Origin of the sequence: Paenibacillus sp. FSL R7-0345 (assembly GCF_038595055.1) — a bacterium.
Classification (GTDB): domain Bacteria; phylum Bacillota; class Bacilli; order Paenibacillales; family Paenibacillaceae; genus Paenibacillus_AQ.
The window spans coordinates 6,728,529-6,786,199 of record NZ_CP152002.1; the positions used below are offsets into that span (position 1 = coordinate 6,728,529).

The 57,671-nt window shown below is 53.3% G+C and carries 46 protein-coding genes and 1 riboswitch (1 of these 47 only partly in view); of the genes, 10 read left to right on the forward strand and 36 right to left on the reverse strand.

Translation table 11 applies throughout. The features are described 5' to 3' along the window. Positions 1–110 precede the first annotated feature (110 nt). Both NST84_RS29130 and NST84_RS29135 read right to left on the reverse strand, forming a co-directional pair. A complete protein-coding gene (locus NST84_RS29130; protein WP_342563489.1) occupies positions 111–1,535 on the reverse strand; it encodes an ABC transporter substrate-binding protein in 1,425 nt (474 codons plus the stop codon). Between the two features lie 366 nt (positions 1,536–1,901). Further along, entirely contained in the window at positions 1,902–2,906 is a 1,005-nt protein-coding gene (locus tag NST84_RS29135; RefSeq protein ID WP_342563490.1) for a LacI family DNA-binding transcriptional regulator, read from the reverse strand. A gap of 395 nt (positions 2,907–3,301) precedes the next feature. On the opposite strand from NST84_RS29135, the gene NST84_RS29140 reads away from it, so the two are divergent. From NST84_RS29140 to pepT, 5 genes are all read left to right on the forward strand, one after another. Continuing rightward, a complete protein-coding gene (locus NST84_RS29140) occupies positions 3,302–4,315 on the forward strand; it encodes an LLM class flavin-dependent oxidoreductase (protein ID WP_342563491.1) in 1,014 nt (337 codons plus the stop codon). Between the two features lie 474 nt (positions 4,316–4,789). Further along, positions 4,790–5,899, forward strand: coding sequence for a hypothetical protein (locus tag NST84_RS29145; protein ID WP_342563492.1), 1,110 nt, complete (start codon positions 4,790–4,792; stop codon positions 5,897–5,899). Between the two features lie 20 nt (positions 5,900–5,919). Continuing rightward, entirely contained in the window at positions 5,920–6,564 is a 645-nt protein-coding gene (locus tag NST84_RS29150; RefSeq protein ID WP_342563493.1) for a sortase, read from the forward strand. Beyond that, positions 6,561–6,767 (forward strand): hypothetical protein, encoded by a 207-nt coding sequence (locus tag NST84_RS29155; protein ID WP_342563494.1) that lies wholly within the window; start codon positions 6,561–6,563, stop codon positions 6,765–6,767. The genes NST84_RS29150 and NST84_RS29155 overlap by 4 nt, the downstream gene beginning before the upstream one ends. 21 nt (positions 6,768–6,788) lie before the next feature. Further along, positions 6,789–8,021 (forward strand): peptidase T, encoded by a 1,233-nt coding sequence (pepT, locus tag NST84_RS29160; protein WP_342563495.1) that lies wholly within the window; start codon positions 6,789–6,791, stop codon positions 8,019–8,021. Positions 8,022–8,958: 937 nt separating this feature from the next. Here pepT and NST84_RS29165 read toward each other — a convergent pair. The 7 genes from NST84_RS29165 to NST84_RS29195 form a co-directional block, all read right to left on the reverse strand. Further along, positions 8,959–10,095, reverse strand: a complete 1,137-nt coding sequence (locus NST84_RS29165) for an NADH-dependent flavin oxidoreductase (protein ID WP_342563496.1) — start codon at positions 10,093–10,095, stop codon at positions 8,959–8,961. 76 nt (positions 10,096–10,171) lie between these two features. After that, positions 10,172–10,546, reverse strand: a complete 375-nt coding sequence (locus tag NST84_RS29170) for a helix-turn-helix domain-containing protein (RefSeq protein WP_342563497.1) — start codon at positions 10,544–10,546, stop codon at positions 10,172–10,174. Between the two features lie 128 nt (positions 10,547–10,674). Further along, entirely contained in the window at positions 10,675–12,066 is a 1,392-nt protein-coding gene (locus tag NST84_RS29175; RefSeq protein WP_342563498.1) for a sugar ABC transporter substrate-binding protein, read from the reverse strand. A 91-nt stretch (positions 12,067–12,157) separates the two neighbouring features. Continuing rightward, positions 12,158–13,819, reverse strand: coding sequence for a response regulator (locus NST84_RS29180; protein WP_342563499.1), 1,662 nt, complete (start codon positions 13,817–13,819; stop codon positions 12,158–12,160). Continuing rightward, positions 13,794–15,557 carry a sensor histidine kinase gene (locus tag NST84_RS29185; RefSeq protein WP_342563500.1) on the reverse strand — a complete coding sequence of 588 codons (1,764 nt, stop codon included), beginning with the start codon at positions 15,555–15,557 and terminating at the stop codon, positions 13,794–13,796. The genes NST84_RS29180 and NST84_RS29185 overlap by 26 nt, the downstream gene beginning before the upstream one ends. A 45-nt stretch (positions 15,558–15,602) precedes the next feature. Further along, the gene (locus tag NST84_RS29190; RefSeq protein WP_342566552.1) at positions 15,603–16,439 is read right to left on the reverse strand and encodes a carbohydrate ABC transporter permease; all 837 of its coding nucleotides are present in this window, start codon (positions 16,437–16,439) and stop codon (positions 15,603–15,605) included. 69 nt (positions 16,440–16,508) lie between these two features. After that, complete coding sequence (locus NST84_RS29195) at positions 16,509–17,405, reverse strand: sugar ABC transporter permease (RefSeq protein WP_342563501.1); 897 nt, start codon at positions 17,403–17,405, stop codon at positions 16,509–16,511. A gap of 326 nt (positions 17,406–17,731) precedes the next feature. On the opposite strand from NST84_RS29195, the gene NST84_RS29200 reads away from it, so the two are divergent. Continuing rightward, complete coding sequence (locus NST84_RS29200; RefSeq protein WP_342563502.1) at positions 17,732–20,371, forward strand: heparinase II/III family protein; 2,640 nt, start codon at positions 17,732–17,734, stop codon at positions 20,369–20,371. 51 nt (positions 20,372–20,422) lie between these two features. Next, the gene (locus NST84_RS29205; protein ID WP_342563503.1) at positions 20,423–20,743 is read left to right on the forward strand and encodes a cupin domain-containing protein; all 321 of its coding nucleotides are present in this window, start codon (positions 20,423–20,425) and stop codon (positions 20,741–20,743) included. A gap of 287 nt (positions 20,744–21,030) precedes the next feature. Here the strand turns inward: NST84_RS29205 and NST84_RS29210 are convergent, their stop codons facing one another. The 3 genes from NST84_RS29210 to hxlA form a co-directional block, all read right to left on the reverse strand. Then, the gene (locus NST84_RS29210; protein WP_342563504.1) at positions 21,031–22,593 is read right to left on the reverse strand and encodes a transposase; all 1,563 of its coding nucleotides are present in this window, start codon (positions 22,591–22,593) and stop codon (positions 21,031–21,033) included. Positions 22,594–23,200: 607 nt separating this feature from the next. Further along, positions 23,201–23,755, reverse strand: coding sequence for a 6-phospho-3-hexuloisomerase (gene hxlB, locus NST84_RS29215; RefSeq protein WP_342563505.1), 555 nt, complete (start codon positions 23,753–23,755; stop codon positions 23,201–23,203). A 6-nt stretch (positions 23,756–23,761) separates the two neighbouring features. Continuing rightward, positions 23,762–24,394 (reverse strand): 3-hexulose-6-phosphate synthase, encoded by a 633-nt coding sequence (gene hxlA / locus NST84_RS29220; protein ID WP_342563506.1) that lies wholly within the window; start codon positions 24,392–24,394, stop codon positions 23,762–23,764. A 274-nt stretch (positions 24,395–24,668) separates the two neighbouring features. Here hxlA and NST84_RS29225 point away from each other — a divergent pair, with 274 nt between their 5' ends. Continuing rightward, complete coding sequence (locus tag NST84_RS29225) at positions 24,669–26,054, forward strand: MATE family efflux transporter (protein WP_342563507.1); 1,386 nt, start codon at positions 24,669–24,671, stop codon at positions 26,052–26,054. A gap of 64 nt (positions 26,055–26,118) precedes the next feature. On the opposite strand, the gene NST84_RS29230 is transcribed toward NST84_RS29225, so the two are convergent. The 6 genes from NST84_RS29230 to NST84_RS29255 all read right to left on the reverse strand — a co-directional run bounded on the left by NST84_RS29230 (position 26,119) and on the right by NST84_RS29255 (position 29,637). After that, positions 26,119–26,367, reverse strand: coding sequence for a hypothetical protein (locus NST84_RS29230; RefSeq protein WP_342563508.1), 249 nt, complete (start codon positions 26,365–26,367; stop codon positions 26,119–26,121). A gap of 81 nt (positions 26,368–26,448) precedes the next feature. Next, the gene (locus tag NST84_RS29235; RefSeq protein ID WP_090715594.1) at positions 26,449–26,679 is read right to left on the reverse strand and encodes a cold-shock protein; all 231 of its coding nucleotides are present in this window, start codon (positions 26,677–26,679) and stop codon (positions 26,449–26,451) included. Between the two features lie 195 nt (positions 26,680–26,874). Further along, a complete protein-coding gene (locus tag NST84_RS29240) occupies positions 26,875–27,075 on the reverse strand; it encodes a cold-shock protein (protein ID WP_249901232.1) in 201 nt (66 codons plus the stop codon). A 298-nt stretch (positions 27,076–27,373) separates the two neighbouring features. After that, a complete protein-coding gene (locus NST84_RS29245; RefSeq protein ID WP_342563509.1) occupies positions 27,374–27,652 on the reverse strand; it encodes a hypothetical protein in 279 nt (92 codons plus the stop codon). A 68-nt stretch (positions 27,653–27,720) separates the two neighbouring features. After that, positions 27,721–28,827, reverse strand: a complete 1,107-nt coding sequence (locus NST84_RS29250; RefSeq protein ID WP_342563510.1) for an MBL fold metallo-hydrolase — start codon at positions 28,825–28,827, stop codon at positions 27,721–27,723. Positions 28,828–28,923: 96 nt separating this feature from the next. Then, entirely contained in the window at positions 28,924–29,637 is a 714-nt protein-coding gene (locus tag NST84_RS29255) for an HAD family hydrolase (protein ID WP_342563511.1), read from the reverse strand. A 135-nt stretch (positions 29,638–29,772) separates the two neighbouring features. Between NST84_RS29255 and NST84_RS29260 the strand changes: the two genes are divergently transcribed. After that, entirely contained in the window at positions 29,773–30,816 is a 1,044-nt protein-coding gene (locus NST84_RS29260) for a copper amine oxidase N-terminal domain-containing protein (protein ID WP_342563512.1), read from the forward strand. Positions 30,817–30,911: 95 nt separating this feature from the next. Here NST84_RS29260 and NST84_RS29265 read toward each other — a convergent pair whose 3' ends face one another. The 18 genes from NST84_RS29265 to NST84_RS29350 all read right to left on the reverse strand — a co-directional run bounded on the left by NST84_RS29265 (position 30,912) and on the right by NST84_RS29350 (position 53,244). Further along, positions 30,912–32,486 carry a diguanylate cyclase gene (locus NST84_RS29265; RefSeq protein WP_342563513.1) on the reverse strand — a complete coding sequence of 525 codons (1,575 nt, stop codon included), beginning with the start codon at positions 32,484–32,486 and terminating at the stop codon, positions 30,912–30,914. A 348-nt stretch (positions 32,487–32,834) separates the two neighbouring features. Then, complete coding sequence (locus tag NST84_RS29270; RefSeq protein WP_342563514.1) at positions 32,835–33,623, reverse strand: SDR family oxidoreductase; 789 nt, start codon at positions 33,621–33,623, stop codon at positions 32,835–32,837. Between the two features lie 90 nt (positions 33,624–33,713). Beyond that, the gene (locus NST84_RS29275) at positions 33,714–34,568 is read right to left on the reverse strand and encodes a diguanylate cyclase (protein WP_342563515.1); all 855 of its coding nucleotides are present in this window, start codon (positions 34,566–34,568) and stop codon (positions 33,714–33,716) included. Continuing rightward, a complete protein-coding gene (locus tag NST84_RS29280; protein ID WP_342563516.1) occupies positions 34,558–36,654 on the reverse strand; it encodes a cellulose biosynthesis cyclic di-GMP-binding regulatory protein BcsB in 2,097 nt (698 codons plus the stop codon). The genes NST84_RS29275 and NST84_RS29280 overlap by 11 nt, the downstream gene beginning before the upstream one ends. A gap of 42 nt (positions 36,655–36,696) precedes the next feature. Continuing rightward, on the reverse strand, positions 36,697–37,947 hold the full coding sequence (locus NST84_RS29285) for a glycosyltransferase (protein WP_342563517.1): 1,251 nt from the start codon (positions 37,945–37,947) through the stop codon (positions 36,697–36,699). A gap of 21 nt (positions 37,948–37,968) precedes the next feature. Next, positions 37,969–39,528, reverse strand: coding sequence for a hypothetical protein (locus tag NST84_RS29290; RefSeq protein WP_342563518.1), 1,560 nt, complete (start codon positions 39,526–39,528; stop codon positions 37,969–37,971). Beyond that, positions 39,525–41,060, reverse strand: a complete 1,536-nt coding sequence (locus NST84_RS29295) for a hypothetical protein (protein WP_342563519.1) — start codon at positions 41,058–41,060, stop codon at positions 39,525–39,527. The genes NST84_RS29290 and NST84_RS29295 overlap by 4 nt, the downstream gene beginning before the upstream one ends. Before the next feature lie 18 nt (positions 41,061–41,078). Then, positions 41,079–42,230 (reverse strand): hypothetical protein, encoded by a 1,152-nt coding sequence (locus NST84_RS29300; RefSeq protein ID WP_342563520.1) that lies wholly within the window; start codon positions 42,228–42,230, stop codon positions 41,079–41,081. Between the two features lie 214 nt (positions 42,231–42,444). Then, a complete protein-coding gene (locus tag NST84_RS29305; RefSeq protein ID WP_342563521.1) occupies positions 42,445–43,458 on the reverse strand; it encodes an ion channel in 1,014 nt (337 codons plus the stop codon). A gap of 78 nt (positions 43,459–43,536) precedes the next feature. Further along, positions 43,537–43,929, reverse strand: coding sequence for a DUF350 domain-containing protein (locus tag NST84_RS29310; protein WP_342563522.1), 393 nt, complete (start codon positions 43,927–43,929; stop codon positions 43,537–43,539). Continuing rightward, positions 43,926–44,531: a signal peptide protein gene (locus NST84_RS29315; RefSeq protein WP_342566553.1), complete on the reverse strand. Its 606-nt coding sequence runs from the start codon at positions 44,529–44,531 to the stop codon at positions 43,926–43,928. Before NST84_RS29315 ends, NST84_RS29310 begins: the two co-directional genes overlap by 4 nt. Before the next feature lie 49 nt (positions 44,532–44,580). Then, positions 44,581–45,798 (reverse strand): glutathionylspermidine synthase family protein, encoded by a 1,218-nt coding sequence (locus NST84_RS29320; protein ID WP_342563523.1) that lies wholly within the window; start codon positions 45,796–45,798, stop codon positions 44,581–44,583. After that, positions 45,795–46,529 (reverse strand): hypothetical protein, encoded by a 735-nt coding sequence (locus NST84_RS29325; RefSeq protein WP_342563524.1) that lies wholly within the window; start codon positions 46,527–46,529, stop codon positions 45,795–45,797. Before NST84_RS29325 ends, NST84_RS29320 begins: the two co-directional genes overlap by 4 nt. Before the next feature lie 29 nt (positions 46,530–46,558). Then, positions 46,559–46,765 carry a hypothetical protein gene (locus tag NST84_RS29330; RefSeq protein ID WP_342563525.1) on the reverse strand — a complete coding sequence of 69 codons (207 nt, stop codon included), beginning with the start codon at positions 46,763–46,765 and terminating at the stop codon, positions 46,559–46,561. A gap of 187 nt (positions 46,766–46,952) precedes the next feature. Continuing rightward, positions 46,953–48,080 carry a response regulator gene (locus tag NST84_RS29335; RefSeq protein WP_342563526.1) on the reverse strand — a complete coding sequence of 376 codons (1,128 nt, stop codon included), beginning with the start codon at positions 48,078–48,080 and terminating at the stop codon, positions 46,953–46,955. 23 nt (positions 48,081–48,103) lie between these two features. Continuing rightward, positions 48,104–51,193 (reverse strand): ATP-binding protein, encoded by a 3,090-nt coding sequence (locus NST84_RS29340; RefSeq protein ID WP_342563527.1) that lies wholly within the window; start codon positions 51,191–51,193, stop codon positions 48,104–48,106. Between the two features lie 147 nt (positions 51,194–51,340). After that, complete coding sequence (locus NST84_RS29345; protein WP_342563528.1) at positions 51,341–52,645, reverse strand: nucleobase:cation symporter-2 family protein; 1,305 nt, start codon at positions 52,643–52,645, stop codon at positions 51,341–51,343. After that, positions 52,639–53,244 carry a xanthine phosphoribosyltransferase gene (locus NST84_RS29350; protein WP_342563529.1) on the reverse strand — a complete coding sequence of 202 codons (606 nt, stop codon included), beginning with the start codon at positions 53,242–53,244 and terminating at the stop codon, positions 52,639–52,641. The genes NST84_RS29345 and NST84_RS29350 overlap by 7 nt, the downstream gene beginning before the upstream one ends. Positions 53,245–53,441: 197 nt before the next feature. Continuing rightward, positions 53,442–53,545, reverse strand: a riboswitch (purine riboswitch). A gap of 471 nt (positions 53,546–54,016) precedes the next feature. On the opposite strand from NST84_RS29350, the gene NST84_RS29355 reads away from it, so the two are divergent. Next, positions 54,017–57,671 carry the 5' portion of a response regulator gene (locus NST84_RS29355; RefSeq protein WP_342563530.1) on the forward strand. 77 nt of this gene lie beyond the right edge of the window, so 3,655 of the gene's 3,732 nt are visible here — the first part of the coding sequence; its start codon is at positions 54,017–54,019; its stop codon lies off the right edge, out of view.

The window sequence follows — 57,671 nt, forward strand, 5'->3', positions numbered from 1 at the left end:
ATTGATAGCGTAAAACATATAAATTCTTATATTTAGAAAAGGAGAGGCAGGCTGCAAGCCGCTGCTGCCTGCCCCTCTTCATCGTAATAACGCTGCTGCTGTACCTGTCTCTAGTTGTTCCAGCCTGACTGAATCTGCTCCAGTGCCTGATCCAGCGTCGCCGTTCCGCTTACATAGTCAGTCATACCTTTCCAGAACGTACCCGCACCCACCTTGCCCGGCATGAGGTCAGAGCCGTCAAAGCGCAGGGTCGAGGCTTCCTGCACCAGCTGGGCCATCCGGCGGTCAGACTCCGACTGGTACCAGTCAAGCGATGCATCATTCATAGGAGCAACCACGCCGCCCGACTGCACCCAGGTCTTGATTGATTCACCAGTGGTGAAGAACTCCATTACTGCACGCACTTCCGGACGGTCATTGAACATGGCGTAGATGTCACCTGCTACAAGTACAGGCTTGCCATACTGCTCATCGATCGGCGGCAGGTAGAACCAGTCATAATCCACGTCCACCTTGGCGGTTTCCGGGAAGAAGCTGGTGATAAAGTTGCCGATCAGGTTGAACCAGGCTTTTGGCGGATTCTCGAACATCGGCTTTGGCGCATCCCCGAACGCGGTAGTTACAATGGATTTGGCGCCGCCGTACACATAATCCTCGTTAAGCCAGATTTTTGACATAATCTCCACAGCGTTCTTCACTTCAGGAGAGGTAAACGGCAGCTCCCCGCTGACCCATTTGTCATAATTCTCAGGCGATGTTGTGCGCAGCATGATATTTTCGACCCAGTCTGTTGCCGGCCAGCCGGTAGCCGCACCGCTCTCAATCCCGATCGCCCAGGCCGGATCTCCGTCTTTGGCAATCTGCTCGGTGAGGGCCATCAGCTCATCCCACGTCTGCGGGACAGTGTAGCCTGCATCGTCAAACTGCTTTTTCGGATACCAGACCAGACTCTTTACATTGCTGCGGTTCCAGATCCCGGCCATAATTTTGCCGTCTTTACCGTCCATTGTGGACATATCCAGCCAGCTCTGATTGTAGTTTTTCTTCAGCTTCTCCTGATCCAGTACGCCTGTCAGGTCAACCACCTTGCCGGTCTTGGCAATGGAAGCAAGCAGTCCCGGCTGCGGGAAGTCAGCGATGTCGGGCGCATTGCCGCCGTCAACGCGGATATTAATGGTCGCTTCAAACTCCTTGGAACCTTCGTACTGGATATCTATCCCGGTTTTTTCTTCAAATTCCTTAATGCTGCTTTCGAACTTCACCTGATCCGCATCCACGAACGGTCCGAACATGGTGACCTTGGTTCCTTTGTATTCACCCTTAAGCGCTAATTCAAGCGGAGATCCGGCAGCCGCAGGCTCTGCACTTTTTGTCGGTTCCTGGTTGTTATCTGCTGTTGGTGCTGCCGTAGCAGCCGGAGGATCAGTTGGTGCCGCATTATTGCTGTTATTCCCGCCGCATCCGCTCAGCAGCATAGTGAAGGATAAGCACAGCACCATGGCTAGCGACAGTTTACGTCCTGGAGCTTTTTTCATTTGTTTATACATCCCCTTATAATTGAAATAGAGACTGCATTATGCCCTGACCTCTCCCGGAATTTACGGCCTCCGGCTGCTGATTCACCTCCTTGATAAGGTTTCAGAAATGATGTATGCGTTCCCAATTATATTCTCTTGATGTATTTTTGCTTTTCTGAAATAGATCGTTCACGGATAGTCTTTTAAACAGGAGGCGTCAATATCACAATTAGCCAAAATTTTGCGGAAACGGGGGAAACCTCTTACTTTAAGCGGTTATATTAACGGTTGGGACTTGAAAAGCTTTTCACATTAAAGCGGAAACAGCCGGGCCACCATACTTATAATTACCGCGGCGGTGTTTCATGAGCATGCGGCCAGCGTTCATTTTTCCCGGGAGGATTCTCTTACAATCAGCCTATGCTCCATTTTTTCTTTCATTACAGCAACATCACCTGTACTCAGCAGCTCATGCAGCTTCTCGGCAGCCCGGTAGCCCAGCTGATAAATCGGCTGCGCGATCGTCGTCAGCTTCGGAATGAACATCCCTGACATCCGCAGGTTGTCGAACCCGATAACGGATACCTGCCCCGGCACGAGGATATTCCGGTCCTTCAAATACGAAATCGTACCCATTGCAAATTCATCAGCTACACAGAACACAGCACTAAGCTCCGGGTAATCGGTGAACAGCTCATGTGCCGCCTGATAGGCGTGTTCAAAACGGTGGTTAGCGTATCTGATTTTTCCGGTATTCCGCTCCAGCCCGCATTCCGTCAGTGCCCTGATGAACCCGGCAGCACGCGGCGGCCCGGACACGGAATTATCGTGGTTGAAGCCGATCATCCCGATCTCCCTGTGCCCCAGCTCTATCAGGAACTTTACAGCATCATACGCAGCCAGCTCATCATCTACCTCAACGGATGGAACCTCGAACTCATCGGAATGGGACGACACCAGCACAAACGGAATCCTGCAATCCGTCAGCTTCTCGTAATATTCCGGGTACAGCACATCACTGGCGAACACAATCCCGTCCACCTGCTTCTCATGGAACGTATCAATGTAGGACAGCGTGCGCTCCATCTCGCGGTCGGTATTGCAGATCATCAGGCTGTATCCAAGCTTAATGCATGCATCCTGCATCCCGCGGATGACACCGGCAAAATACAGATTCTCAATATCCGGTATCAGCAGCCCCAGCGTATTCGATTTCTTGTAAATCAGGCCGCGGGCAAACGCGTTTGGCTGATACTTCAGCTCTTTAATAGCCTCAATAACCCTGTTTCGCTTGCTCGGCACAACGGTCTCAGGCGCGTTCATTACACGGGACACCGTACTGATCGACACCTCCGCCAGCCGGGCAACATCCTTAATTGTTGGCTTCATAGGCTAACTTCCTTTTTTTAGAAAAGCTTTTCAAGGCGATTATAGCAGGGCTCCCGGATATTGACAATAGTAAAATTGTAGCGCTTACATTATTTTTTTCTGCTGCATTTTTTGATATGCACAGCTCATTCCAGGAATGTCTGGATCAAAGCCGCCCGGTTCCGCTTCTATCCGGCAGATGATTGTATTCTTCAGGCAGGCTCTTTATGAAAAGGTTATCAAAAGCAATTTCCAGGCTATGCTTCTGTTGTATCTACTTCCCGGCTGCCACAAGCTTACTTAAAGTGTGTAAATATTATTATTTCATGTTATAATTTTCGGGTAGATTTATTTATAGCTGCAAATACTGCTGTAAGCTTATAAATTGCTTAATTCTCATCACTGGAGGGATTATTGTGAAGCAACTGCGGGATCTTTCATTCTCCGTGCTGGACCTCGCTCCGATTGTAGAGGGCGGAACAGCGGCGGATTCACTGCAAAATACACTGGATTTGGCACGCCATGCTGAAGAGTGGGGCTACCTCCGCTACTGGCTGGCGGAGCATCATAATATGACTGGCATCGCCAGCTCGGCTACTTCTGTCGTTATCGGACATGTGGCCGCAGGAACTACAAGCATCCGCGTCGGCTCAGGCGGAATCATGCTCAGCAACCATGCGCCGCTGATGATTGCCGAGCAATTCGGGACGCTGGAATCGCTGTTCCCGGGGCGTATCGACTTAGGTTTGGGCAGAGCGCCCGGCTCTGACCAGGCAGCGGCAAGAGCGCTGCGGCGCGGCCTCGGCAGCGACGGCAGCGAATTTCCTGAGCAGCTGAGCGAGCTTAGAGCCTACTTTGACCCGAATGGCGCCGGTTCGCGTCCGCTCGGGGTGCGTGCTACACCCGGCGAAGGGCTGAATGTGCCAATCTGGCTGCTCGGTTCCAGCGGCTTCAGCGCCCAGCTGGCAGGCCAGCTTGGTTTGCCGTTTGCTTTTGCCAGCCATTTTGCCCCGGATTATCTGCTGCCGGCGCTTCATCTGTACCGCAGCAGCTTCAAGCCGTCCGCAGTGCTCGATAAGCCGCATGTTATGGTCGGCCTCGGCGTTACCGCCGCTGATACAACTGCCGCCGCACGCTGGCTCGCTACTTCGCAGCAGCAGCAATTCCTGAACATCATCCGCGGCCGTACCGGCAAGCTTCAGCCTCCGGTTGACGACATGGAGCCGCTGTGGTCGCCGCAGGAAAGAGCCATGCTGCTTGATAAGCAGAAATATTCTATTGCCGGTGATAAAGCCTATCTCAAAGAGCGTCTTCTGCAGATTCTGGAAGAAACCGATGCTGATGAATTCATCGTTGCTTCCCAGATCTACGATCACACTGCACGTCTGCGTTCCTATGAACTGGTAGCAGAGCTTTTCAAAGAAAACTAAATCTGTAGTTTTCCCGGGTTAGTCAGCAAGGCAATTATGAGGAGCAGGAACCCTAACAGGTTCCCTCCCTTAATTGTTTTGCTTTTTTTGTGTCCTGCCGATCCCCTTGTTCTCAATAAAATACAATATAGCAAGTAATAATTAGAGAAATAATTTAAATGCAGCAGTTATACGGAGGTAAGCTGGCATTATTTTTAATTAAAGGCTATTTTTAAGCCCATATAGTCGTTTATAGCGTTTTTATTTATTTACTTTATTGATTATACTGTAGTTATTCGTTATAACGAACATACATACTTTTGCATTCACTTATCTGTTTTGAATTCGTTTTTATACGCTGACCTTTCCGGAAAAATAGTGGTACTCCAAAATACCACTCCATTCGACAGGCAGTGGAGAAATAACGGAACACAGGCGTTTTTTTGTCGAGCTGTGCGGAAGCAGCATGGCGTTCCAGAAGAAAGGGGGCGGCAGGTGAAAAAGAAGGTTCCTATCGCCATTATTGGCGCGTATATCTTGTTTGTAGTAACCGGCGTTATCTGGCATGCCGGAGGAGTAAGCGCAGAGGATACGATCAAGCTCACAGTCAATTCCCACATTACAAGCACAGCGGCAATGGGCAACATGCAGCCGGGGGATACGGGCTCGTCAGAGTATACAGTGATTAACGAAGGATCGGAGCCGTTTGAGTATTTTGTAGACTTTGCCTTTGTCTCGGGAGACGCTGACCTGTACGATATCCTGCAAATGAAGCTGCAAAAAGAGGGAGTAACGCTCTACTCGGGAGTAATGAGCAAGGCTGAAGGAAGGGTGGCCATCGGCTCACTTCCGGGAGGAGGAAGGGAAGCCATTCAGATGGATGTCATTTTCCCGGCCGAGGCAGGAAATGAGTTTCAGGGGAAGGCGGTCAGTGTGGCCTTTAATTTCACTGCTTCTGCTGCTCCGCAGCCGACAACGGGCCCTAGCCCGACGCCGGCCGTGTCACCGGAGCCAACATCATCAGCCAGCCCGGTACCTTCTGCCTCTGCTTCACCTGAACCGACTGGGGGGCCAAGCAGCACACCTGCAGCAACGGCAACACCAACAGCAACTCCGGCACCATCGGCTGCTCCGACCGTAACGCCATCGGAAACAGCTTCACCTACGGCAACACCTTCTCCAGCCGCAACTGATTCACCAACAGCAACTGCATCACCTACGGCAACTCCTGTTATCACCTCATACCCGGGTGGCATTCAGACTCCGGTGCCTTCAGCCGCAACACCATCGGCTACACCATCGGCTACACCTGGAAGCGGTGAGGTAACTGTAACAGATCCGCCTGTTCCACTGGGCGAGGGGGATGGCGATACCGGTGAAGCCTTACCGTCTCCAGGCCCGGGCAGTGTCGATGCCGGAAGTACCGCTGCACCTTCTCCAGCTCCGGAAGTTGTGATTGACGATGAAGAGCTTCCGCTCTCCGGACCGGACGGCGGCGATGAACTGCCTGACACCGCGGAGCCTTGGTATAACCTGATTCTGATCAGCATGGCAGTCGGCATTCTAAGTATCATCCTGCTGCGCAGGCTGAACTCGAAGAAATAACAAAAGCAGGGGGAGAGAGTATGAAGCAGCGTCCGGGGATTGCTATTGCCGCGGTACGTCTGGTCTTCATACTCTCTTTGTGTGTACTGCTGTATTCCGTATTTCAGATCCTGAAGGCTCCCGCGGAAGCGCGTCAGGCGCTCGATGAATGGGAAAAAAAGAGGGAGGAAGCCCTTCAGCCCGTTATCCAGGAGGATGAAACGCCCCTGCCGGCAGAAATGGTGGCTCTCCCCCCGGCAACAAAGAACACCAAGCCGGAGTATGCCAACGGGGAGGTTATCGGGGAGATTTACTTTCCGGCGCTGGAACGAAGAGTCGCAATTCTTGAGGGCACACAGCGGGCACAGCTGAAAAAGGGTGCCGGACATTATGCCGGGAGCGCTGCAATCGGCGCAGACGGCAACAGTGTACTCGCCGGCCACCGGGATACGGTGTTCCGCGGAATCGGAAACCTCAAGAAACATGACTTAATTGAGGTGGAGACGGTGGACGGAACGTTCATTTATGAGGTGACAGGCAGCACGATCGTAGACGGGGAGGCGCGGGGAGCGATTAAGCCAAGCAGTACCCCCGTGCTTACACTGATCACCTGCTATCCATTCGGCTACGCCGGTCCGGCACCAGAACGGTATCTTTTGTCCGCTTCGCTTATCGGAGCGAAGTGAACGGCTGCACCGGTCCGGAATTAAGCGGGCATGTGGAGCAGCAGGCAGAATCCCCGCAAAAGATGAGTCCCGGCCAGGAACATGTTACTATAGTACTGCGGCAGGCAGAAGCAGCGGCTGTACCGGATACATTCCGGACAGCCTGCTTTTGCGGCAATTATCAGGCTTATGTACGGGGCATCCTGTACTTAGATGTTATATAAAGAAGAGGAGATGACTTACCTGTGAAGGATGAACTGATCAAGCGGTTTGTTTCGTATGCGCAGATGGATACCCAGTCGAATGAGGAGAACGATACCTGCCCTTCTACTCCGGGACAAATGGAGCTGGCCCGCAAGCTGGTGGACGAGCTGCTGGAGCTGGGATTAACCGAGGTTACAGTGGACAATCATGCTTATGTGATGGCAACTCTGCCCGCTAACACCGACAAGGAAGTTCCGGTAATCGGATTTCTGGCCCATCTGGATACGGCAACTGATTTTACCGGCACCCATGTAAAGCCCCAACTTGTCGAAAATTATGACGGCGGCGACATCGTGCTGAACAAGGAACTGAATATTGTCCTGTCTGCGGACAGCTTCCCGGAGCTGCCTGAATACAAAGGGCATACCCTGATTACAACTGACGGTACTACACTGCTTGGCGCAGACAACAAGGCAGGAATCGCCGAAATTATGACGGCCATGGCTTACCTGATCGCCCATCCCGAAATCAAGCACGGTAAAATCCGGGTGGCCTTCACTCCCGACGAGGAGATTGGACGCGGACCGCATAAATTCGATGTCGCCGCTTTTGGCGCCAGCTATGCTTATACTGTAGACGGGGGAACGCTTGGTGAGCTGGAATATGAGAGCTTCAACGCCGCTGCCGCCAAAATCACCTTCAAAGGCGTCAACGTCCACCCCGGAACCGCTAAAGGCAAAATGGTACACTCCTCCAAAATCGCGATGGCCTTCCACCTCAGACTGCCTGCCGGCGAAGCGCCTGAATTTACTGACGGCTACGAGGGCTTCTACCACCTGATCTCCATGCAGGGTACGGCGGAGCAGAGCAAGCTGGCTTATATTATCCGTGATTTTGACCGCGCAAGCTTCGAGAACCGTAAAGCGAATATCTCCTCTATTGTCGAGGAATTCAAATCTACTTACGGCGATGAAAACGTGCTGCTGGAGATGAACGACCAGTACTACAATATGCGTGAAAAAATCGAGCCGGTCCGCCATATCGTCGACATCGCCCACGAAGCAATGGAAAACCTCGGCATCACACCGGTAATCCGCCCGATCCGCGGCGGCACCGACGGCTCGCAGCTGTCCTATATGGGACTGCCTACGCCGAATATTTTTACAGGCGGCGAGAACTTCCACGGCAAATTCGAGTACGCTTCGGTCGACGTTATGCTGAAGGCTGTAAATGTAATCGTAGAAATCGCCAAGCTGTTTGAGCAAAAAGCCTAATTACCACCCGGCATACGGCAGCTGGTTAAAGCGCCGGTTCATTTCATGGTGCAGCAATTATGCGGCAGTTGTGCAGCATTTTCAGATGTACAAACTCGGCTTGAGATATAAAAACAGCCCCCGGCAGAAGCGGATGCTTTTGGCCGGGGGCTGTTTTGTGTGCTAATTTATTTTTTCTGAGGAGCTCCCTCTCTGCGTCTGTTACCCGGGGCCTAAGACTGGCAGGAACCCGGAACCAATGGGCAGAGCTGATGCCGGACCACCTGTAACATGCCAAAATCAGCACTCCGGCAAGCTATCGGCACCATTAGTGGGATTTTTCCCTTTAATCCAACACTTTTGAGCCGCCAACGGCGCTATTAGTGGGATTTTTCCCTTTAATCCGCGACTTTTGAGCCGCCAGCAGCGCTATTAGTGGGATTTTTCCCTTTAGTTCGCCACTTTTGGGCCGTCAACGGCGCTATTAGTGGGATTTTCCCCTTTAATCCAACACTTTTGAGCCGCCAACGGCACTATTAGTGGGATTTTTCCCTTTAGTTCGCCACTTTTGGGCCGTCAACGGCACCATTAGTGGGATTTTTCCCTTTACTACATTACTTCGGAGCCGCCAGCAGCGCTATTAGTGGGATTTTTCCCTTTAGTTCGCCACTTTTGGGCCGTCAACGGCGCTATTAGTGGGATTCTTCCCTTTAGTTCGCCACTTTTGGGCCGTCAACGGCGCTATTAGTGGGATTTTTCCCTTTACTACACCACTTCGGAGCCAACAACGGCGCTATTAGTGGGATTTTCCCCTTTAATCCAACACTTTTGAGCCGTCAACGGCACTATTAGTGGGATTTTTCCCTTTAATCCACTACTCTGGGACCGCCGTCACCGGCGCCACTCGTTCCGCCGCCAAAGCCTCAACGCTAGGCCGGCGCACGGAACCGCCCGCTCCTTACCCCTTCAGCGGCAGCCAGCCCGGTGTGTTAACAAGCGCGCCCCAAAGCGGGTCCGGGATGACCAGCTCAGCCTGGGCTGTGGTATCCAGCTCGGTCGCGATGTCGCCGGCGCGGCCTTCGGCAAGCTTCTGCACATAGTCAGGATCGATCAGCAGCGGGCGGCCGAGTGCCACCAGCTCAATGCCTGTATCCAGGCTCTTAAGCGCATCTTCCGGCTTGTATAGCGAGCCGACGCCGATGACCGGCACAGCACCGCCCACGCGTCCGACAATCTGTTCGATTCTCGGACGTGCGTCTTCCGTACCGCGGCGCGGCAGCGACCACAGCTCCATCAGCGAAGCATGCAGGTAGTCCAGACCTTCCTCTTTGAGCGCATCAATCAGCGCGAACGTCTCAGCCATTGTAATTCCCGGTGTTTCCGGTTCTTCCGGCGAGAAACGGTAGCCGACGATGAACGGAGAGGAGGCGTACTCGTTCACAACGCGTTTTACTTCACGCAGAACAGCCAGCGGGAAGCTCAGTCGGTTCTCCAGGCTGCCGCCCCAGCGGTCTTCGCGCCGGTTGGAATGCGGCGAGAAAAACTGCTGCAGCAGATAGCCGTTTGCGCCGTGAATCTCCACGCCGTCAAAGCCGGCCTCAATGGCCCGGCGGGTAGTTGCGCCGAAGTCAGCGATGATTACTTGAATCTCTTCATCGGTCAGCGTGCGCGGCGCAGGTCCCTGGCCGCCGCCCGGCAGCTCTGCCGGAACATCGCTGGCGCTGACGGTCTGCCCGTCCGGCAGCAGCTCCGGCGGACACTGGCGTCCGCCGTGGAAAATCTGCAGCACGGCCTTGGCACCTTCACCCTTAATCGCAGATGCCAGCTCGCGCAGGCTCGGGATCAGCTCGTCGCGGTCTCCGCCGAACTCCCCGTGGAATCCTTTGCCGCCCCGGCTAACGTACACACAGGCCGTGATGACCATACCTGCACCTTTGGAGCGGCGGATATAGTAGTCCAGTTCCGGCTTGGAGACCGTACCGTCCTCATTGGAAGAAAAGTTAGTCATAGGCGCCATAACCACGCGGTTACGCAGAGTAATCCCATTAGTAAATGCATACGAGTCCAGCAGCGGACGATAATCAGTTTGCAGCATCTCGGACAATCCCTCCATTATTTGTATCTATATCATTTACACTAACACTACAGCTTGTCATTGCACGGGGTAACAGCTACTCTACAGCCTGGCTGTTATTTTTCCAGACCACATTGTTCCCGTAATCTTTACCCCAGTCATACATCATCCGAAGCACAGGCAGCAGACTTTGCCCGTAATCCGTCAAGGAGTATTCTACTCTCGGCGGGACCTCGGCATACACTTTTCTTAATACAAGCTGATCTTCCTCCAGCTCGCGGAGCTGGTTGGTCAGCATTTTTTGCGTAATATGGGGAATGAGCTTCTTCAGCTCGCTGAAGCGTTTGGTGCCTTCAAGGCCCAGATGCCACAGGATGATCAGCTTCCACTTGCCGCCGATAACGGCGAGCGTAAGCTCCTTCTCGCAGTTAATTTCCTGCAGATTGATACGGTCTTTAATTTCCGTTGCCAAGGTATGCGGCCCCCTTTCATTCTTCCCTATCATACTACAAAACACCCGGCCCCCGCACATCACTGCCACATTCGCCGCCGGTATGCAAAAAGACCGCAGGCCCGGGGCCCGCGGTCTTCTTTACAGATTTATTCAGTAACAAGGCTTCCCTGCAGGTCGGCTGCACTGAAGTCCGGCTGTGCTTCAACGGTCGTGTCGCCCGCAGCAACCGCTTTTTCCAGCGCTGCATTGTAACGGGTATTCAGATCCTGAATTTCTTTATCAAGGTCTCCGCCGGTGAAGATGTATCTGTTGAACACGTCCATCTTCTTGGTTCCTTCCAGACGTCCTTCAGTAGCACCGAATGGAGTGGCCGGATAGATTCCGTCGAATTTGGTCGGCAGGAAGTACTCGATGCCCGGAATATCCGGCGCCTTGGCTGCAGCAGCTACAGAAGGAATAACGGAAACACCGTATCCGCCTTCCTGATAGGCGGTCTGCACGTCATCACTGTACATCCATTCAATGAACTTCCAGGCTGCTTCCTTGTTGGCCGAATCCTTGCTCATCGCCAGATAGCTTCCGGAGATAACCTGGCTGACACCGTTCTGCTGGCCGTCGATGGTCGGCGGCAGCGCGGCTGCCCAGCGGATTTCGGTCGGGAACTGGGTTTTGTACACGCTTGGTTCTACAGAGTGGTTGAAGTACATGCCGATTTTGCCTTGAGCGAACTGTGCGCGCAGCGGGTCAATATCGAGCGACTCGGAGCCCGGCATCATGCTGCCGTCTTCAACGATCTGGCGCAGTGCCTCAAGGGTCTCCTTATACATACCGAAGTCGAATTGTCCGGTCTGGAAGTTGAAGCCCTCTTGTCCTTCGGTTTTGCTCAGGGTTGTAATCGGGTGGGCAATCCGCTCAAAGCCGCTGCCGCTCTTGAAGTTGCCGGCAAGTCCATAAGCGCCTTCAGCCTTGCCTGCCTCGGTAATCTTCTTGGCATCCTCAACCATTTCTGCCAGTGTAGTCGGCGGCTCGGTAATACCTGCTTTCTCGAACAGGTCAACGTTGTAGATCAGGCGCCAGAACTGGCCGATATTCGGCAGGGTGTAGATTTTGCCGTCAACTGTATTTTTTTCATTAATAAGAATGCTCTCGAACCGGCTCTTCATTTCCGGCGTAATGTACTCGTCAAAGGACTCAAGGTAGCCCTTCTTCACCCATGTCGGCACGTTACCTGTATCCACACGCAGAATATCCGGCGCCTGTTTACTTGAGAAAGCAATATCCACGGATTGGGCGTAGTTGTCAGCCATCACTTTAAATTCAATATCTACATCGGGATTGAGACCCTCATACTCACTAATCTTTTGTTCAATAAAATCGGAATCATGACGGTCAATCGACCAGTACACCAGCTTAGTCTGTTCAGCGGCTGTGTCGCCGCCTTCCGCCTCAGCATTTGTATTAGCAGATGATGAGCATCCGGCAAGCGCCCCCGCCAGCAGCAGCGAAGCACCGGTTAGCATCCATTGATTTCTTTTCATCTAAAAAACCTCCCTTTTATGTTTGTAATCGCATTCATTTCATATAAAAATTATAAAATGACTGCCCTGTTGTAAGTGAAGGGGAAAACAACTATTCAGGGGAGACGAAATCACTGTTTCCTCGCTGCACAGCCGAAGTGTATTTGGAGCGGAAGTCGGTGGGCGTCATGCCGGTATACTTTTTGAACAGCTCGGTAAAATAAGGCCGGTCCTCATAGCCCAGAGAGACAGCGATATCCTGCACCTGCATTCCTTCGAGCACCAGCTCTTTGGCCTTCTCCATTCTGCGGCTGATGATATACTGGGCCAGCGTCATGCCGATCTCCTTCTTGAACAGGTTGGAGAAATAACTGGGACTGAGGTGCACCTCTCTCGCACAGTCAGCAACAGCCAGGTTGCGGTGCAGATTGCCGTTAATATAAGCGATAGCCCGCTCTACCAGTACACGCGCATCACTGGTCTGGCGGATTTGCAGATAGGCACAGCCCTGGCGGCAAAACTCGCGGATCTGCCTGCGCAGCTCCTCAAAGGAGGCGGCCCCGTTCATCTCGGCCAGCTTCTTTTCCAGTATTTTGACTTCACTGTCCGAAGCTTTATCAGAAAAGACGCGGTGGATCGAATGCGCCAGCTCCAGACACATCGTCTTGACGATGGCCGGGTCAGGCAGGACAGGAGAGCTTACCCATTCGTTCCAGATGCCGTCCAGCTGTTCCTCTGCTTTGGCCAGATTGGCTGAACGCAGGCAATAAAGCAGCTCCTTCTCTTTATCGTAGGAATATCTGGGCAGCGCTGCGTCCGCCTCCGGCGATTCCACATAGCGGTAGACGCTGTTGCCCCCGGTCAGAAACGTATTTGTCAGCGCAGACATGGCCTGGGCGTACGATACCGACAGCTGTCCCGCTTCTTCAACATCTCCGCCCAGCCCGATCGACACTGTCTGATAGGTATGCCTGCAGACATTCTCGCGGCACTTCTCGGCCAGCTGCTCCGCGTCAAGCGTAGCCGGCGGATTCATGACAATTACGAACTGGTTAACATGCTCTCGGAATACAATACCCTGGGTGTAAGCGGCAATCGTCTCCTGCAGAATGTTCTGCACCGCAAACCGGATCAGCTCAACCTCAGATACAGGCATTGAAGCCGTCCGGTCGGCAAAAAAGTCAATCTCCGCTGCCATCACGCAAAAGCCGCTGCGCTTCATCTGAATCGCATAGAAATCCCACTGCTGGCTGAGATGCTGCTGCCTGCTGCCGTAACGGATCAGAAGGCGCATGTACTCCTGGCGCAGATAAGGCATACTTTCCCGCAGCTTCTGCTCCATTCCCCGCATCTGCTCAGCCTGGGAGCGCTCGCGTTCCAGTACCTCTTTGGCCTTCAGGACCGATTCCAGCACCTGCGGCCGGGTAAACGGCTTGACGATCAGGTCGAACGCCCCCAGCTTCACGGCCTCCTGGGCGTATGTGAAGTCTGAATAGCCTGTCAGAAAAATCAGCTTGATCTCCGGCTGCTCGGCCAGAATCGTCCGCATCATCGCCAGCCCGTCAGTGAAGGGCATGCGGATGTCGGTCAATACAATATCAGGCCGGTGCTTGCGGATCTCTACCAGCCCTTCCTCTCCGTTGGCCGCCGTTGCGGCCACCGTAATACCATGCTCCTCCCAGGGAATCCGCTGTGACAGGCCGCGGACAACTGCCGGGATATCATCGACTATGCATAATTTAACGGGATCAGCGTGCTTCAGGATAAACTCCACCTTCCATTGGAATCGAGAGAACCGCTTCGGTCTCAATCAGCGGGGTGCTGCGGAAAAATAATCCGCCCTCCCTGCCGTAATACAGCTGCAGACGGCTGCAGATATTGGTCAGGGCATAACCGCCGCTGCTGGCCGGTTCCTTCAGTCTGGCATTCAGCCTGTCGGCATCCATGCCTGACCCGTTGTCGGTAACCCTGATTACAAGCTCCTGTCCTTCCATAGCTACAGCGATGGCAATCCTTCCTCCGCCCCGCAGCTCCTTCAGCCCGTGCAGAATGGAATTTTCCACAAGCGGCTGAATAATAATCTTCAGCACAGGAAGTTCCAGCAGCTCGGGTGCGCATGTTATCGTATAATCAAACAGCCCCTCATAGCATTGCTGCTGCAGGTTCAGATACTGGCGGACATGCTCCAGCTCCCGGCCCAGCGTAGTAATCTCCTGCCCGTTGTTCAGTCCAAGCCGGAACAGGGCGGACAGCGAAATCACCATCTGCTTCACATCCTCATACTCATCCATTTCACATTTCCAGAAGATTGTATTAAGCGTGTTATATAAAAAGTGCGGCTCGATCTGCGCCTGCAGCGTCTTGATCTCCGCCTTGCGCTTCTCCTTCTCCGTATCCTTAACTTCCACAATCAGCTCGCCGATCCGGTCCAGCATCTGGTTGAATTTACGTCCGGCATCGCCGATTTCATCCTGGAACGGACTTTCGAAGCGGGCGCCCAGATCCTCTTGCTCTACCCGGGACATCGTCTTCTGCAGCTTCAGCAGCGGCCCGAGCAAGAGGGCCGACAGGGTTCTGGACAGCAGCAGGGCAATGACGACACAGGCCGCCATAATCATCAGCACCAGCCACTGGATGCTGCGCACCGGCTGCAGCAGCTCTTTTTTGGACAGATAGCTGACCAGCAGCCAGTCATCGGCATAACCTGATTCAGCATAGCTGACCAGCATCGTGCCGCCCCCTGCCGGATACTCAAAGTTACCGCTGTCCGCCTCCAGCAGCCTGTCCATAAAGCCTGCCGAGCGCGACCATTCCGGCCGTTCATTATCCCCGAAGACGCTGTCCCCGGATTTGTTGATCAGCATAAACTTGGCGCTGCCGAGACTCGCGCCCCCGCTGACGGTATCCTCCAGGATATCCTCCTTCACATTGACGGCAAGGAACACATCGGGCACATAATTCTCCGTCAGCGGCTGCAGCAGCAGGGAGATAACCTGATGCTCCCCGGCGAACAGCTCGTCGCGGTGGCTCTCCATCCAATTAGACTCCGGATTGTCCCTGATCCGCTGATACAGCAAAGACTCCATAAATGGAGTCGCCGTTCTGCGCAGATTCCCGGCGGAATAGAAATCTCCGCCGGGAGTACTGATCAGGATCGATTCAATGGAATTCTCCGTCAGCTCCGCCTGGGTAAAGGGGTTCTGCAGCACAGAGAAATTGGCAAAGTACCGGTCTATGTTATTCGCTTGTACATCTCTTATCATCTGCTTATAGGCATCGCTCAGCATGATTGTCGAGGAAGCCACTATAATCTGCTTCAGCTTCTGGTCAAGCACATTAACCGACTGGTTCAGCACATTGCGGTTCAGGTCGGTGGAGTTGCGCTCCATGGCCCGCGAAGCAATCGAATAGGCTCCGAAGCCCGTTATAGTGATGCAAAAGACTGTCAATGCGGTGAAAGACAGCCATATTCTTTTCCTCAGTGAGGTCCGGTACAGCCAGGTTTTCAGCATATTTCCCATCCTTTGCCGGCTGGCTGCCGGGAGCGTGAGGTTATTCTAACCCTTAACGGAGCCAGCGGTCATCTGCATGAATGATTTGTTGGCAAAAATATAAACGATAATCATCGGCAGCATGGACAAGCATGCGCCGGCAAGCATTAATTGCGGCTGGGCCGCATCCCCGACACCGTACTTCAGGCCGGCCAGACCTACAGTCAGCGTCTGCAGGGCAGGCTGGGTCATCGTAAAGACTAGCGGCAGGATGTATTCGTTCCAGGCACCGCGGAAGGTCCAAAGCGCGGTAACGCCCAGCGCCGGCGTCAAGAGCGGCAAGATAACCCGAAAGTATACGCTATAGAAGTTACAACCGTCAATGAACGCCGCTTCGTCGAGCTCCTTCGGAATGGCCCGGACAAAGCCGATCAGCATGAAGAAGGCTGTCGCATGGGCGCTGATCAGGATGATGATGACGCCCCAGAGCGATTTTTGCAGATTAAGCGCGACCATGAGATCAAACTGCGGGCGGAGCACAACAGCACCGATCGAGATGAACAGGGTGCAGGACTGGATGACAACATACGCCCGTTTTCCGTAGAAATCCACTCTCGCCACTGCATAAGCAGCCATTGTTCCGATTAACAGAGTGCCTATTGTAGTGAAGGTACTGATGAACATGCTGTTCCAGGTGAACCTTGCAAAATTAGCCGAGGTCCAGGCCTGGGTGAAGTTCTCAAATTTCCACTCCCGCGGCAGCAGCGAGGTTCCTGTCGTCAGCTCCAGATTCGATTTCAGTGATCCGAAGAAGGCGAGAATAATGGGAAAGAGTGCGAAGCCCGCCACCAGCAGCAGGAAGATCCACAGCAATACCCGGGACAGCAGCGCCTTTGATTTTATTGTAGTGGCAGGAGTTGAAGCTAGTTTAGTATCCGCTTGTAATGTGCTCACTGTTCATTCTCCTCTCTTTTAATAGATATCATTCAGTTTCTTGGAGACGTAGAAGTAAATCAGGGTGATCAGACCGACGATAACCGCCGTTGTAAAGCCGACCGCACTACCGTAACCGAACTGCTGGATGCTTGAGCCTCCGCTCGATACCGGGAAGAACAGCTTATACAGATAGAGGTACATGACTTCCGTTTTGCCGTAAGGTCCGCCCTCGGTAAGTACCATAATGCTCTCGTAGCCCTTCAGCGAGACCGTGATGGCCAGCATGATAATCATCTGCAGCACAGGTCCCAGCATAGGAACGGTGATGCTCCACATTTTGCGCAGCGGGCCTGCTCCGTCGATGGAAGCCGCTTCATAAAGATCCTCCGGAATGTTCTGCAGTCCTGCAATAAAGAGCAGCATATAGTTACCGACCGCACCCCAGATGGCAATGATAATTGCTGTCAGCAGGGCATACTTGGCACCCAGCCAGTCAATCGGTGAGGATATAATACCGGCGCCCAGCAGCAGCTGGTTCACCATACCGTTGTACGAGTTGAAAATAACATAGAATACGATCGCCATAACTGAAGCACTGATTACGGTAGGCATGAAATAAATCGCCCGCAGCAGCTGCCGGCCCTTCAGTGCCCGGTTAAGAACCACTGCCAGTATAAACGACAGCGGAATCGTGATGATCAGCTTGCCGCCTGCGTAGATAAAGGTGTTAACCACCGAATGCCAGAAATCTTTATCGCGGAACAGACGTTCAAAGTTGTCCAGACCGATAAAGAGCGGCGTACCGAAGCCCTGATAATCATAGAACATGTACTTCAAAGCCCAGAATACGGGATACACCCCAAAAATCAGTGTCAGTATCAGACTGGGCGCAACAAAGGTCCAGGCGTTTATTTGACGTTTCGTTCCATTCATTGATTGTTCCTCCTGTCTATTCGGCTTGCGCTTATATCCTAATGATACGTCCCTCTGCAGAGAGACAGTTAGGGAGAAAGCGACTGCACCAAGGGGGAGAAATTCACTTTTTATAAAACGGGCGAAAAAAAAGATAAGGCTGATTAATGCGGGCAGGACAACCTTTAGCATCTTAAAAATAAGTCGCTTTGTCCCCTCCCCTGCACTTGTTTATCCATCCCCGGTTTACTGGCCGCAAAGGTATACTTATGGAAGAGAACAGAGACAGACTGGATACAGGAATGGAAAATAACAACGTGATTCACGAGGGAGGCTTCTGAATAAAGATGAGTTCATCCTATAAAAGCGCGGCTGAAATCCGCCCCTTCGCCTGCTATGATCATAATCAGCTGGGTGAGATCCGCAGCAGAATAGAGCGCATCCCGGCAGTTACCCGGGAATACGCCAGACAGCGGGAGCTGTCGGAGCAGTTTACTGCGCGGGAGGCTGAGGCGCGGGAATATGTGAGGCAGCAATTGGCGGGGCATGATGTGCGTGAGGCGGTAGCGCCGCTCCAGTGGCTGGGCGTCTTCCGGGTGGAGCCGTTCGTCTTTAAGGTCCCTGCCGGGGCAGCGCAGCTGAAGCTGTCTGTGCAGGTGCAGGGCCGGGGTGTTGCCCGGATCGGCGGCGTGCGGCTGACGCATTCGCAGCTCGGCCTGCCCGTGCAGCTGGGTAACGGCAGCTTCCGCCAGGGGCTGGACGGCTGGACGCAGGTGCCGGGGACCGGCAGCACGATCCGGCTGGAGCAGCTGCCCGGCGGCGGGAGCGGCCTGCAGCCCTCGGGCGTAACGCCGGCTGACGGCGCGGCGGAGGAAGGGGTCCGGTGCGTATACATCCGGAATGAGGCGGAGGACAGCCTGACGGTGCTGCGCTATGAGGAGCTGCTGCCGGTCCGCGCCGGCGACCATTATGGTATCCAGACGGAACTCAGTCTGGAAACACCGCTGGTTAACGGAGGGGTATGTACCGGAGTAGTGTTCCTGGATGCCGCCGGGCAGCCCCTTGGCGAAGAGCGGCTCTCCCCGCTCTTTAAACGGCACACGCTGACCAACTGGGCCTACCTGCTGGAGGCGGCCGGTGCAGATGCCAACCTGTATATGGTTACAGGTGAGGAGCAGTATGCCGGACTGGCCAAGCGCAAGCTGCAGTACATGCTGGCTGATATGCGGCAGGGTATGGATATTTTTCGCCGGGACGGCTGGCATGATGACGATACCTACGGTGCCGTGCATATCGGCCGGGGGATTGCGGCGATCTCGGTTATTTATGACCAGATTGCTGCCAGCACTGCGGTCTCGGGTGAAGATTCGGAGACGCTGCTTGCAGACCTCCGTTATATTGCGGCGATGATGATGGACACTGCCTATTACCGGTTCGACCTCCCTACCTTCCCGGATGAGAAGGGCGGCATGCGCAGCAACTGGAATGCCGACCGGGCAACCGGTCTTGGCGTATATGCCCTGCTCTTCCCGCAGGAGCCGGAGAGCGCGGCCTACCTGGAGCATGCCCGCTCGGTAATCGACTGGCAGCTCGCGGAGGTCGTTGATGATGACGGTGCCTGGCCGGAAAATGTGCGCTACCACGGCGCCGTACTGCACCGGTATTTCCTGTTCTTCGCCCTGCTGAAACGCCTTACCGGAACGGACTATTTCGGACAGGCCAAAGTCAAGGCGATGTACCGCTTCCTGCTCGGGATTGTGACAGCTGAGGACGTGATCCAGGGCGGACCGGACGGGCCACCTGTCCTGCTGACTCCGGCTGTCGGCGACGCCAACGTTCAGGAGAAATGGTTCCGCCTGCTCGGCTATGCCGCTCCGTTCTACGCGGAAGAGGACCCTCAGCTGGCGGCGGAAATGGTCTGGACCTGGAAGCACGGCGGTGCCCCGGTTCAGGATACCGGCGCGTTCCCGCTGCCGGTGGTCGCCCTGCTCTATCCGCAGCCGGAGCTGCCGGAACAGATGCCGGAGCTCCGCTCCGTGCATTATCCCGGCATCGGCTATGTCATCTTCCGCAGCGGAGAGCAAAACCTGCAGCATTATGCCATCTACGAGGCCTCGCCGCTGACCTATCACGCCCATCATGATGAGGGCCACTTCTCCATCTGGGCGAACGGGGTGCCGCTGACGCTTGATGCCGGCACCGGCGGCTATTACAACGGGGACCGGCACTGGTATGTGTCCGGTGCTGCGCACAACATCGTCCAGTTCGCGGACGGCTCCGGCGGCTACGCGGACGGCCCGCTGAAAAGCGTCTGCCGGGAGGTCAGCTTCGCGGAGGAGCTGGATTATGCAAGAAGCCTCATCCCCGATGTACACGCTGACGAGTATGAGCGGCATTTCCTGTACATCAAGGCAGGCTTTGATGCTTACCTGGTCTGGGACCGCATCCGCGGGACAGCCGATAGCGTCTGGAATCTGCATACGCTGAGCAGCGGGGCAGAGCTCGCGGAGCAGGCCATTGACGCCGCCGGCCTTGGCGGCATGCGGCTCCATGCGCAGATCGCTGAGCCGCTGCGCCCGGCCGTCACTGCCGGTGAAGGCGCTGCCGGCGGAGCTTATCCGCTGGCTGCGCAGCAGCACTTCCGCGTGCACGGCCGCGCCGGCGAAGACTACGTCGTACTGCTGCATCCGCACGCCGAGGGGACACCGGAGCTCCGGCTGGAGCCGCTGGAGCTTGAACCCACGGACGCCGCGGACGGTGTGCGGCTGTATAAGCTCAGCCGCGCAGACGGCGGCTGGTGTGTTGCCGCCCTCAACGGGACCGGCGAAACCCGCCGGGTCCGTGTTCCGGGCGGCGCGGCGCTTCGCGTGCTTGGCGCAGGCGGAGCTGCGGCAGAGGCAGAGCCGGCCGGCGGATCGGCGGCTGACGCTGCTTCCGACAGCCTGATCCTTGAACCGGGATCAATCCGGATCGCTGTTCCGCAATAAGACTATCTCGGAATCATCAAAAATTTATCTACCTAATAAGGAGGAAGAAATATGAGTAACCTTGGAGTATGGGAACCGGCGGAGCCGGGCGTAAAACGCTGCATTCTGAACGCGGCAGAGAGTCTGATGATGATGGAGGTTCATTTTGAAAAAGGTGCCGAGGGCTACGAGCACAGCCACCCGCATGAGCAGATGAGCTATTGCCTGCGCGGAAGCTTCATCTTCCGCATCGACGGCAGGGAGTATGGCGTATCGGCCGGCCAGAGTATTGCTATCCCACCAGGCGCCAAGCATGGTGTTACCGCGCTCGAAGCAGACTCGGCACTGCTCGACGCCTTCACCCCAATCCGCGAGGATCTGCTCAAACGCTAGAGATGTCCGCAGAGCCCAACACTTGAATCTCTTCAGGGGCGAGCTCTGTTTCTTCTATCCTCTACTAAATGGGATAGCGAACTTCTAATTGGCAATAGCAATTTTTCACTCAGGCTGCTCAGCAAGCTCCTGTCGAGCGTTCCCGGTAACATAGCTGCACTATGTACAACTAAACTTAGCTTATTTACTCGCGATAGCCATATAACTGCATTCCGGAGTCAATTTCATAATTCAGTTTGCTGGATAGCAAGACTGGGCCAAAATCTGAGTTTGTTTTTTAAAAAGAGTTAGGCCACTTGCTGGGAGTTACTCAACTGCTTGTTCAACTTGTCTAGCGCAAACTTACTCAAATTGTAGGCCAATGTGCTGAGCTGGAAATCGACACTTGCCCGGACGCCGCGGTGACGTGTGCGTTTCATCCCAAAATACTCTTTGAGGTAGGCAAAAACACGTTCTACAGCCGTTCGTTTGTTATACAGTTGCGTAAAGCTCTCGCTCCCTCTTGCTGGGTAAGCGTGCTTACGCAAATCGGTTTGGATTCGGATCTTAAACACCTTTTGGCAGCCGGATTCGGAAAACGGACAGTCTTTGCACTGGTTCGGCCTGGTATAACGCAGTGTTTCGTATTTGGCATCGAAACTGTCGTAACGGTAGGCGTGTCCCTGCGAGCACACCGGGGTGTAATCCTGGTTCATCCCCTCGGGCGGTTTTTTGTGGTGAATCATTTTAATAATAGGAAAAGCGCCTAAGGAATGAATCAACTGGTAAATGGCCGAACTGTCATACCCTTTGTCGCCCAAGACATGCTTCACCTTCAGCCCAGGAAACTTCAGGTGTAGCCCCTTTAGGAGCAGGACGGCCATCCGCTGGTCATTCAGATTCGCCGAACTAAAGACACCGCTTAGCACATACTGAGAATCCGCATCCACCAGTACGTTCGCCTTAAATCCGAAATAACTGGTGAGTCTGCCCTTCGTATTTTTCTTGTCAAAACGTGCAGCATGCCGGGGGATCGTGCTTAGGAGCTCGTCATAGGTGTAAGGCAGCATCGCTTCAATCGTTTTCTCAAAGGGTGCTAGGGTCTTTTCATAAGCTTCCCGTTCCAGACGCCGGCGCTCTTTTTCTTCCGCAGAAGTCCGCCCACGTCGGTAGACTGGTTTTTTAAGCGGTTCGTTCGCTGGCTGAGGCTCTGGCTCGGCATTCTCGAACTCCAGTTGCTGAATTTCTGGCGCTTCGCTTGGCTTTTTGGTACGGCGGGCCGCTCGGCGTTTCGACGCAGATTCACTGAATTGGCAATCCCAAGCCTCAACAATGGAGGAATCAACGGCAAGGTGCGTGCCCGTAACAAAGCCTTCTTCCATGGCAGACAGCACCAAGCTATCCTGCAGTTGCTCAAGCATTCCCGTTTGCTCAAGCGCAGAAATCAGACGGGAGTATGAAGCTTTGCTCGGAATAGGGTTCGAGCCGGTAAACCGGCACTGCGCCCGAAATTCCTCGCTGTGCTTAAGGCGTCTAACCAGAGAAGAAACAAACTCAATGCCCTCCATTTTTGAGATGAGCAGCGAGTAGATCATGGCAGGGAGGTTTAGCTCCTGTGGCCGTCCACGATGGTTCTTTTTCCGGAGTACGTGAAGGACCGGAGCCAGGTTTAAGTGTTCAAAGATTTGACTATATTTATCTTCCGGGCGCATTTGGAGCAATTCCTCGAAGGAAAACAGCTCTTCTTGTCGAATAGAGTAGATAGGGATTACCTCCTTTTTTTGTTCTCGGGTGTCGGTTTGGTCGCCTATAACTTCGAGAACTTGGGGAGGTACTCCTTTTTCTATGCTTAAAAAAACCAGGCGTAGCAAGGGTTTTGAATTATGAAATTGTCTCTTCCGTACAACTAAATCTGCCGAATTTGGCCAAAATCAGGATTAGACGTCATTTTAGCTGCACAAAGTGCAGTTAAAGTGGAGAAGAGAAGAAAAACGCGCTTTTTAGTTGTACAAACTGCAGTTAAGTCGAAAAGGTGCGGCAGCAGCCGCACCTTTTTGCTTGTTTAAGTGTCTTGTTATACGCAGGCGCTCCCTAGTCACGTACTCTAATAGCGCGTATACGACGGAATCTGGTCAGAACTACTCAAAACGCTGCAGTACAGCATCAGCCAGCCAACCAAATTTCACTCTAATCACAGGTAATCACGCTCTAACCCACATACTCAGAATGACCGCATACAGCGCGACCTAGTCAGATATACTCAAAACGCTACAGTACAGCACCAAAAAAACAAATTTCACCTAACATTCATGGCCATTCTCAGGCCAGGTGTGTGCTATTAGCCCCCACCTCCAGTAACACCAAATGGTTATCCCCTTATCCCGTTATTCTGCTATCCCGGCGTCCGCCAGCAGCCGCGCCCCGTCAAATCAACCAACGCCTGTCCGGGTTCTGCCGGACAGGCGTTGGTTAGTATTGCTATTCAAGGTTCGCGTGCTTGCCGAACATCTGGGTTGTTGTCTGACCGGTCCATTCCATCAGGCGCAGGATGGCGGCATCATAGAACAGCAGCAGAGTCTGTTCGAACAGGGAAGCCATCGGCTGGATGGTCGCCCGTTCCCCGCTGGCCTCCTTGGTCGCACCCGGCAGCCGGACGGTGTAATCCGCCAGTTTACCCAGCGTAGACTCCGGCGCGATTGTGACTAGCGCGACGGCAGCGCCGATCGCCTTGGCCTTTTCGGCCATGGCGATCAGGCTTTTCGTCTCGCCGGAGCCGGAGCCGAGCACCAGCACATCGCCGGCCTCGATTCCCGGCGTCACCGTCTCGCCGACAACATACGCCGACCGGCCGACATGCATCAGCCGCATGGCGAAGGCCCGGCCCATCAGGCCGGAGCGGCCGGCGCCGGCCACAAAAATCTTGCCCGAGCGCTGCAGCAGCTCCGCAAACCGCTCCGCCTCCCCGGCATCCAGCTGATCCGCCGAAGTGTGCAACTCCTTCACAATCTCCTGTGTGTAGCCCACAGTATCCATAGCGTCTTAGGCCTGGCTAACGAGGCGCTTCATTTCAGCTGCCGCCGCTTTCTGATCGCTCTCGCCGGTGATGCCGCCGCCCACGATCACAAGATCAGGACCGGCTGCGATGACTTCCGGCAAAGTGCTCAGCTTGATGCCGCCGGCGATGGCTGTTTTAGCCTGTTTTACCACTGCTTTGATCGCCTTCAGGTCAGCAAAGGAATTTTTGCCTTCAGCCTGGTGATCGTAACCGGAGTGAACGCAGACATAGTCAACACCAAGCGCGTCTACTTCAGCAGCACGGCCGGCGATGTCCTTCACGTTGATCAGGTCAACCAGGATCTCGCGTCCTGTTTTCTTAGCTTCTTCTACAGCGCCTTTGATAGTGGAATCATCAGATACGCCAAGTACAGTCACAATGTCCGCGCCTGCTTCCGCTGCTTTCATAACTTCATAACCGCCAGCGTCCATAATTTTCAGGTCGGCCAGTACAGTCAGCGCCGGAAAAGCGTCCTTGATCGCTTTCACCGCATGCAGCCCCTCATTAATAACAATCGGAGTTCCGATCTCCACAACGTCAATGAATTCAGCAACCTCCGAGACGATTTCCTTGGCTCCTTCGATTCCAACAAGATCAAGCGCTAATTGCAATTTCATATATAGTAGCTCCTTTTTCGATATATTTTTGTAAGTTCTGGACTTAGTGTAAGTTCATGCAGTCAAAAAAGGAAGTAGGCACTTTCCCGTGATGTAGTTACCCGGAGGATACTATTGGGCGCTGCGTGGCTTCACACCGTGGTAACATTGAAAGAAATTCAGTGAATTTTTTCATTATTTCGTGAAATATACTGCATTTTCATAAAACCTGTGCTAACATACATTTGGCTCGAAAATTAACACTCCGCCAGCCATTATCCAAAGAGGTGCATAGATGAAAACGAAAGACCAACAATTTAACCTGTTCAAGCTGACCTGGCCGATTTTTCTGGAGCTGTTCCTGTTCATGCTTATGGGCAGTGTAGATACCTTTATGATTAGCTCCGTATCGGACGATGCGGTATCCGGGGTCGGTGCAGCGAATCAGATTATCGCCATGGCTATCCTGATCCTCAGTGTGATCGGCAATGGGGCCGCTATCGTCGTATCCCAGTATCTCGGCTCCAAAAAACCGCTGGAAGCGGCAAATGTAACCGGCAATGCCGTCACGCTCAATCTGCTCGTAGGTATTATTCTCAGTACAGTGCTGCTTCTATTCGGGGGCAATCTGCTGACTGCACTCAATGTGCAGGGTGATATCCTCGTGCACGCCAAGGTGTACATGAATATCGTCGGAGGCGGGATTTTCCTGCAGGCCCTGCTGAATGCACTGGCTACTACCATCCGCACCTACGGCTTCACCAAGCAGACCATGATGGTCTCGCTGCTGATGAATGTAATTCACGTAGCCGGTAACTATCTCCTGATTTTTGGACATTTCGGCTTGCCCGCACTCGGCGTTCAAGGTGCTGCCGTCTCTACGGTAGCCAGCCGGCTGATCTGTCTCGTCCTGTTCTTCCTGCTGCTCTACCGGATTATGGATGTGAAGGTTCAATTCAGCTATTACATCCGCCTGTCCAAAAAATATGTAATGCAAATCCTCAAAATCGGCATCCCGGCCGCTTTTGAATCGATTACGTACCAGTCCTGCCAGCTCGTGTTCACCCTGTACATCACCTACCTCGGCGCTGAGGCTATGGCTACCCGCCAGTATGCGCTGAATATTTCGAACTACATCTATTTGTTCAGCGTAGCCGTATCCATGGGCACCTCGATTATCGTCGGCCATCTGGTAGGAGCCAAGCGGCCCAAGGAAGCCTACAGCCGGGTATTTACCAGTGTAAAATGGGCGCTGCTGGTCACTGTCGTTATTGATGTTATTGTTATTGCGTTCCGCGTGCCTCTGTTCGGCATGTTCACCGATAATGAGAATATCATTATCCTGGGTGCACAGGTGATCCTGCTCAGCTTTTTCCTGGAGACCGGACGTACCTGCAATCTTGTTATCATTAACTCCCTGCGGGCCTCCGGTGATGCCAAGTTTCCGGTTTACATGGGCCTGATTTCCATGGTCTGCATGAGTCTGCCGCTCGGCTATGTGCTGGTATTCCAGCTGAATATGGGACTTGCCGGTGTGTGGATTGCTACTGCTTTTGACGAGTGGGCACGGGCGGTCATTATGTACTTCCGCTGGAAGAGCAGAGCCTGGGAGAAGCACGGCCTGATCCAGCATGACAATGAATTACAGCCGGTAGCTCCTGCTGCCGCACCTGCACACTAAAATAATAAAGGCGGTCCGCCAAGGTACTGGTACCTGACGAGCCGCCTTTTTTGCGTATATCATTCTAAATAAACGTTAGCGCCGTAATCCAGCTCTGCCCGATTGCCACATATAACACCGTTACGAGGACAACGCCTACCAGGTAGGTGATTATCTTCTTACGTGTAAATTCCTGGTACAGATCCAGAATAATAATAATCCCGCCCAGTGCCAAAGAGATGCCAAGCAGCAGCGGATTGTGAAAACTGATAATAAAAAAGTTCATTATAATCATGATTCCCAACAGTACTCTAACCGTGACTTTAAGGAACACCAGCTTCTCCCCTCCTTATTTTACATTAGAGAGTTTGCCTAGAGCCTGCCCCTCTGAAGGAGCAAGCCAGTCCGTATGCAGCTATTTAATTGAAATGCCCTTTTTGATTGCTTTCATGTCATGATTCGTATTCACAAGCATAGGCAGGATCTTCATACTGCGGGACATCGGCGAATTACATTGCCAGCAGGTCGGTACATATTGAAAAGCAAAATTGTCACGCATCCAGCCGGTGCAGCCCTCTTTCGTACATGACCAGATTGCTGTAGACTCCTGCGGCAAATCTTCCTGTGCTTTTTTGCGAAAATACATAAATAAACCCTCCTCAAGTTAAATCTCATATTTGTTTAATCTATACAGAAACTTAAGGCAGATGGCTTATAAAAAATAACCCCGTAAAGTGTCCTTATCATAGAGCTGAATCAGGTACTTTGCGGGGAACTGAGACTTCCAAAAAAAAGCTGCCCTCAACAGATGTTAAGGGCAGCTTCTTTGCTTGTCAGCGTATTACAGTTTTACAACGTTTTCTGCTTGTGGTCCACGTGCGCCTTGAGTTACGTTGAACTCAACGCGTTGGCCTTCATCCAAAGTCTTGAAGCCGTCGCCAGTGATTGCGGAGAAGTGAACGAATACGTCGCTTCCGCCTTCAACCTCGATAAAACCGAATCCTTTGTCTGCGTTGAACCATTTAACTGTACCTGTTTGCATTTGTATTACCTCCAATAGATTATTTAACACATGTCCTTTTATTCTTACGTATTGTACGAACAAATAAAAATTCACACATTGGAAAAGTTTCATAAGCACAAATGATAACCTTTTCCAATATGTGAATTAAGGGTTAAATTTATGATTAACAACATCATATCACATCATGCTTCCAAAAGCAAAATAAATTTTATATTAATTTCCATGGCCTATTTGCGCAGTCTAAAACGGCCTGACGAAGCTGCTGTAACCCGGGTATTCACAGCTCTACAGCAGCTCCGTATTTCAGCCGCATGGCTTAGTCGATATAGCCGGCAAGCCCCTTGTCCATCAGATAATCCATTTCCGCATCCAAAATGGTTTCGACCGTAAGCTCGTCCAGCTTCACATCGCGCTGGGCGGTTACATAATCGACCAGGTCATCATTATCAATATCGACCTCGCCCTTGCTGTTAGCTTTGGCTTTGTTAATAAACGTCTGTTCATGCTTCAGCACCAGCTGGATCAGCTTGGGGTCCACCTTGGTTTTGGCGGCCAGTACCTCAAGCAGCTCTTGTTCGTTTACTTTATCGCTCATTATTATAGTCACTCCTTAGCGTTATCGCACAGCTATTGTAGCACACCGCCGTCTCCGCTGCTCCCGGTTTATCTCCACCAAGGCAGGGAAGGGTACAGCTCAGCCCCCACTTGAACGGGTTCACCGATTCTTGGCGTGGCCAGCTGCAGCCCGTGCTGCCGGGCGGCACGCAGCACCCGCTCTACCGGATCGGTCCAGTCATGCATCGCAAGTGTGAAGGCGCCCCAATGAATCGGGATCATCAGCTTGCCCTGCAGATCAAGCTGCGCCTGAACCGTCTGCTCGGGCATCATATGGATATCCGCCCAGCGCCGGTCATACTGTCCGCATTCCATGAGGGTCAGATCAAACGGGCCGTACCGCTGCCCGATCTCCGCGAAATGCGGACCGTAGCCGCTGTCCCCGCTGAAGAACACTTTATTCTGCCCGCCCTGGATAACCCAGGAGCACCACAGGGTAGAATTGCGGTCCAGCAGGCTGCGTCCGGAGAAATGCCGGGCCGGGGCGCTGGTTAGCGTCAGCCCGGCAAAGGAGGTTTCCTCCCACCAGTCCAGCTCGCGGATACGCTCTGCACTGATTCCCCACCGCTTCAAATGGGCGCCTACGCCAAGCGGCACGATGAACAGGGAGGTTCTCTGCGCCAGCTGCCGGATTGTCCCGTAATCAAGATGGTCATAATGATCATGGGACAGTACAACGGCATCCAGCGGCGGCAGGCCGGCCAGTTCAACCGGCAGCTGGCTGCTATAGCGTTTACCGCCGATGAACGGAAACGGCGACGGGGCGCGCCCCAGCATCGGGTCAAGAAACAGGGTGGCTCCCCCAATTTCGAGCAGCACAGCTGAATGGCCGAACCAGGTGGCCCGGGTTCCCTTGCCCTGGCTTAAGGAGCCGGCTAAGAGCGGCTGGGGCTGAAGCGGCTCCTTCGGTCTGGAATTGGGATTTCCCTTGATGAAATCCCTGAGAATGGAGAGGCCGCCCTCCGGCTTGCCCTCCTCTGCGGCAATCTCAAAGGGATAGACGAACTTCCCCTGCCGGTATTGAGGCGAGCGGCTTCTCAGCTCACGTTCGGCCCTCGATCCCCGGCTGCCAAAAGCCGGATACACGCTCATAACGATATAAGCAGCGGCAATCAGCGCCAGAATTAACGCTGCAATAATAATAATTACGGTCATACAGCTGTCCTTCTCTCCTGCTGAAATAAGATCATGGACATATTATACGGCGCTGTATGGAGCCGGGCAAATGTACGCCTGCTGCACTCCGGCGTATTATCCGTTCCAGCCGGGAATCTGCCGCAGATCACCATTTCTGATCTCAAAAGTACTATTGGCCGGAATGCCGCGCGGCGAGGAAGCCGTCTGGATATAGCAGGAGTCAATGCCTGCTGCGTTCGCTCCGGCCATATCCGTACGCGGATCATTGCCGATCATAACCGCCGAGCTCAGATCAGCGCCGTAGTTCTCCGTCAGATAACGGTAGAACAGCGGATCAGGCTTGCTGACCCCGGCCTCTGAGGAGATAGCGATCCCGTCAAACAGGTGCAGGATGCCCAGCATCGTCAGCTCTGCTTCAATGAAGGTCTTCTGGCCGTTCGAGAGCAGGAACACTTTTTTACCGCGGCTTCTCAGTTGCCCGAGAATCTCTGCTACACCGTCATACAGGGAGATATGAATCATGGATAAGGTGCGCATCCAGCGTACGGTCTCATGAAGCCAGGCTTGTCCGGGCTCACCGCCCAGTTCCCGGGCCACTTCGCGGAATACCTCCTCCATGACGAAATCGGGGAACTCGCAATGCCGGGCTGCGGCAGCAAGCTGGCGGTCCCGCTCCGCCAGAAACCGTCTGTTCAGCTCTGCTCCGTTAATATTCAGCCCCTGATAGCTAAAATGCAGCGACAGACGCTCCCATACCTCGGCCTGCTCTTCATCTGTCTCAATATCGATCAGGGTTCCATACAAATCAAAAATATACGTTTCGTACATATCAGTTTTCCCCTTTCTGCTTATCCTTTTTCAAGTTTAAACGATCATGCTGAATAAATTTGCAACAAAATCCGGCCTGCCGCCGTTTAGTACATGACAAACACCTGACAAACTCAACCAAAGGAGCTTACAACGATGAAAACCCCACTGAAAACAAGTGCAGTCCTGTTAACCCTATCCTTAGCCCTGTCTACCGGAGCCGTTTCTGCCGCTCCTGCCGCTTCTTCCCTGAATACAGGTAAAACGCCGCAAGCAGCCACTATTTCCGCCGCCAAGACATTCGTAATCGAACTGAACGGCTCCGCTATCGCTGATCAAGGGCTCCAGCCCTCCGGCGTCAAAGAGCCGCTTGTGCCGCTGCGCGCGGTTGCCGAAGCCCTGGGCTTCACCCTTACCTGGAACCAGTCTACTAAATCTGCCGATCTGACCAAAGGCAATATCTTTACAACCGTTAAGAGCGGTGAAGACCGTTATACCGTAAATAAAATGTTCACTACACTGGGAGCAGCACCGCAGACGCTGGGGAACAAGCTGTTTGTGCCAGCTTCCTTTGTAGGCGAAGTGCTGCAGCAAACTATTTCCGTGGAGGGACAAAAGATCGTGATTACCTCGGCCGTGGAGCACCAGAAGGAGAATGGTGTTATTACCGCTATTTTTGCTGACGGAAAATATCCGGCCATCCAAATCAAAGGCACAGGAACCTCCGGACTCGTACTCAATATCGGTGAAGATACCGTCTTCCAGAAGGCGGACGGCACTAAGCTGACTCTCTCCGACCTGCAGATCGGCATGACTATCGAAGCCGAGCATGCAATGTTCGCAACGATGAGCCTGCCGCCGCAGACACCGGCCTATCAGATTACTGTTCTTGATTCCGCACAGCAGCCGGAAGGTCTGCTTGGTACAGAAGGTACTATAGAGGATATAACCACCTCCCAGGACGGGACGCAAATGATCCGGATTAACGGTACCGGCCTGACTGAAACGTCACAGAGTGAAATCATACTCCGCCTGCCCGCTGACACTGCTATCGTCAATGAGAGCGGCGAGCCTGCCCAGGCCGGGGCTATCGTTAAAGGTGCAAAGGTCATCGGCTTCTATGGTCCTATGCTGACCAGAAGCCTCCCGGCTATCGGGACAGCCTGGAAGATTGTTGTTGTAACTCCTCAGCAGCAGTAATACAAGCAACATCAAAAGAACCGTTAACCGCGTCATCGTGACGGGTTCAGCGGTTCTTTTACCGCCTGGGCACATGCGGGAGCAATCTCACCAAGCTACACCTTGCCGGCCTCCATTAAAGCGGGCTGCCCGCCCAGCGTAACTTTGTTTTTGCCTCCTGTCTTGGATAGGTAAAGCGCCTCATCCGCCTCACGGTACAGCGTTTCAAAGGTGACGCCGCTGTCCTTCGTAAAAGCAATGCCGGCGCTGACAGTCAGCCTGATCCGTTCTCCGCCGTCGAGTCTGACATCATGCCGGGACATCTCCAGGCAGAACTGCTCCGCCTCCTTGAGCGCGGCCTCTTCATTGCCGGCAAAGAAGCTGACCGCGAACTCCTCGCCTCCGATTCGTCCGGCGATCCCCTTGTTCTCGTACAGGCGGAGTATTTTGTCAGAAAAATCGATCAGCGCCTGGTCTCCGGCCATATGACCATATGTATCATTAATCAGCTTAAAATCATCAATATCGAACAGCAGCAGCGCTATCCCTGCTTCATTCTGCATTGCATAATTCTCGGTCAGGCGCATAAAATGCCTGCGGTTGTACAGTCCGGTCAAATCGTCCACCGTGGCCTGATAGAGGAGCTCGCGCTCATATCTTTTCTTCTCGCTGAGGTCGCTGAAGACGATAAGCATCCCCGCAGATAATCCTTTTCCGGACTCCGTTGTAATCAGGGATACACCATAGCAGTTTCCGTCAGTACCAGGAACATCAAGCTCGAACTGGCCCTCCAGACGCTGGTAATAAAACACCGCAACCTCGCCGTACCGCTCCAGCAGCAGGAAAATATTTTTGCCCAGCCATGATTTCTCGGGTCTCCCGGCCAGTGCGGTTAGCATAAGCTCTCCGGCTTCGTTAATGTCAATAATATTGTTGAAGCGGTCGGTCAGTACAATGCCGTCCTTCATATTCTCGATAATCTGCTTCTTCACCCGCGGGTACAGCGAAAGCTCCGGGTCCCGGAACATGGAGAAATAGCCTATGATCACTGGAGGAAGATAGGTAAAGGCGATAAATCCGGTAATCGTAATTTTGAGCAGCGGCAGCAGAAAGATCGACCCGATTGGAACCAGCAGGCTTAGCAGCATAAGGACATTCCATTTAAAATAATACTTTGATGCGCTCTGCAGGGAAACTGCCAACAGGAAAACCGCGTATACCCCAAACAGCTGGTCATACGCTATCAGCGCCATATTCATTACAGTCGGATGCACGACAATCCCGCTCACGCCCGCCACTGTATTCACACCAACCTCAGTACGCATGAGATGATGCCAGGAATCGGTAAAAATCATCAGTACATAAAAAGCCACCGGAATGCAAAATAAAGCCAGACGCCTGTTCAGCCCGTCCGCAGAACGCGATATGTATTCTTTAATTACAGCATAGGTAAAAATGGTGCTTAAAAACAGCGGTGCCTGCTGAATATTCCTCCACCATAGCTTGGCCTGAAAGGAGTGAGAGAGAATTTCTCCAACCGTTGCTCCAAAAATCACGCTCACCAGCAGCAATAAGATCCATAAATAGCGCCTTCCCGGTGTGTTACGGTACCGGTAAGAGCTGACGCCCATGTAGAGACTTAGAACACTGCCCATAATTAAATAATAGGGATAACCCTGCATCCATGGCATGTCATATTTCTCCTAATTTTGTAATAGCTTTGCCTTATTATATCCTACTCCTGTTCACAATTGAACCTTCTGACGAAAATACACGAAGACCCCGCGGGCAGCCCGCAGGGTCATATTAAGGGTGAGAAGCGAATATTCAGTTATGCCAGTTTCCAGTTGCTAGGGGACAAGTCCTGAAAACAACCGACGAAATCTCGATTTTGTTTTCTGTTTCCCTTTCAGATAGTACATGGGTAATCAACTACCTTTCGGAATACACACATTACATGCCGTTCCATCCGTTAATTGATGCCTTCCACTTCCCACCTGCTTATTATTACCCGCATAGGGCGCCGGTCAAACATAAGGCTACAACGATCTTACTGATCCTCCATCAATCAGCAGCGCCTGCCCGGTAATATAGGTGTTGGCAAAAGAACCGAGGAACACCGCCGCCTTCCCGAATTCCTCCGGTGTCCCGGCCCGGCCAAGCGGAATATTCTTCAGCGAAGCCCGCTGAATATCTTCAAGCGCCAGCCCCTTGGCCTCGGCCCGCTTGCTGTCCAGCTGAATCAGCCGGTCTGTGCTGATCCGACCGGGAGCGAGCGTATTGATCAGAATGCCGTCAGGCGCCAGCTCGGCGGCAAGACTTTTGTTCAGCGCCTGAACACCGGCCCGGAACACATTGGACAGAATCAGCCCGTCAATCGGCTGCTTAATGGATGCGGAGCTGATCGTAACAATTCTTCCGCCCCCGGCAGCACGCAGGAAGGGCAGCGCCTCGCGGATCAGCCGCACACTGCTCATCAGCGTCAGCTCGAACCCGCCGGCCCAGTCGCTGTCAGCCATATCGGCAAAGCCTCCGCCCGGAGGCCCGCCGGCATTGGTGACCAGCACGTCGATGCCGCCGGCCCAGCTTGCCGCCGCCGCAATGGCTTCCCGTACCGCTACCGGATCTGTTACATCCATTTCCACCAGCGCAACCTCCGCGCCGGTCTCTGCCTCAATCTTCTGCGCGGCTGCTTCAAGCTGCGCCTGGCTGCGGCTGGCTATGGTCACCTTCGCACCTTCCCGCGCGAATTCCAGTGCAGTCGCCAGTCCCAGCCCCTTGCTGGCAGCCGCTACAAATACCGATTTGCCTTTAAGACCCAGATCCATCCCTTTTCCGCCTCCTGGTTCAAGTTACCCGGCCTTCGGCAGCGGGATACCTCAATTGTAAAACGGAGTTTCATGAATATCTAGCCTGGCTTATACATCGTATTCCAGCTGCTTTTTGGCCTGGACAATGAAATCCAGCGGATTCTCGATCGTCGCCGCCTCATACTGCACAGCCCCGATTTTGAGTCCGAGATTAACCTTGTATTTGCCGGAGAATTCATTTTCGTTCAATTGCTGAAGCTTTAGTTTGATCCGTTCGATTACAATTTTGGCTCCATCCTGATCAGTAAAGAGCAGCAGCCCCCAGGTGGCATCATTCTTATCCAGCAGATAAAGCGCATCGTTGGTGCGGATGCTGGACTGGCTAAGCTGGGAGACATCATAGATTGCCTCGGACAGCTGCTCCTCAGGAATGAGCCGGCGGATCTCGCTCCAGTACTTTACCTTAACGACCAGCAGTGTAAGCGGAATCCCGTAACGGGTGGAGATTCCCGTAAACAGGCTGGCATCCTTCTGAAAAGCAATACTGTTACGCAGATCGGTATTTTCATCCACTGTAGCCAGATTTGCCGTTGTTTTCTTCAGACGCTCATTCTCCGCCTGCAGCTCCCGCGAGCTTGAGGTGAAGATCCACAGCATCACCGTGATGAGCGGGACCATAATCAGCCAAAAGTAAGTGCTGGCCCCGATCGTCTCGCCCCGTGATACCGTCTGATACACAATAAAGAGACCATAGATGAAGATAAAGGCCAGATTCAGCGTCAGCCCCGCCGTTACCGTGGTGAAGTACGTTATCAGCGCCAGCAGAAAGGCGATATTCAGAATGATAATATTCTGCATATAGCCGCCGCCCGAGCCGGCGATAAACACGACACAGATGAACATCAGTACCAGAAAGCCAAGGAAGCCAAGGTCTGAAGCCAGACTGCTGCGGTTACGTCTCACGCTTATCACCACGTTTCTTCATATGTTTGCGGAGCAGCAGCAGAAGGGCTACCAGTACCAGGGCTACCACAAGAACTACGGCAACGACGAAGCTGAGCACATCGCTGCGCTGTATAATCTGCTCCAGGGCTGAATCCTGCTGACCCCCAGTATCCGTTTTGAACCGGTAGGCGCTGACGTTCCCGTCCTTATCGGTAACTACACCATCACCGAACACCTTCCACTTGTCCTTTTCACTCGCTATCAGCCGGGAAGCCAGATAATAATTCCCGGGATTCACCGCTGTAACCGCCATAAAACCGCGGCCGCTTTCGTAAGGTGATTCTATCAGCTGCAGCGTTCCAATCTCTGCCCCGTACTGTTCTTCAATGCTCATTTTTTCATTAGAGACCAGCGTAGTCCCGTCCTTGCTGTACCTGAAGAACAGCTTGTCGTTGTTGTCCCGGATCACCTTGTTGTTCTTATAGGTGCCGACGGCCAGAATATTGTTGTTCTTCAGATTATCGGCACTGACATGATCAGTGTAATAATGAATATCACCGGTATTGCCGTCGGTGTACTGTCCCAGCAGATTGAAGACATTAGCCAGGCTCTGATAGGTGTAGTCATCCATCTCCTGAGGCAGTACCACCGCTACGTGATTATAAATGCCGTCCCGCAGAAACGGATACGGATAGTTATTAAACAGCAGGTCTGTACGGTCTTTGGTATTCAGATGCAGCAGTGAATCTTTATCGATATATGCCCACGGCATTTGATCGGTATTCGGCGTACAGACGGCGTTTTCCATTTCCAGGTCAAAGCCTACGGTCACCGAGAAATTCCCGGAGATATTAAGGTTCTTGGGCACCGTCAGGGTGAGCGTATCACCATTCGCCAGCTCCTTCGTCAGCTTCTTGCTGCCGATCGGGGTGCCGTTGATACTCACAGTGACCAGCGAGCGGGAAAAATCGAGATTGCCTGCATAGCGGAAATCAAGGCTGATTCTTCCGGCATCGGCAATCGACCGGTTGGACGGCAGTGCGACGAAATAGGTCTGCTCCCGGTGGTTCGGGCCGGACAGCTTGTCACCCGATTCAGTGAGCGTCACATCCGAGCTGATGCTGCCGGCCGGCTCATCAACCTGTGTAGCATCCTCGATTACCTTCAGATCGCTTGTAAGCTGACTTATCAGCTCATTGCTTGCCAACATTCTTCCGGCTTTAATCAGCAGGCTCTCATCCTGTGAGGTCACCACCAGTGTCGGCCGGCTGTCCTTATTCACCAGCTGGATCAGGGCATGCGTACCCAGGTCCTCAGCTGTGCTTAGCTGCTGCTTCAGACTGGCGGGCACACGGTCATACATAGTTACCAGCACGACAGCGTCCCTGTCTTTTACGGCATCGTCCCGGTAAGGGAGCATGCCGATTGTCTTATCGTTCAGGGCATTCTCTTTGGCGAAGCCCGACAAGGCATAGGTGGCTGCTTCCAGCTCCGCTCCGGTAGCCCCCTCCGGCACAGTGATAAGGCTCTTGCCGCTCTTCACGGTATCAATGCCGGAGAACCGTTCGCTGAAATCGCTGATGCCGCCGGTAAGCGCCTTGGTGCTATAGGTTACGGCTATGCTTGAGGTATTAAAGAAATGCAGCCAGTTGTCCGGCGAATTGTCCACGTAGCATACCTGATTATTGTCTGCCGCTGTCTTCAGATCGCCCTGAAGGGTCAGCGTGTTGCTGTCTTTTTTCAAAAAGCCCTTAGGCGCAGTAATACTGATGATCTGCTCTCCGTTATTCGCAAGCGACGGCCGGAACGAGTGGAACGGAATGCCGTTCAGCGACAGCGTTATACTGGACACCTGGTCCTTTGTGATTTGCGAAATCTGAAAATGCAGGTTGATCCGCACAGCCTCCACATTCCAGTAATCCATTACTGTAAACAACTGCTGTGACGATGCTCCGCCGGACAGCGCAGTGTCGCTGCCGGTGAAGGAGGTTTCATATGTCAGTTTGCCCGCTCCGGGAAGCACTGCGGCTGCAGAGGCTGCCGGAAGCAGGCACAGGAAAAGAGAGAGGCAGAGCGCCCATAACAACATCTGTTTTTTTATCATCATCTGTATCTCCTGTGCTCCTTATTTCTCTTCCATCTGCGCCTAGTAGCGCTCGGTTTTATACCATTTGGCTTCCCGTTTGAACATGACATCCTTGAGGTAGTTATACATTCCGTAAGCGGCAACGGCCATCCACAGCTGGCAGTAAGAGACATACATCAGCAGGATAATGCCGAGATTGGATAAGCTCATCTCACCCTTTTCGGTCGTCAGGGTGACAAAGATTCCAACCACGAACAGCACAATGGCCAATAGCCACAGAAAGCTGCTGAGCCCGGCAATCGTGGTATGCACATATCCCATCGCATGCAGCACCAGCAGCAGGTCTGATGTGATCAGCGAGATCAGCAGCAGGAAATAAATCGACACATAGTACAGGATATCAAAGCGGATTTTGGCAGCTGAGCGGTCGAACAGCAAGGGCAGATTTTTAACAATCACATAGACATTGCCTTTGGCCCAGCGGGTCCGCTGCTTGAACCAGACCTTTACCGTCTGCGGCTCCTGCTCCCACGTAACTGACTTCGGCTGGAACTTGATCCGGTAGCCCATCATATAGATGCGGAAGCTGATCTCGGTGTCCTCGGCAATCGCCTTGACATCCCAGCCGCCGATCGCTTCAACGATGGACCTGCGCATAATAAAGTTGGTTCCCGGAATCGTACACAGCTTGAACAGCTTCCAGCGTCCGGCTTGGGCCATCCATTGAAAAGACAGCGTCTCTATATTAATAAACCTGGTGAGCAGACTGGCATCACGGTTGCGGGTTCTGAACTTGCCGATGACAGCGCCCAGACGCTGGTCGGATACAATCTCGGCGACCAGATATTTCAGCGCCGTCCGCTCCGGCGTATTGTCGGCATCGTAAATGGCAATCAGCTCCCCTCTGCTGCGGGTAAAGCCGATATTCAGCGCATTCGATTTCCCTTTGCCCCCGGTAACCGAATCGGTATTGATAATCAGCAGATTGCGTCCCGGGTATCTGTTCTGTATATTTCCCAGCAGCACGGCACTGTTATCCGAGGAATTATCGTTTATGACAATGATCTCATAGCGGTCATGCGGGTAATCCAGCGCGAGCAGGGACTCCACAGTCTTGCTGATCACTACGCCCTCATTGTGTGCAGGGACCATGATGGTCACAAACGGGTATTCACCCTGAATTTCCGGAACCTCTTCCCGCTCCGTTTGAATGTAATACAGATAACCGGCAATAATCAGGGCAACATTGACCAGCAGCAGCGACCAGATGCAGATCACCGCAATTACCATCAGCACGTCCGAGACCGTCATGTCATCCTCCTGACCCAAGCTTTATTTCAAATATTTTCGGCGGTAGAGCCTGTAACCGACCGTAAGCAAGCCCCCGAAGAACAGCAGGGCGACAAATATGACTACGATAAAAAACTGGTTTTGCACACTGAACAGTCCTTTAAAGCTCTGGTACTGTTCCTCTTTGTATTGAAAATCACCGCTGACCGCCTCCGGAACATAATCCACATTGAGCGCTTCCCCATCTACTCTGAGCACTCCGTCCGCCGAGGTAATGGTGCTGCTATCCGTAGCCGTCTTGTGTGCAGCCTGTTTATAATCGGCAAAAGTAATCCAGTAGCCCTCCACCGTCTGCAGCAGGGTCGCCAGTCCGGCTTCATCTTCCGGAAGATCCATGGTTACAGCCGTATTCAGCGGCAGCTTAGGCATTGCCTTGCCTTCATGCGTAAGACCCGCCAGAAACTCGGGCGTCATGCTGTAGAGTGAGGACGGAAAGGCTGCGGATACATTGGTTTTCTCCATATGAATCACATTTTCGTCCGGAAACAGCACTACCGAGTCAAAAAACTTCATCCCTGCCGAGGAATACTCCTTATCATAGGTCCAGTAAAGGTCTGCACCCATGCCAAGCGGGGCAATGCCGTTCTCTGCCAGCAGGTTAATAAATCCGCTCATTTTATCGCCCAGTGTATGGTCATTGCTGTTAATGGAAGGCATCACAACCGGGGCATTGATGAGAATGCTGCCGTTCTTCGACTGCACTACCTTCAGCGCTTCAAGATAACGCTGCATGGCCGGGAAGTCTGTGTTGCTGAATACCGGCCGCACACTGGCGATGAACGGAATGCCGGCATCATACAGCCTGCCGGCCAGCTCCTCGAGCAGTGTGAGATCCGAGAACGGATAGATCTCTTTTATAACCAGATAAGGCTTACCTGGATCATCTGCCCTCAGCCAGTCCTTCAGCACATAAGCCATTGCCAGTGTACTGGCATTGCCGGCTTCCAGATAAGGAGCATAGGTAAAGCTGCCGGAGCTCACAGCATATGGCACCTTACGGCCGGTGCCAGGAAGCACCAGACTGCCGTAGGACTTCTCTGCAGTGCTCGCCGCAACATAAGGAACCTGCTGCAGCTTAAGACCCTGCACCCGGAAATCGCCGGTTGAAAGCCCGGCGCTCCCCTCCTCCACCAGTCCGGCTGACAGCTGCAATGCCTGCTGCAGTCTGTCCGGCGGATTATAGCCGATATGCAGGTATTGCCCCTGATACCGGGCAGCATCTGCTTCAAAGGCTTGGCTGACAGCCAGCTCAGGAGCGTTAATAACCGTTATGACATTGGTGAACTCCGCCATGGCCCCCTGCTCATAATGATCAAGCGAACCCACGGTCACTTGGACATGATAGGCGGCAAGCTGGTGCTCCAGCTCCGTCACATTGCCCTCCCGCGGAGTTCCTGCTGCCAGACTGTCATACAGCAGCAGCACTCCGGGCAGCCCGGCGGCTGACTGCAGCGCCGCCCCGTTGGCCGAGACGGCCGGCTGAAGCAGCAGGGCTAGTATTAGCAGCAGCGGCAACAGCGGTCCCGGTCTGCGTTTGCTCATGCACTGACGCCCTTCTGCACCTTCGGCATACGGGTAGCCATGCCGGCTGCCGGCTCGCGGCTGCCGGATACTCTGCGCCCGATCACACCGGATATGGCCAGAACCGAGACCAGGTCAAAGGCCAGAGTGAACAGGAACTCATGCTTCGAGATATCCGCATCGCCTGCTCCGATGATGGAGACCATAATGCCGGACAAGCCGACCGCCATACTGGCTGCAAGCAGCGCCATCCGCTGCATCCCCCGTGCATCCCGCGCCTTGAGTGCTGTAATGAAGGAAGGCGTGTACAGCCCGATTACCAGCACCATCCAGAGCAGGATGAACCCGAAGGTTTTGGGAGCCAGAGTTCCCTTCAGCAGACTGTAAAGGGCAAAAAAGTGGCTCTGGTCCCGGAACTCCTTTCCTGCAGACTCCTCGTAGTTACCCATGGCGGCAGGCTTGATCGAAAAAGCGCTTTGGGCAGCCACATCAAGAATCGAACTGAACTGGTCGGGATTGGTAAGATAATATTTCAGGATGGAGACAAATCCGTATTTACTGTAGAAATCCTGCTCCAGAATAGGCGAATTGACATCAACCGTTCCGTATTGCTCATAGTAAATATTGTTTTTCAAAATCGCATACTGTTCACTGATCCCGAAGGACTTCAGCGAGGTCTCCGGATTGGCTGAATCCTTCAGCACTCCCCTGGTCATCGCATGGTACTGGTTGATGTTAACGAACTCTTTCGAGATATTCAGATAGGTGCCGATTCCGGCAGCCAGCAGAAGCACCAGCGAGACCACCGTCAGTCCGCGGAAAATACGGTCTCTTCTTACCCAAAAGAGCATCACGCCAAGCACCGCCAGGATAATCCCTACAGGAGCATTCTGCTGCTTGGAGGTTGTCAGGAGCAGCCCGCTGATTACGAACAGCGCCAGCAAAAAATAATCGTTGTAACGTTTGCGGTACAGCAGCAGCCATGCGGCAAACACGTACATCATCATGATCAGCACAATACTTTCACTGTAAAAAGAATTGAAATAGGCAGTATATCCTGTATCGCCAAATACAAAAATGGCCAGGAGCGCGCACAGCATTCCCTGCTTGCGGGTCATACGGCACGTAATGGCTTCCACCAGCAGGTAAACAGCACCTACGTAGAGCAGGGTATAGATGGCGGCCTGGAACCGGATATCGAACACCGTGCTGCTGAACAGCAGCTTGTTCAAGCCGATGGCCAGCTTGATGAACAGGGACTGGGACGAGTCGAGCGTTGCCCCGTTTTCGTTATAGTACTGATAGATTCCAAATTGCTTCACAAAATAGCCGAAATACTGGCTGTCGTAATCCGGCTGGCTGAAATAAAGACCGTTGCTGTATATATTGCGGAAAAAGTCGCCGTTATCGGCCATCCCGATATAAGGAGCCGTGAACAGGGCGATCACCGTGATCAGCAGCACCCCGAAGGCGGCAACGAATGCGGGGGTGGACCGGAAGCCGGCAAGCATAACGCTCTGCCGCAATGTTGTTTTTACAGTGCTGTAGATCATGTAATTTCACCTTCATTATCATTCGTTATTGGGAGAGTAAGAATAAGCGAGAAGCGCCATGAGATTATCATAAGAGTATGCCTGTCCGGTTTTCATGTCTCCAAACCCGCCGTACAGCGGACTGGCCGGATCCGTAATTCTGAATTCATTCATCCGTGCTATGCTGTCCGTATAGAGTGCATCATCACCGGCTGCCGCACCGATCATGGCTGCCAGCGCATAGATGGCCGTGGAGCGTATATCATTCGCCGGCTGCCCGTCACGCGTATATTGCCCATACAGCGTCCCCGCTGCAACCTGCTCCTTGATAAAGCGGAGACTCTCCGGGTTCTGCCGGCCGGCTTCGGCCAGGTTCAGAATGCTGAGCAGGGACTCTACTGTATGGATACGCTCTGACTTATAGGCTCCTGATGCATAATCAAATCTCGTTTCATAGAAAGGAAAAGCATCAGACAGATATCCGCCCTCAATAATCTCGCTCATGTTATGCAACAAAATCCCCTTTGATTCGCTACTAATCGACAAATTTCGCAAGACATTTAGATTAATATAACACAAAGTTATAAACCCGTTGTTGTTGTGGTAATAATTGTCGTATATGTCAAACATATAGCCGTCTTTAACATTGTTGTTATAAAAATTCCGGGAGTAATATTCGGCTTCAGCTTTATATTCAGGATTTTCAAAAGCTTCGCCCGCCTCATATAAGGCGCCGATCATCCGCAGGTCATCCACAGCGGCATTAACTGTATACTGCTTCTCCAGTTTTGGGCTGTACCGGTAGCTGAAGCCGCCCTCCATGGCGAAAACCTGCTTGACGAGCGTCCACTCTTTGGCAAACCGTGCAGTATCACCGCTGCGGACAGCGCTCTGCATCATTAGTGAAGCTGATTCACTTAAGATTTCATGGCCGGTGGCCACTTCTGCCGACTGGTCCGTTTCCAGCAGATTTGTATATACGCCGTAAGGGCCGGTGAGCTTCTTGCTGATAAAACGATATAGTTCCTGCATCTCGGCAGCATTACCAGCTGGCGGCCCGGCTGGAGACGGTGACGGTGCATAAGAAGCCGCCGGACTTGCCGAAGGTACAGGCTCTGCCTGGTTACTGCATGCGGCCAGAATGGCCAGAAACAGCAGACAGGCCAGAATTGTGCTGCGTCCTCTATCCAAATTATCACTCCTTTAAAAAAGTGAATTTTTTGTCGATAACTATATTACGGTAATATAAGTCACAAAGTTAAAGTCTTTTCACATCATTTTGTGCCAAATTAATAAAATGATCCCTTTTTCCTAATGCTTTCCGGGATTATTTTTATCCCGGACACAAAAAGAGCTGCCAGCGGATTATTCCTAACCCGGGCAGCTCTTTTTGTGCCGTAAAATATTAACCTTTAATCCTGCGGTACGTTTCTTCATCGGCCACGACATACAGTCTGGCATCCGCCGGAATCGGCTGGTCCAGCTTGCGGTTGATCCCGAGATCACCGCGGTCGGACAGCAGGGTGGCCCCCTGCAGCAGCAGCGCCTGGAAGGCCTCGCCGTAGGTCCGCCAGCCTGCATCCAGCGGCACCTCGTAAATGTCATCGCCATGCTGGCGGCTGAGCAGCTGGCTGAGCACCTCGGAATTGCCTTCCTGCAGCGCTGATCTGACAGCCAGCCTGGAAACCGCATCATGCGAGAGGACGAATTCATTTACCTGGACATGCCGGAAATTTTTGATATTCTTTTCCTGCATAATCTCTACTGTAGTATGTACCTGCGGGGCAATCCGCTCAATGCTGGAGATGATCAGCAGCGATTTGCCGTCAACCAGTGAAGCCTCATCGATTCGGATGTCGCCGAACACAATCGCCGCTCTGGCCCTGCCGATCGAAGCCTTCATCAGAATCTCGTCGCTCGAGGCATCCCCGCTGATAAAATGCACCTGCTCCATCTGCTCCAGCGGATGCCGGCCGGACTCATCAATGATTACAATCCGGCACTTCGGCGCATAGCACAAAATTTCGTCAACGGCTGCCTGTGTTTTCCGGCTCCAGTTGATCAGCACCACATGATCCGCCCCATGAAAGCTCAAGGTTCCTTCTCCTCTCCTTCTCTGCATCTCTCCCATAGCCTCGACAACCTTGCCTATCACCAGACTCAAAAGACCGATGCCGAAGACATATAAGAAAATTGTAAATACCTTCCCCGCAGCCGTAGCAGCAAAAAAGTCACCATAGCCTACAGTGGCCATAGTCGTCATAACCCAGTAGAAAGCGTTGAACCAGCTGTTAAACGTCTCCGGCTCCAGGGCAAACGCAATCGTGGCACTCAGCACAACAAAGCATAGAATCATGATGGCGATCGTCTTCTTTTTCAGGGCAATCAGCTTACCGGATAATTTGAGGAGAAAATGCACCTGTGCGCCCCTCTTCCCTAGTTAATGTGGCTGCTGCCGGCAGACAAACGGCAGGCAGCCGCAGATTACGCAAAGCTGTTAAATAATGAGGCTGCTTACAGCAAACGACGTTCCGATGAACACCAGACAGAGCATGGTTCCTACAGCGGCATTGCCCTTCTGCAGCTGTTCGGATATCCTGAAGCCCGGAGTAAACAGCTCGAATATCCAGTAGGCGGCAATCAGACAGACATATCCGACCGCAAACCACAGCATCATATGCCAGATCGAAGTATTCGTATAGGCTGCTACACCCAGAATGATCGCAGTGGCCAGGAATTTCCCGCCCATTGCCAGTGCTACCGCTACGTTACCCTTCTTGATTTCTTCCATATCCTTAAATGGTGTCATCAGCGCAAAGACGACCATGCCAAGCACTTGCAGCAGAATAATCGTTAAGACACTTACAACCAGATTAATAACTATCGTCAATTCGCCCACCCCCGAAATTTCGCATAAGCCGAATCATAATCGGCAAAATCATGCACTTCCTCCAGCACTACCGATGCTGTTTTTGCTTTTTCTAATGCCGTGTAGCGCTCGTCGTCTATCGGCTGCTTGACCCGGTTGCCGGAGGGCAGCTCAAGGATCGCGAAGTTTCTCGTCTTCTCCTGGTACTTGGTTTTGTACACCCCTACAAGGTCAACATCGGTTGTAATCGATACCTTCAGATTCTTCAAGTCCTCTGTCGCGGTGTTCTGGTCCGGATAGGATTTAAGCGTGGTCCATTCAGACAAACGAACCTCGTTCTTCTGATCGGCAGTGGTAGTCATCTCTGCATCCATGAACTGCAGTGTCCAGATCTTATCGCCCGTAGCATAATTCTCATCATTAGGCAGCAGCTCATTATCCGGCAAAACCGTCATATCGCTGCCGACCAGATCCCCCACGGTACTCTCCACTACACGGTAATCCCAGGGCACACGCGATACACTGTCAGTAACCTCTGCTGAAGTACCGGTATGAAATACACTGTCCTCGCTGCTGGAGCAGGCGCCAAGCAGCAGCACAGCAGACAGCAGCATACCAAGCATCGCAGCCAGCCGGACTTTTGCCTTTCCTGCAGCCTGTCTCTGATTCCCTTTATTCCTGTTCAAGCTCACTCACTCCTAACGCAATAAAATGACTGGCATTGCCTGTAATCGGTCCGCCGGCCCGCCCCAGCAGCCCGCAGGGCTTCCCGTTAATCACGAACATGCCGGTCAGCAGATGCAGTTCGCCCTCCGCGGTGCGGATCCGGGCAAGCTCAGCCCTCTTCTGGTATACGGTCGGGAATAACACGCTGCTGTCAAAGCCTTCTTCGTCGGCAAGCTCCAGCTCGCCGCTGTCATCGAACAGGCGCACAGATCCGCCTTCGCGGCCAAATACCGATTTGGATACGAAGTTTCCCGAAAATACCGGCTTGTTGTAGGTCGGCAGAATATAGCGGGAGATGGACTCGCGCTCTTCTTCTGTATACAGCAGTCCCAGCTCATACATGCCCCACACGGCAGCAAGCAGGCCCTTTGACTGCAGCAGAATGCTGTGCGGTCCGTTAAACAGCTGCAGCCGTCCTGTCTCTACAGCATAGGCGAGTGCATCGCCGCCTTCATCCACTGCCATCCATTCCTTCGGGTACAAGGCAAACATCCGCTCAATACGCCGGTTCTCCCCGTCATACACATGGCCGTTATCAATCCACAAATCCAGACAGTCTACACACTTAATGTCCAGGCCGCTATGGCGTACAAGCGCCTCGATCGTCCCAGAATCCTCCTGGTGGGAGCCGTAGGCAACACAGGCAGCAGTGTCCGGGCGCTCAATCCCCCAGGCTGCAGCCAGCAGCTCCTTCATTTCACCGTTCGGACTGCCGACTCCGGCCTGTTCACAGATCCAGGGTGTCGCGATTGAGGCTTCCACATATCCCGTTGGCGTATCCGCGTTCAGCTCCAGCAGCTTAATTGTCCCGTCATCCGCTACGGCAAAATCAAACCGGGCATACCGGCTGATCAGCCCGGGCTCCGGCAGCGGTGTCTCATCCAGCATCTGCCACAGCACCGGCGGGATGCCGAGCAGCTCATATAAATCCTGTCTGCGGTGAACATAGCGCGCCGCCTTATCGAGAATCCCCCAGAGCTTCTCTGAAGCCCCGGCCAGTTCCCTGTAAGTTTCTGCAGTCATAACCGCAATGGCGTCCAGCCAGTATTCCTCTTCCTCAAGATCAGCCCAGGTAAAGCCCAGCTCATGCAGCTGCTCTACCCGCGGCGCACGCTCCAGTGCCGACTGGTCCAGCAATTGAAAGACACTGTTCTCCGGGCTCATCCGCCGAAACCGCTGCTTCTGCTTGAGCTTTTGGAGGATGAACTTTTGGAAGAGCCGGATTTGACCGATGAGCTGGACTTGCTGCTTGAGCTTGAGCCTGAGGAGGAGCCCAGTCCGCTTGATTTCCCGCCCACTCCGCCTGCAGAGGAGGAGCCTCTGCGGGTAATCGAGCCGGTCGATGACGTGGAGGTCTTCGGTTTAACTACAGAGCCGGTGACCTGCTTGTTCTGAAAGCTTCCGCTGTTATAGGTCGGCGGCCTGTAGGTCGTCCGGGTACCTCCATAATAAGTCGGCCGGTCATTGTACCAGCCCCTGGAGGAGTAATTGGACCCGCTGTTAAACAGCATGTGATACAGCAGTACATCATCCCAGCCGAAGCCGTTGCTGTAACCGCCGTAATTATTAATTACTGTTGTTCCGCCGGAAGAGACCGCCCCGGTTCCCTCCTGCACGGTCTCCTCGGTGTTCTCGTCCGGATAAGGAATATTCCAGTCTACATTTGCATCAAAATAAGCCTTCACCTCTTCGGTTGACCAGGATATCAGCTGCGGCTCCCCGCTGGTCCCGCCTCCGGTGGCGTGAACGCTCCCGGGAACGAACATCGCATTCGCCAGCAGGGCGATCCCCAGAGAGGTTGACAGGACACGCAGCGGTTTGCCTTCCGCGTTCAGCAGCTTGGGACTGCTGCTGTCCCTGACAGGCTCCTTTGCCTCTTTTTCATCATGCTCCACGATCTTTACCTCCTTTCTCTATAGTTGCCTTAACCCTCGGTGCGCATCGGAACCAGCAAAAGCTCCAGCTTCCCCTGATCCACATTCAGTCTGCCTTCAACCGCCTCGTATTCCCGGCTGCCGACCACAAGGTAATTGACATGCTCCAGGGCGGTAATCATGTTCATGCTCCATACCCTTTCCTCGATGACGCGCAGATCACCTTCGGGCAGCTTTTCAAATAAAATAACGCTCATTCCATTGTCCACTAAATGACACTTCCTTCCTGTTATCTATTACGCTTTTGATACGCTAATTTCCTCTTTTCGTTTCAGCCACGGAGGAACTGCCTGCAGATCAGGCAGGTAGAAAAAATAGCCGAACAGCAGCGCATATGGCAATGCGGGCAACTCAGCTATACGAAGCTCGGATCATAAGTTTTTGCTAAAAGACATTCTCTACCCAGCTGTCCATTATACTGCCCGGACCGATGCCCAGATCATTCTGCAGCAGGGCTTTATAATTATCGTAATGCTTGCGGAATCCGGGAAAATCACCAAGCTGGGCATAACTCCGCAGAACCAGCCGGCAGATATCCTCCGAATAGGGATCTACCTCCTGGAGCACAGACAGCCGGGCAAGCGCCTGCCGCGGACGATCGGTATCCAGCTCATATTCAGCCGAACGCAAGGACATCTCTATATAATTAACCTGCAGCTCCTTGCGTTTCGCCTCCGCCCAGTCGTAGTGATGCTCAGCCAGATAATCGCCGCGGTATAAAGCCAGAACCTCCTCGCGGTGCTGCCAGTCCTGTTCATCCTGCACAGCTCCGCCCTGCCAGCCCTGAACGAACCGCTCCACATCGAGCGGGGCATCTCCGGTGACCAGACGGTAGCGTTCCTGCGAGAATTCCACTGTGATCTCCATTCCCCAAGTCTTGAGCAGCTTGCGGATGTGATACACCGTCGTATGCAGATTGGTCACCGCCTTTTCCGGCTTGAAATCGGGCCAGACGAGATCAACGATGATATCCTTTAATACCCATTGCCCGCGGTAGTGCAGCATTAGCGCCAGCACCTCCTGCGCTTTGCTTGTTCTCCAGAGCGTTTTTCTGCCGGCATCATTCCTGTCCATGAACTCCAGCCGCTTGAAGCAGAGAATCCATGGGTTATCTACCGTTGCCCCGGCAGCAGGCTGCGGAACAAGCGGTTCTTCACGGCTCACCACCAGCCGTTCCAGTGTTTTGTTCAGCCGCTGCGCCGTGACCGGCTTCAGCAGGTAATCAGCGGCATTCAGCTCAAAAGCATCAATGGCATACTCACTATATGCTGTGATGTAGACGATCCGGATATTGCGGTCCGCCTGCATAATATGCTCAGCCGCCTCCAGACCGTTCATTTCCGGCATGCCGATGTCCAAAAAGACAATGTCAGCCTTTTCCTGCTCCAGATGCTGCAGACCCAGCCTTGCCGAGGTATATTTACCGGCTATCTGCAGCCGCCCGTCTTTGGTTAGCAGGCGCTCAAGATGCTGCAGCGCGGGTTTTTCATCATCTATTAATATTGCCTTCATAAGCAGGTTCACCTCTTGTCAGGTCATTCCAGGACCGGACCGGTCCGTGGAATAGTGTAGGAAATCCGGGTTCCGGCGCCGGGCTCGCTTTCGATTATCAGACCGGTGCCATAAATTTTGAGCAGCCGCCGCTGTATATTTCTCAGCCCGATTCCGCCTTCAGTGCGTTCCTCGGACAGAACCTCACTTATCCGCTCCCGGGACATGCCGATACCGTTATCCGATACCGACACCACCAGCCGGCCGGGCAGCAGAGAGACCGACAGCGTGAGCGTTCCGCCGGCTTCCTTTTGCATCAGCCCGTGGTTCACCGCGTTCTCCACAATCGGCTGAATGCTGAGCGGCGGAACCAGCTCACGGATCTGCTCCGGCAGATCAAACTCGATATTCAGCCGGTCATCAAATCTCGCCTTTTCCAGAGCCAGATAAGACCGGACCAGCTCAAGCTCCTTCTCAATCGGCACGGTCTGTCCGCGGTTCTGGAAGTCAAAGCTGCTGCGCAGATACATGCTGAGATCCAGCAGCAGATCCGTCGCCTTATCCGGGTCATCCGGACAGACCGAGATAATCGCATTAAGCGCGTTATACAAGAAATGCGGTTTGATCTGGGCCTGCAGAAAGGCGATTTCCGTCTCCACCGACTTGCGGATCAGCTTACGCATATCGAGCAGCGTCTGCACACGGGCCCTGAATTCTCTCAGCTGCACCGGCTGGATCAGATAGTCATTGGCCCCTGCATCAAAAATAGCCTGAAGGTCCTCCGCCCGGTTCCCTGCTGTCAGGACAAGAACCGGCAGCTCGGACAGGACGAACCGCTCGCGGATAGTCTGACACAGGACCAGTCCGGGCATTTCCGGTATAGCCCAATCCATAATAACAAGGTCGATATCAGGCTGCTCCTGCACAAACAGCAGCGCTTCCGGGCCGCTGGCAGCCGTGATCACCAGATGCCGCTCCAGCCGCAGGGCATTCGAGAGCACCTGCAGGTTAACCGGATCATTATCGACGATCAGGATTTTGCAGCAATCCGCATCCAGCAGCAGCTCCAGTTCATCTGTCTGCTGCTCGGAGGCTGCCGCCGTTTCCCAGCCGGTAGCCTCCAGGTACTCCTCACCAAGCAGTACTGCCCGTTCCTTCATCACCGGCAGGTTAAAGCGGAAGACCGTTCCCTGCCCGAGGTTAGACTCGCCTTCAATCTTTCCGCCGTTAAGCTCTACAAGCTTTTGGGTAATGCTGAGCCCCAGCCCGTTCTCACGGTACAGCTTCTGGGCTGAGGCCCCGTGGGGATCATAGGCATCAAAGATCGTCCGCAGCCGCTCCGGCGGCAGGCCCGATCCGTTATCAGCCACTTGAATAACCACATAATCCTCTTTAACCTCAGCTGATACAGTAATCACACCCTGCTGAGTATAATTTACAGCATTAGCCAGCAAATTGAACAGGATCTGCGCCAGCCGCTGTTCGTCCGTATGAAGCAGCGGCAGATTGTCCGGCAGTTCCAGGCGGAAGCTGAGCTTGGGGTTACCCGTAACATGACGGGTAACCTCCATTACAGACGAGGCGACACTCCGGAGATCAACTGCCTGGCGCTGCAGGAACAGTCCCCCGTGGTTCAGCTTGGCAAAGTCGGACATGTCATTGATCAGGGCGGACAGCCTTTTTCCGGTTGAAACCACCATGGACAGCTGCCCGTTCTGCTGGGCGTTCAATTTGCCTGCCGCCCCTTCGGACAGGGTCTGGGCGATATTGACGATTCCCTGCAAGGGGCTGCGCAGCTCGCGGGAGGTGGCAGCCATGAAATCATCCTTCAGCCCGTCCAGTGTCAGCAGCCTGCGGGACAGCTGCTCCACTTCAAGAAAAGAAGCAGCATATTGCCGGGTCATCTGAATAGCCTGAATTAAACCAAACAGAATGATTTCATAGGATAGCACATAATAATGAAAAGCCAGACTGCTGAAGCTGACAAGATAGAAGACGATAACTACACTAAGGCTTTCTATGCTGACCATCATCAGAAACATATTTTCGCGGCTCTGCAGTGTACCGGCGATCATGGAGTAAAGCACAAAGCTTAGAGCGACTACGCCCCAGGTGATCAATAGCCCTTCCAGGTAGCTGAAATACTGCGCCGGAATGAATATGGCAACCAGCAGCAGCACTGCAGTAATCGCTCTGGATGCCCTCATAACCGCCTGCGGCATCGGATAATTGATTGAATTGGCCACATAGCGAATCAGGTAATAATATACAAGTGTAGATGAGGCAAGCTGGAGCTTCAAAATAATCTCATAGGGCAGTCCGGGAAGGGCGGTCGCAATGAGCTTTTCGCCATGGGTCAGGATATATACCAGGGCAGCGAAGCTGAACAGACCCAGATACAGGGTTACTCCCCGGCTGGCTTTTACCTTGGAGAACATCAGCAGGAACAGGGCCAGGGCAAAAAATCCGAATATCGTTGCCCCGTCAACAAACAGGGCAAATTCCCGGTGTTTCATAATCGATTCCTGATTCCCGAGGATAATCGGCTGGATGATGCCGCCGGATGAATAGTTATAATTCGCTACCTGCACAATAATTTCCAGCCTGCTGCCGTCTACCGCGGCAAATCCCATATAAGGAATATTGTTGGATTTGCTCTCGGAAGAGGAGGGGGCTGGAAGGCCGCTGTTGCCAATCTCCTGTCCGTTCAGGAATATCCTGCTGGCCATCCGGATATTCAGGGCCCGCAGCCCGTATACGACCGACTCCCCGTCAGGTACTATGGCCTTCAGCCGGTAAGTAGCGTAGCCTTTGGCCTTACCGGTGCCCGTTTCGGACAGGTAAGTATTCCATTTATCCGGCACCTTGATCATGGTGGACACTGCCGGAGCAGTACGGCCTGCTGCAGGAGAATGGAAGTCACCCGGCGTAAGCAGCCGGTCCCTGTAAAACTCCCATTCCCCGTTCAGCTTCAGTTCCCCGCCCTTCCGGAAATCCCAGTTCCTCAGGTCGATCACGCCCTGCCTGGATACAGGCATATCCGGTGTAACCATTAAGCTCTGAAGGATGGAGAACAGCGGCGCCAGGCAGACCAGCAGCAGGCTGGCCAGCACACTAAGCCAGTACTTCCTCATATTGCCGGCTCCCTTCTATAAAAAAACTATACATTTTAATATTTCTAAAAATTATACATTGGAATCCTTTGGGTACAAAGAAAAAAACCGATTCCTATATTTCGGAATCGGCAGCCATTCTTATTATACTTTTAAATGTGGTAATTTTTATTTTATGTCCGGTGCTGCAGCCGGTGCTCCTGCTGCAGCATGATCCTGGGACTTGGACAGGAAAAGGTTCAGGACAATCGCTGTCAGGGACCCGGAAACAATTCCGTTCTGCAGCAGCATTCTCGCAAACTCCGGCAGCTGGTCGAACATGGAAGGCAGGACTGCCGAGCCGAGGCCGACAGCAATACTGCAGGCGGCGATCAGCAGGTTACCGTCCTTGCGCAGGTCCACCTCGGACAGTATCGACATGCCGGAAGCGGCGACAGAACCAAACATGACAATCATAGCGCCGCCGAGTACCGCATTAGGCACAACGGTTGTCAGCGCAGCCAGCTTGGGAAGAAGACCCAGCACGACCATAATCCCGCCTGCTGCAAAAATGACATTGCGTGTCTTGACCCGGGTCAGCGACAACAGCCCGACATTCTGAGAGAACGCCGTATAAGGGAAGGCGTTAAATAAGCCGCCCAGCATGATCGCAAGCCCTTCCGAGCGCAGCCCGTTCACAATCTGCCGGTCCTCTACCTTCTGGTCGGTAGCCTTACCCACGGCAAAATATACGCCGGTCGATTCTACCATTGATACGATATTAACGATGATCATTGTAAAGATTGCTGTCACACTGAACTGCGGCCAGCCAAAGTAGAACGGCTGGGCGATACTTACATAAGAAGCGGTGCCGACAGCAGAGAAATCAACGATTCCCATAAAATAGCCGATGGCTGTTCCGACAACCAGACCTACCAGTACGGACACGGAGCGCAGGAAGCCGGTCGCCAGCCGGTTGACCACAAGGATAACCAGCAGTGTAATGAGGGCCAGCAGCAGATTGCGCGGCTGTCCGAAATCGGGGCTGCCCTGTCCGCCGGCCACATTGTTCATGGCAACAGGGATAAGCGAGAGGCCGATGATGGTGACTACAGAGCCGGTGACTACTGTAGGGAAGAACTTAAGCAGCCTGCCGTACACAGGGGCGGCCAGTACAACAAACAGGCCGGATATAATGATTGCACCATAAGCGGTGGCGAGATTAGACCCTGAAGCGATGGCAATAATCGGGCTGACGGCAGTAAACGTACAGCCCAGCACGACGGGCAGCCCGCTTCCGAAGTACTTGCTGCCCATTACCTGGAGCAGAGTGGCCAGTCCGCAGGTGAACAGATCCGCTGCGATCAGATAGGCCATCTGTGCCGCGCTTAAGTTCAGCGCGCCTCCGACAACCAGCGGTACGATGACTGCTCCGGCGTACATCGCCAGTACATGCTGCAGTCCCAGGGCGAATACCTTTTGCTTGCTTAACATCCTGCACTCTCCTTAATCAGCTCTTCATTTGCGATAAAATGAACTTCTCCCGGGGCCATGGATGAGATTCTCGCCAGTGAATGCACTGCGATGCCTCTTTGCTCCAGCAGACCCCGCCCTTCCTGAAAGCTCTTCTCGATTACACAGCCTACACCCAGCAGCTGTGCGCCGGACTGCTCTACAATATCTGCCAGTCCGACCAGCGCTGCGCCGGTGGCAAGGAAATCATCAACAATCAGTACCTTGTCTTCCGGCCCCAGATATTTCTGGGAAATACTGATCAGGTAGTCTTCCTGACGGGTAAAGGAATGCACCGGTGCCGAATAGACGCTTTCGGACAATGTCACGGCTTTCTTTTTCTTGGCGTAAATAAAGGGAACCCGGAACGCAATGCCTGCAGCCATTGCAAACTGGATGCCGCTCGCTTCAACCGTCAATATTTTGGTAACCGGCAAATGGCCGAATACTTCCTTAAACTCCTGCCCGATCTGCAGGGCAAGCTGAGTATCGACCTGATGATTCAGAAACGAATCCACCTTCAGCACGGTATCCGAGAGAATCAGCCCCTCTTGTCTAATGCGTTCCTCTAAAACTTTCATAACGGCAGCTTCTCCCCTTCAATTGTTGTGGCAGCTGAATAGACGGCAGAAACAAAAAAAGGACAGATTCACTTGAGCGTTTCTCTCAAGTGAATCTGTCCTTCTGGGTTTTTGTCCCTAAGCGGTGTAACACATCAGCAGTGTCCGCATCGCTTGGACCAGCCTTCTTCACCGGTACGGCAGAAGAAGCGGAACCCTAGATGCGCTATTTCACTCATAGTCGGATAGTTACAGTGGTTATCCGGTAGAAACTTATGGGCCATATTCCCAAGATTATATGAGTTGTTATATGAATATCCGTATTTAAACCTTCGTATATCTTACACGCTCTGTACACTCCTTACAAGCCCCCTTTCTTGAAAATAACCGATTTATTTTGACAATTTTTCATGCAATTCATCCATTTTCATCCAACCTGCGGGCAGCCGTTGATTTATTGCCATGTTCCGCCCTGATTGCTCATGCTTTGCACAGCGGCGCATTGTTACCCGCACTCCGCTGGCAGGAGTCGGCCTGTTGGTATTCGTCATCAATAACCAGTATACTAATGCCGCCAATACTACACAGATTGCCAGCGGCGCAGGCCGCAGCTTTTCCGGACGGAAACTCGTCCGAAGACATTCCCGTTAAAGCAGATCATTCAGTTGTCATAAAAACGCAGAAAATCAGGCTAATTTTTGGCTAAACTGGCGGTTTACCTGTGTTTCCACTATCATCGCCTCTCTATAAAAAGTATAATTAGATAAACTAGCATAGAAGAAGGCGGGCGAGCATGAAAATAAAACAACAGATTTGGTTAGCAACTGTTACTTCTACACTGCTGCTCAGCAGTATGATCACTATAGCATTGATCTATCTTAAAGGAGCACCTCTATACCTGTTCTTAGCGACGGGCGTAGCAGGTGTTCTGCTCTGCATCTACCTTATGAACCATATTCAACGCAGTGTAACCCGGGGTATTGAGCAGATCCGATCCATATCCGAAGATATTGCCGGCAGCACACTGGATGCCTCGGGAATGACCACACGCAGTGATGAATTCGGGCAGCTGGCGCAGTCCTTTTACCGCCTGGGTGTTGATCTGCATGACAAAACAGCTGAAGAGCGGATTTTGCGCCTGAAGGCCGAGGAACAGGCCTGGATTAACACAGAGGTCTCCGAGATGGCGCTGCACCTGCAGGGATCCGTTCATCTGCAGAATGCAGCGCGCATCTTCATTTCAAGACTGGCCACCGCTGTCGGCGGAAGCTATGGCGCCATGTACATGCTGCAGTTTAACCGGCTGCAGTTCACGGCCGGCTATGCCTTTGATGAAGCTTCTGCAAACCGCGAACCGTTCGCGCTTGGCACAGGGCTGGTAGGACAATGTGCAGTAGACAAGCAGACGATTGTCTTGAACGATCTGCCGGATAATTATATAAGGGTTCACTCCGGACTGGGGGAGACACTCCCCTCCACACTGATTGTGTTTCCGCTTCTGTATGAGACAGAGGTTGTCGCTGTAATTGAGCTGGCCACCTTGAAGGAGCTCGGCAGTAAAGAACGGCAATTAATCGAGCGGACCGGCCAGAACATGGGCGTGCTGATTAACACCCTGGCCGATGTGGCCCGGATTGAGGAGCTGCTTAACCACACCCAGCTGCAGAAAGAGGAGCTGGAAGCCCAGACCGAAGAGCTTCAGGCGCAGACCCAGGAGCTGGAGGCCCAGACGGAGGAGCTGCGGGCGCAGACAGATGAACTGGCGACGTCCAACAGCAATCTGCAGCACCAGATGGATCTGACGGCACAGCAGAAGGCAGAGATTGAAACACAGGCCGATGAGCTGCTGGCTCAGACGGAAGAGCTCTCGGCTTCCAACCAGGATCTGCTGACACAGATGAGGCTGACAGCACGGCAGAAAGAAGAAATTGAAGCCCAGGCCGACGAACTGCTGGCCCAGACGGAGGAGCTTCAGGACCAGAAGGAAGAGCTCCAGGCACAGGCTGATGAGCTGCTGGAGCAGACCAGGGAGCTTCAGGATCAGAAGGAGCAGCTTCAAGCTCAGGCCCAGGAGCTTGAAGCACAGACAGAGGAACTCCTGGCACAGACGGAAGATCTGCGTGAGCAGATGGAAATTACAGCACGGCAGAAGTCAGAAATTGAAGCCCAGGCAGACGAGCTGCTCGCCCAGACGGAGGAGCTGGCCACCTCCAACAGCAATCTTCAGGATCAGATGAGGCTCACCTCACAGCAGAAAGAGGAGATCCAGAGTCAGGCAGACGAGCTGCTCGCCCAGACGAATGTGCTTCAGGACCAGAAGGAGCAGCTGGAAGCCCAGACCCAGGAGCTGTTCGCCCAGACCGAAGAGCTTGCTGTATCTAACAAGAGCCTGCTGCAGCAGATGGAGCTGACAGAACAGCAGAAAGAAGAAATCAGGGTGCAGGCGGAAGAGATCTTCATGGCTGCCCAGTATAAGTCGGAATTCCTTGCCAATGTATCTCATGAGCTGCGCACACCGCTGAACAGCCTGCTGATTCTGTCACAGATTCTGGCCGAGAACAAAGAAGGTAATCTCGGTGCCAAGCAATTAGAGTATGTGCACACTATCTTCTCGGCAGGTAAAGACCTGCTGCAGCTGATCGATGAAATTCTGGACCTGGCCAAGCTTGAGGTTGGTAAAATGACGCCTGTGCTCGAGCCCGTGCCGCTTCATGATATCAGCAGCCATCTGTACCGCCGGTTTGAGCAGCAGGCGAAGACCAAGCAGTTGCGCTTCGACGTACACTGTGACAGCAGACTGCCTGAGCATCTGCTGACCGACGGTCACAGGCTGCAGCAGATTCTGAACAATCTGCTCTCCAATGCCCTGAAGTTTACGCCTGAGCAAGGCTCGGTCTCCCTGTCAGTCCGGACAAGCGGCAACGAGATTGTCTTCGCTGTCAGCGATACAGGGATTGGTATCGCCTCCGCCAAGCTGGAGAGTATCTTCGAAGCCTTCCAGCAGGCGGACGGAACAACCAGCCGCAAATACGGCGGCACAGGCCTCGGCCTGACCATTTGCCGGGAGCTCGCCGGCCTGCTCGGCGGAAGAATCGAAGTCGATTCTGTTGAAGGCAAGGGAAGCACTTTCTCCCTGATTCTGCCTGCGGAGCTGCCTGATGATCTTACTTTGTCCCAGGCTGCTTCCACCTTTGCAGCAGCTGCCAATCAGGTATATGAGCCGGACAGAGATACTGCAGCTAAAGAGCATCCTTCATTCCGCGAATCCTTCGTTCCTGATATATCGATTTCCAATCCGAAGCTGCTGCAGTTTGCAGAGATGGATGATGACCGGAATAACCTTAAGAACGGTGATACCTTACTGCTGATCATTGAGGAGGATGCCGAATTTGCGGCGATCCTGCTTGATCTTGCCCGCAGCAGAGGCTTCAAGGCCATCGTGGCCTTCCAGGGCGACCAGGGCCTTGCCCTCGCCCATGCCTACAAGCCGGATGCCATCCTGCTCGACTTGCATCTGCCGGTGCTTGACGGCTGGGCCATTATCAGCCGGCTGAAGAGCCGGCCGGAGCTGCGTCATATTCCGGTCCATGTCATCTCCACCGCCGAAGAGAACCAGCAGAGTCTGGCGATGGGCGCCCTGTCCTTCTGGAAGAAACCGAGCGATGAGGCAGAGCTGGAAACAGCCTTCCTGCAGATTGAAACCTATATCCGCCGGCCGGTGAAGAGCCTGCTGATTGTGGAGGACAACCAGCTGCTGCGCAGCAGTCTGGTCGAATTCATTGCCCATCCGGATGTCCGGGTCGTGGCCGTCGGCACCGGGCGAGAAGCGCTTGAGCAGCTGAGCAGCCATCACTTTGACTGTATGGTGCTCGACCTTGGATTGTCCGATATCAGCGGCTTCGATCTGATGGAGCAGATCAAGACCAACCGCAAGCTGCAGACCTTGCCGGTTATCATCTATACCGGCAAGGATCTCAGCAAAACCGATGAGCAGCGCCTGAAGCACTACGCCGAGAGCATCGTGATCAAGAACGTGCGCTCGATGGAACGGCTGTACGACGAGACAGCACTGTACCTGCACCGCAGACATGCCGATCTCCCGCCGGACAAGCAGCAGCTGATCGAGAAGCTGCATAATCCGGAAGCGGCCTTTGCCGGCAAGCAGATTCTGCTGGTCGATGATGACATGCGTAATATTTTTGCGTTATCCAGTGTGCTTGAAGGGTATAATATGGAGATAAGCTTTGCCCAGAACGGTCTGGAGGCGCTGGCGCATCTGGAGCAGCATCCGGAAACCCAGCTTGTGTTCATGGACATTATGATGCCGGAAATGGACGGTTATGAGACGATGAAGCGGATCCGCGGGAATCCGGCCTATGATCATATCGTCATTATCGCCTTAACGGCCCGCGCGCTGGAGGAGGACCGGACCAAATGTCTGCAGGCCG

Excerpts from the sequence above, each read along its gene's own strand:
- NST84_RS29330 (WP_342563525.1), bottom strand. The coding sequence starts at position 46,765 with ATGAGCGTTATTTTATTTGAAAAGCTGCCCGAAGGTGATCTGCGCGTC.
- NST84_RS29195 (WP_342563501.1), bottom strand. The coding sequence starts at position 17,405 with ATGAATGGAACGAAACGTCAAATAAACGCCTGGACCTTTGTTGCGCCC.
- NST84_RS29165 (WP_342563496.1), bottom strand. The coding sequence starts at position 10,095 with ATGCTGCAAACTGATTATCGTCCGCTGCTGGACTCGTATGCATTTACT.
- NST84_RS29280 (WP_342563516.1), bottom strand. The coding sequence starts at position 36,654 with ATGATAAAAAAACAGATGTTGTTATGGGCGCTCTGCCTCTCTCTTTTC.
- NST84_RS29260 (WP_342563512.1), top strand. The coding sequence starts at position 29,773 with ATGAAAACCCCACTGAAAACAAGTGCAGTCCTGTTAACCCTATCCTTA.
- NST84_RS29175 (WP_342563498.1), bottom strand. The coding sequence starts at position 12,066 with ATGAAAAGAAATCAATGGATGCTAACCGGTGCTTCGCTGCTGCTGGCG.
- NST84_RS29290 (WP_342563518.1), bottom strand. The coding sequence starts at position 39,528 with ATGAGCAAACGCAGACCGGGACCGCTGTTGCCGCTGCTGCTAATACTA.
- NST84_RS29340 (WP_342563527.1), bottom strand. The coding sequence starts at position 51,193 with ATGAGGAAGTACTGGCTTAGTGTGCTGGCCAGCCTGCTGCTGGTCTGC.
- NST84_RS29270 (WP_342563514.1), bottom strand. The coding sequence starts at position 33,623 with ATGGATCTGGGTCTTAAAGGCAAATCGGTATTTGTAGCGGCTGCCAGC.
- NST84_RS29200 (WP_342563502.1), top strand. The coding sequence starts at position 17,732 with ATGAGTTCATCCTATAAAAGCGCGGCTGAAATCCGCCCCTTCGCCTGC.
- NST84_RS29205 (WP_342563503.1), top strand. The coding sequence starts at position 20,423 with ATGAGTAACCTTGGAGTATGGGAACCGGCGGAGCCGGGCGTAAAACGC.
- NST84_RS29265 (WP_342563513.1), bottom strand. The coding sequence starts at position 32,486 with ATGCCATGGATGCAGGGTTATCCCTATTATTTAATTATGGGCAGTGTT.
- NST84_RS29320 (WP_342563523.1), bottom strand. The coding sequence starts at position 45,798 with ATGAGCCCGGAGAACAGTGTCTTTCAATTGCTGGACCAGTCGGCACTG.
- hxlA (WP_342563506.1), bottom strand. The coding sequence starts at position 24,394 with ATGAAATTGCAATTAGCGCTTGATCTTGTTGGAATCGAAGGAGCCAAG.
- NST84_RS29135 (WP_342563490.1), bottom strand. The coding sequence starts at position 2,906 with ATGAAGCCAACAATTAAGGATGTTGCCCGGCTGGCGGAGGTGTCGATC.
- NST84_RS29315 (WP_342566553.1), bottom strand. The coding sequence starts at position 44,531 with ATGCTTGGTATGCTGCTGTCTGCTGTGCTGCTGCTTGGCGCCTGCTCC.
- NST84_RS29235 (WP_090715594.1), bottom strand. The coding sequence starts at position 26,679 with ATGTATTTTCGCAAAAAAGCACAGGAAGATTTGCCGCAGGAGTCTACA.
- NST84_RS29255 (WP_342563511.1), bottom strand. The coding sequence starts at position 29,637 with ATGTACGAAACGTATATTTTTGATTTGTATGGAACCCTGATCGATATT.
- NST84_RS29285 (WP_342563517.1), bottom strand. The coding sequence starts at position 37,947 with ATGACGGTCTCGGACGTGCTGATGGTAATTGCGGTGATCTGCATCTGG.
- NST84_RS29250 (WP_342563510.1), bottom strand. The coding sequence starts at position 28,827 with ATGACCGTAATTATTATTATTGCAGCGTTAATTCTGGCGCTGATTGCC.
- NST84_RS29150 (WP_342563493.1), top strand. The coding sequence starts at position 5,920 with ATGAAGCAGCGTCCGGGGATTGCTATTGCCGCGGTACGTCTGGTCTTC.
- NST84_RS29345 (WP_342563528.1), bottom strand. The coding sequence starts at position 52,645 with ATGTTAAGCAAGCAAAAGGTATTCGCCCTGGGACTGCAGCATGTACTG.
- NST84_RS29335 (WP_342563526.1), bottom strand. The coding sequence starts at position 48,080 with ATGAAGGCAATATTAATAGATGATGAAAAACCCGCGCTGCAGCATCTT.
- NST84_RS29350 (WP_342563529.1), bottom strand. The coding sequence starts at position 53,244 with ATGAAAGTTTTAGAGGAACGCATTAGACAAGAGGGGCTGATTCTCTCG.
- NST84_RS29130 (WP_342563489.1), bottom strand. The coding sequence starts at position 1,535 with ATGAAAAAAGCTCCAGGACGTAAACTGTCGCTAGCCATGGTGCTGTGC.
- NST84_RS29245 (WP_342563509.1), bottom strand. The coding sequence starts at position 27,652 with ATGAGCGATAAAGTAAACGAACAAGAGCTGCTTGAGGTACTGGCCGCC.
- NST84_RS29225 (WP_342563507.1), top strand. The coding sequence starts at position 24,669 with ATGAAAACGAAAGACCAACAATTTAACCTGTTCAAGCTGACCTGGCCG.
- NST84_RS29295 (WP_342563519.1), bottom strand. The coding sequence starts at position 41,060 with ATGATCTACAGCACTGTAAAAACAACATTGCGGCAGAGCGTTATGCTT.
- NST84_RS29240 (WP_249901232.1), bottom strand. The coding sequence starts at position 27,075 with ATGCAAACAGGTACAGTTAAATGGTTCAACGCAGACAAAGGATTCGGT.
- NST84_RS29185 (WP_342563500.1), bottom strand. The coding sequence starts at position 15,557 with ATGCTGAAAACCTGGCTGTACCGGACCTCACTGAGGAAAAGAATATGG.
- hxlB (WP_342563505.1), bottom strand. The coding sequence starts at position 23,755 with ATGGATACTGTGGGCTACACACAGGAGATTGTGAAGGAGTTGCACACT.